This window comes from Burkholderia sp. BDU5, assembly GCF_001522845.1.
GTDB lineage: Bacteria > Pseudomonadota > Gammaproteobacteria > Burkholderiales > Burkholderiaceae > Burkholderia > Burkholderia mayonis.
On the sequence record NZ_LOWC01000101.1, the window covers coordinates 1 to 56,931 of the forward strand.

At 67.2% G+C, this 56,931-nt stretch carries 51 protein-coding genes and 4 pseudogenes (1 of these 55 only partly in view); 27 read left to right on the top strand and 28 right to left on the bottom strand.

The window, feature by feature from the left end; all coding sequences use genetic code 11:
* Positions 1-123: 123 nt before the first annotated feature.
* The 4 genes from WS69_RS15415 (at position 124) to WS69_RS15435 (ending at position 3,228) form a co-directional block, all read left to right on the top strand.
* Entirely contained in the window at positions 124-582 is a 459-nt protein-coding gene (locus WS69_RS15415; protein WP_231747150.1) for a hypothetical protein, read from the top strand.
* A 928-nt stretch (positions 583-1,510) separates the two neighbouring features.
* A complete protein-coding gene (locus WS69_RS15425; RefSeq protein ID WP_059471605.1) occupies positions 1,511-1,744 on the top strand; it encodes a hypothetical protein in 234 nt (77 codons plus the stop codon).
* 54 nt (positions 1,745-1,798) lie between these two features.
* Complete coding sequence (locus WS69_RS15430) at positions 1,799-2,599, top strand: Fic family protein (RefSeq protein ID WP_059471606.1); 801 nt, start codon at positions 1,799-1,801, stop codon at positions 2,597-2,599.
* 308 nt (positions 2,600-2,907) lie between these two features.
* Complete coding sequence (locus tag WS69_RS15435; RefSeq protein WP_059471607.1) at positions 2,908-3,228, top strand: H-NS histone family protein; 321 nt, start codon at positions 2,908-2,910, stop codon at positions 3,226-3,228.
* Between the two features lie 9 nt (positions 3,229-3,237).
* On the opposite strand, the pseudogene WS69_RS31185 reads toward WS69_RS15435, so the two are convergent.
* Positions 3,238-4,060, bottom strand: a pseudogene (locus WS69_RS31185) (IS5 family transposase).
* A gap of 373 nt (positions 4,061-4,433) precedes the next feature.
* Positions 4,434-4,565: pseudogene (locus WS69_RS33375) on the bottom strand (integrase core domain-containing protein); the annotation flags it as partial.
* A gap of 1,042 nt (positions 4,566-5,607) precedes the next feature.
* Here WS69_RS33375 and WS69_RS15455 point away from each other — a divergent pair.
* A complete protein-coding gene (locus WS69_RS15455) occupies positions 5,608-5,898 on the top strand; it encodes a YciI-like protein (protein ID WP_059471609.1) in 291 nt (96 codons plus the stop codon).
* 13 nt (positions 5,899-5,911) lie between these two features.
* On the opposite strand, the gene corA is transcribed toward WS69_RS15455, so the two are convergent.
* Complete coding sequence (gene corA, locus WS69_RS15460; RefSeq protein ID WP_059471610.1) at positions 5,912-6,889, bottom strand: magnesium/cobalt transporter CorA; 978 nt, start codon at positions 6,887-6,889, stop codon at positions 5,912-5,914.
* A gap of 199 nt (positions 6,890-7,088) precedes the next feature.
* Between corA and cydX the strand changes: the two genes are divergently transcribed.
* Together cydX and WS69_RS15470 are read left to right on the top strand one after the other, a co-directional pair.
* Positions 7,089-7,247: a cytochrome bd-I oxidase subunit CydX gene (gene cydX / locus WS69_RS15465; protein ID WP_059471666.1), complete on the top strand. Its 159-nt coding sequence runs from the start codon at positions 7,089-7,091 to the stop codon at positions 7,245-7,247.
* Positions 7,244-7,864: an AAA family ATPase gene (locus tag WS69_RS15470; RefSeq protein ID WP_059471611.1), complete on the top strand. Its 621-nt coding sequence runs from the start codon at positions 7,244-7,246 to the stop codon at positions 7,862-7,864. Before cydX ends, WS69_RS15470 begins: the two co-directional genes overlap by 4 nt.
* A gap of 180 nt (positions 7,865-8,044) precedes the next feature.
* Here the strand turns inward: WS69_RS15470 and WS69_RS15475 are convergent, their stop codons facing one another.
* On the bottom strand, positions 8,045-9,145 hold the full coding sequence (locus WS69_RS15475) for a saccharopine dehydrogenase family protein (protein ID WP_059471612.1): 1,101 nt from the start codon (positions 9,143-9,145) through the stop codon (positions 8,045-8,047).
* Positions 9,146-9,609: 464 nt separating this feature from the next.
* Between WS69_RS15475 and WS69_RS15480 the strand changes: the two genes are divergently transcribed.
* Complete coding sequence (locus tag WS69_RS15480) at positions 9,610-9,933, top strand: hypothetical protein (RefSeq protein WP_059471613.1); 324 nt, start codon at positions 9,610-9,612, stop codon at positions 9,931-9,933.
* 28 nt (positions 9,934-9,961) lie between these two features.
* Here WS69_RS15480 and WS69_RS15485 read toward each other — a convergent pair whose 3' ends face one another.
* The 3 genes and pseudogenes from WS69_RS15485 to WS69_RS34805 form a co-directional block, all read right to left on the bottom strand.
* Positions 9,962-11,041, bottom strand: a complete 1,080-nt coding sequence (locus tag WS69_RS15485; RefSeq protein WP_059471614.1) for a zinc ribbon domain-containing protein — start codon at positions 11,039-11,041, stop codon at positions 9,962-9,964.
* A 60-nt stretch (positions 11,042-11,101) separates the two neighbouring features.
* Positions 11,102-11,563 (bottom strand): Lrp/AsnC family transcriptional regulator, encoded by a 462-nt coding sequence (locus WS69_RS15490; protein WP_059471615.1) that lies wholly within the window; start codon positions 11,561-11,563, stop codon positions 11,102-11,104.
* A gap of 101 nt (positions 11,564-11,664) precedes the next feature.
* A pseudogene (locus WS69_RS34805) lies at positions 11,665-11,916 on the bottom strand (hypothetical protein); the annotation flags it as partial.
* Between the two features lie 337 nt (positions 11,917-12,253).
* Here WS69_RS34805 and WS69_RS15500 point away from each other — a divergent pair.
* Positions 12,254-12,772, top strand: a complete 519-nt coding sequence (locus WS69_RS15500; RefSeq protein WP_059471616.1) for a Spy/CpxP family protein refolding chaperone — start codon at positions 12,254-12,256, stop codon at positions 12,770-12,772.
* A 244-nt stretch (positions 12,773-13,016) separates the two neighbouring features.
* Here the strand turns inward: WS69_RS15500 and WS69_RS15505 are convergent, their stop codons facing one another.
* Entirely contained in the window at positions 13,017-14,045 is a 1,029-nt protein-coding gene (locus WS69_RS15505) for an extracellular catalytic domain type 2 short-chain-length polyhydroxyalkanoate depolymerase (RefSeq protein WP_059471667.1), read from the bottom strand.
* Between the two features lie 191 nt (positions 14,046-14,236).
* Here WS69_RS15505 and WS69_RS15510 point away from each other — a divergent pair, with 191 nt between their 5' ends.
* Entirely contained in the window at positions 14,237-14,671 is a 435-nt protein-coding gene (locus WS69_RS15510) for a PGDYG domain-containing protein (RefSeq protein WP_059471668.1), read from the top strand.
* Positions 14,672-14,856: 185 nt separating this feature from the next.
* Here WS69_RS15510 and WS69_RS15515 read toward each other — a convergent pair whose 3' ends face one another.
* From WS69_RS15515 to WS69_RS15560, 8 genes are all read right to left on the bottom strand, one after another.
* On the bottom strand, positions 14,857-15,870 hold the full coding sequence (locus WS69_RS15515; RefSeq protein WP_059471617.1) for an extracellular catalytic domain type 2 short-chain-length polyhydroxyalkanoate depolymerase: 1,014 nt from the start codon (positions 15,868-15,870) through the stop codon (positions 14,857-14,859).
* A gap of 606 nt (positions 15,871-16,476) precedes the next feature.
* On the bottom strand, positions 16,477-16,839 hold the full coding sequence (locus WS69_RS15525) for a DUF3022 domain-containing protein (RefSeq protein ID WP_059471669.1): 363 nt from the start codon (positions 16,837-16,839) through the stop codon (positions 16,477-16,479).
* A 14-nt stretch (positions 16,840-16,853) separates the two neighbouring features.
* Entirely contained in the window at positions 16,854-17,642 is a 789-nt protein-coding gene (locus tag WS69_RS15530; RefSeq protein ID WP_059471619.1) for a YhfC family intramembrane metalloprotease, read from the bottom strand.
* A 52-nt stretch (positions 17,643-17,694) separates the two neighbouring features.
* On the bottom strand, positions 17,695-18,738 hold the full coding sequence (locus tag WS69_RS15535; protein WP_059471620.1) for a LacI family DNA-binding transcriptional regulator: 1,044 nt from the start codon (positions 18,736-18,738) through the stop codon (positions 17,695-17,697).
* Between the two features lie 634 nt (positions 18,739-19,372).
* Positions 19,373-20,350 carry a 2-hydroxyacid dehydrogenase gene (locus WS69_RS15545; RefSeq protein ID WP_059471622.1) on the bottom strand — a complete coding sequence of 326 codons (978 nt, stop codon included), beginning with the start codon at positions 20,348-20,350 and terminating at the stop codon, positions 19,373-19,375.
* Positions 20,351-20,354: 4 nt separating this feature from the next.
* Entirely contained in the window at positions 20,355-21,632 is a 1,278-nt protein-coding gene (locus WS69_RS15550; RefSeq protein WP_059471623.1) for an MFS transporter, read from the bottom strand.
* Positions 21,633-21,716: 84 nt separating this feature from the next.
* Complete coding sequence (locus WS69_RS15555; protein WP_059471624.1) at positions 21,717-22,706, bottom strand: sugar kinase; 990 nt, start codon at positions 22,704-22,706, stop codon at positions 21,717-21,719.
* Between the two features lie 82 nt (positions 22,707-22,788).
* Entirely contained in the window at positions 22,789-23,553 is a 765-nt protein-coding gene (locus WS69_RS15560) for a TIM barrel protein (RefSeq protein WP_059471625.1), read from the bottom strand.
* Positions 23,554-23,834: 281 nt separating this feature from the next.
* Between WS69_RS15560 and WS69_RS15565 the strand changes: the two genes are divergently transcribed.
* The gene (locus WS69_RS15565; RefSeq protein ID WP_059471626.1) at positions 23,835-24,173 is read left to right on the top strand and encodes an SdpI family protein; all 339 of its coding nucleotides are present in this window, start codon (positions 23,835-23,837) and stop codon (positions 24,171-24,173) included.
* A 16-nt stretch (positions 24,174-24,189) separates the two neighbouring features.
* On the opposite strand, the gene WS69_RS15570 is transcribed toward WS69_RS15565, so the two are convergent.
* Positions 24,190-25,092, bottom strand: a complete 903-nt coding sequence (locus WS69_RS15570; protein WP_059471627.1) for a LysR family transcriptional regulator — start codon at positions 25,090-25,092, stop codon at positions 24,190-24,192.
* 114 nt (positions 25,093-25,206) lie between these two features.
* Here WS69_RS15570 and WS69_RS15575 point away from each other — a divergent pair, with 114 nt between their 5' ends.
* Both WS69_RS15575 and WS69_RS15580 read left to right on the top strand, forming a co-directional pair.
* The gene (locus WS69_RS15575) at positions 25,207-26,274 is read left to right on the top strand and encodes a YeiH family protein (RefSeq protein ID WP_059471628.1); all 1,068 of its coding nucleotides are present in this window, start codon (positions 25,207-25,209) and stop codon (positions 26,272-26,274) included.
* A gap of 100 nt (positions 26,275-26,374) precedes the next feature.
* Entirely contained in the window at positions 26,375-28,114 is a 1,740-nt protein-coding gene (locus tag WS69_RS15580) for a ClcB-like voltage-gated chloride channel protein (RefSeq protein ID WP_059471629.1), read from the top strand.
* A 190-nt stretch (positions 28,115-28,304) separates the two neighbouring features.
* On the opposite strand, the gene WS69_RS15585 is transcribed toward WS69_RS15580, so the two are convergent.
* Positions 28,305-28,925, bottom strand: a complete 621-nt coding sequence (locus WS69_RS15585; RefSeq protein ID WP_059471630.1) for a TetR/AcrR family transcriptional regulator — start codon at positions 28,923-28,925, stop codon at positions 28,305-28,307.
* Between the two features lie 193 nt (positions 28,926-29,118).
* Here WS69_RS15585 and WS69_RS15590 point away from each other — a divergent pair, with 193 nt between their 5' ends.
* The 9 genes and pseudogenes from WS69_RS15590 to WS69_RS33385 all read left to right on the top strand — a co-directional run bounded on the left by WS69_RS15590 (position 29,119) and on the right by WS69_RS33385 (position 40,852).
* Positions 29,119-30,234, top strand: coding sequence for an efflux RND transporter periplasmic adaptor subunit (locus WS69_RS15590; RefSeq protein WP_059471631.1), 1,116 nt, complete (start codon positions 29,119-29,121; stop codon positions 30,232-30,234).
* Positions 30,231-33,389, top strand: a complete 3,159-nt coding sequence (locus tag WS69_RS15595) for an efflux RND transporter permease subunit (protein WP_059471632.1) — start codon at positions 30,231-30,233, stop codon at positions 33,387-33,389. The genes WS69_RS15590 and WS69_RS15595 overlap by 4 nt, the downstream gene beginning before the upstream one ends.
* A gap of 2 nt (positions 33,390-33,391) precedes the next feature.
* A complete protein-coding gene (locus tag WS69_RS15600; protein WP_059471633.1) occupies positions 33,392-35,185 on the top strand; it encodes an efflux transporter outer membrane subunit in 1,794 nt (597 codons plus the stop codon).
* Positions 35,186-35,198: 13 nt separating this feature from the next.
* Positions 35,199-35,537: pseudogene (locus WS69_RS15605) on the top strand (MerR family transcriptional regulator); the annotation flags it as partial.
* 61 nt (positions 35,538-35,598) lie between these two features.
* Positions 35,599-35,955 carry a beta-eliminating lyase-related protein gene (locus WS69_RS15610; RefSeq protein ID WP_059471635.1) on the top strand — a complete coding sequence of 119 codons (357 nt, stop codon included), beginning with the start codon at positions 35,599-35,601 and terminating at the stop codon, positions 35,953-35,955.
* A gap of 316 nt (positions 35,956-36,271) precedes the next feature.
* On the top strand, positions 36,272-37,489 hold the full coding sequence (locus tag WS69_RS15615; protein ID WP_059471670.1) for an MDR family MFS transporter: 1,218 nt from the start codon (positions 36,272-36,274) through the stop codon (positions 37,487-37,489).
* Positions 37,490-37,526: 37 nt separating this feature from the next.
* Complete coding sequence (locus tag WS69_RS15620) at positions 37,527-38,162, top strand: penicillin acylase family protein (RefSeq protein WP_269434752.1); 636 nt, start codon at positions 37,527-37,529, stop codon at positions 38,160-38,162.
* Positions 38,163-38,385: 223 nt separating this feature from the next.
* Positions 38,386-40,053, top strand: coding sequence for a bifunctional protein tyrosine phosphatase family protein/NAD(P)/FAD-dependent oxidoreductase (locus WS69_RS15625; RefSeq protein ID WP_059471671.1), 1,668 nt, complete (start codon positions 38,386-38,388; stop codon positions 40,051-40,053).
* A gap of 259 nt (positions 40,054-40,312) precedes the next feature.
* A complete protein-coding gene (locus WS69_RS33385; protein ID WP_156438164.1) occupies positions 40,313-40,852 on the top strand; it encodes a hypothetical protein in 540 nt (179 codons plus the stop codon).
* Between the two features lie 131 nt (positions 40,853-40,983).
* On the opposite strand, the gene WS69_RS15635 is transcribed toward WS69_RS33385, so the two are convergent.
* The 3 genes from WS69_RS15635 to WS69_RS15645 form a co-directional block, all read right to left on the bottom strand.
* On the bottom strand, positions 40,984-41,208 hold the full coding sequence (locus WS69_RS15635; RefSeq protein WP_059471637.1) for a helix-turn-helix domain-containing protein: 225 nt from the start codon (positions 41,206-41,208) through the stop codon (positions 40,984-40,986).
* Between the two features lie 10 nt (positions 41,209-41,218).
* A complete protein-coding gene (locus WS69_RS15640; RefSeq protein WP_059471638.1) occupies positions 41,219-41,782 on the bottom strand; it encodes a DUF2975 domain-containing protein in 564 nt (187 codons plus the stop codon).
* 202 nt (positions 41,783-41,984) lie between these two features.
* Entirely contained in the window at positions 41,985-43,340 is a 1,356-nt protein-coding gene (locus tag WS69_RS15645) for a sigma-54 interaction domain-containing protein (RefSeq protein WP_059471639.1), read from the bottom strand.
* A 259-nt stretch (positions 43,341-43,599) separates the two neighbouring features.
* Here WS69_RS15645 and WS69_RS15650 point away from each other — a divergent pair, with 259 nt between their 5' ends.
* From WS69_RS15650 to WS69_RS15660, 3 genes are read left to right on the top strand one after another with little or no spacing between them, the layout of a single operon-like run.
* The gene (locus tag WS69_RS15650) at positions 43,600-44,475 is read left to right on the top strand and encodes an MBL fold metallo-hydrolase (protein ID WP_059471640.1); all 876 of its coding nucleotides are present in this window, start codon (positions 43,600-43,602) and stop codon (positions 44,473-44,475) included.
* A gap of 53 nt (positions 44,476-44,528) precedes the next feature.
* A complete protein-coding gene (locus WS69_RS15655) occupies positions 44,529-46,199 on the top strand; it encodes a bifunctional protein tyrosine phosphatase family protein/NAD(P)/FAD-dependent oxidoreductase (protein WP_059471641.1) in 1,671 nt (556 codons plus the stop codon).
* Between the two features lie 38 nt (positions 46,200-46,237).
* The gene (locus tag WS69_RS15660; protein ID WP_059471642.1) at positions 46,238-47,044 is read left to right on the top strand and encodes a sulfite exporter TauE/SafE family protein; all 807 of its coding nucleotides are present in this window, start codon (positions 46,238-46,240) and stop codon (positions 47,042-47,044) included.
* Between the two features lie 244 nt (positions 47,045-47,288).
* Here WS69_RS15660 and WS69_RS15665 read toward each other — a convergent pair whose 3' ends face one another.
* The 4 genes from WS69_RS15665 to WS69_RS15680 form a co-directional block, all read right to left on the bottom strand.
* Positions 47,289-48,107, bottom strand: a complete 819-nt coding sequence (locus WS69_RS15665; protein WP_059471643.1) for an ABC transporter permease subunit — start codon at positions 48,105-48,107, stop codon at positions 47,289-47,291.
* Positions 48,104-49,033, bottom strand: a complete 930-nt coding sequence (locus WS69_RS15670) for an ABC transporter permease subunit (protein WP_059471644.1) — start codon at positions 49,031-49,033, stop codon at positions 48,104-48,106. Before WS69_RS15670 ends, WS69_RS15665 begins: the two co-directional genes overlap by 4 nt.
* A complete protein-coding gene (locus WS69_RS15675; RefSeq protein ID WP_059471645.1) occupies positions 49,030-50,190 on the bottom strand; it encodes an ABC transporter ATP-binding protein in 1,161 nt (386 codons plus the stop codon). The genes WS69_RS15670 and WS69_RS15675 overlap by 4 nt, the downstream gene beginning before the upstream one ends.
* Positions 50,191-50,286: 96 nt before the next feature.
* Positions 50,287-51,381: a polyamine ABC transporter substrate-binding protein gene (locus WS69_RS15680; protein ID WP_059471646.1), complete on the bottom strand. Its 1,095-nt coding sequence runs from the start codon at positions 51,379-51,381 to the stop codon at positions 50,287-50,289.
* 384 nt (positions 51,382-51,765) lie between these two features.
* On the opposite strand from WS69_RS15680, the gene WS69_RS15685 reads away from it, so the two are divergent.
* Together WS69_RS15685 and WS69_RS15690 are read left to right on the top strand one after the other, a co-directional pair.
* Entirely contained in the window at positions 51,766-53,073 is a 1,308-nt protein-coding gene (locus WS69_RS15685) for an Nramp family divalent metal transporter (protein WP_059471647.1), read from the top strand.
* 657 nt (positions 53,074-53,730) lie between these two features.
* The gene (locus WS69_RS15690; protein WP_059471648.1) at positions 53,731-53,934 is read left to right on the top strand and encodes a DUF1289 domain-containing protein; all 204 of its coding nucleotides are present in this window, start codon (positions 53,731-53,733) and stop codon (positions 53,932-53,934) included.
* Positions 53,935-54,062: 128 nt separating this feature from the next.
* Here WS69_RS15690 and WS69_RS15695 read toward each other — a convergent pair whose 3' ends face one another.
* The 3 genes from WS69_RS15695 to WS69_RS15705 all read right to left on the bottom strand — a co-directional run.
* Positions 54,063-54,707 carry an OmpW/AlkL family protein gene (locus WS69_RS15695; RefSeq protein ID WP_059471649.1) on the bottom strand — a complete coding sequence of 215 codons (645 nt, stop codon included), beginning with the start codon at positions 54,705-54,707 and terminating at the stop codon, positions 54,063-54,065.
* 72 nt (positions 54,708-54,779) lie between these two features.
* Positions 54,780-55,970, bottom strand: coding sequence for an NAD(P)H-dependent flavin oxidoreductase (locus tag WS69_RS15700; RefSeq protein WP_059471673.1), 1,191 nt, complete (start codon positions 55,968-55,970; stop codon positions 54,780-54,782).
* A 154-nt stretch (positions 55,971-56,124) separates the two neighbouring features.
* Positions 56,125-56,931 carry the 3' portion of an aldehyde dehydrogenase family protein gene (locus WS69_RS15705; protein ID WP_059471650.1) on the bottom strand. Its footprint extends 630 nt past the window's final position, so 807 of the gene's 1,437 nt are visible here — the last part of the coding sequence; the start codon falls outside the window, past its right edge; the stop codon is at positions 56,125-56,127.

A 56,931-nucleotide genomic window follows, 5' to 3' on the forward strand; every position in this document is an offset into this window, starting at 1 on the left:
CACCTCCTCGTTCAAGTGGACACAATCGTCGCCGCTCTAGCTTCACACGAACAGTGCGTGGTTCATCGATCGCTTACCGCTGATTCCGCGGCGGAAGGCCATTTTGACGAGAGCTCCGAAACGCTGCACGAGGACTATCTGTGGCGCGACGGCGGCTGGACTGCGCGCGTGGTTAAGAACCAGGACGACGACGGCTGGGCCGTCGAAATGATCAAGGACGGCGAGCCGGAACCCGCGCTTGTCGGTCCATGGACGATGGGCCGCAACAAGAAGGATCCGAAGCCGCTCGATACTTCGGCATTCAATACGCTCGTGAAAACCGCGTCAGAGGTATTGCGTCGGCACGAGCAGCAACTGCGCGCGCAGTTGCATAAGCGAGTGACGGTTGCGGCGGCAACGGGCGAGGGCGAATTGGACATCACGCTGGATATCATTCCCGACGAAGATGAGCCTTACGCACTGCTGACCGCTCTTGACGCCTTCGGCGAGCAACTCGCTCAAATGCGGGTGGCGGCGAACTTCAAGCTCAGCAAGGCGAGCGCTGTGACCTGGGTGGAAAACGGATTCTGCCGGCCAAGCTGACAGTGCGCGAACAAAGAATATTGCCCTAGATCGTGCCGCCCAATTGTCCGTACAGATTCGGGTTCGTCCCGGTCAGCTTGATCGGAGCACGCCCCCCCCCCGACCAAGTCTCCGGCGAAGCCGCGGTCGCAAAGTTGCGCCGTCTGCGTAGCCCATTTCTGCGGCGATTGCATCCAGTCCATCGAGTTTGTCTCGATACGATACCTGGCACGCTCGCCCCGTCGATCCTGAAAGCAGGACAGGGGGATTTGCCAGGCACGACTCCGGCACGCCTTTGCAGCGTCCTCGGGCTTGTTGCGAGGTCGTGGGCGGCCTCTTGCAGCGAGAATCCCCTCGCCAGATTCGTGCGTGTCCATTGCTCGAATCGTTCGATGAGAGGATCGCGATGCGCGAGGTGATCGGGGATGACGTATGGCGCCAGAGATACCCGCCCGTCGACCAACATGTCCTGCGCCACGAGCGTGGCCAATTCCGGGCTCTCTTGCCGGATCAGCCGGAGCGTGAGATCCAGATGCCCCATCGCCGCGCCAGCGGTCACAACCGGTCCCGAAGGGACGAGCTTCGGTCCTGGTCGAGTCGAACCTTAAGGTAGCGGCTTCGGAATAGCGGGCCGAGCCACCCTGTCGTGGTCGCCTCCTGCTCGTCGAGTAGGCCTGATTCGGCGAGGCGGAGGGTCCCTGTGCAATCGGCGGCGATTCGGGCGCCTTGTCCTTGCCAGTGGCGCACCGTGATGAATGTAATCATGCGCTACGCGCGCGGACATCCGAGCAGTCTTCAGATTTCGGTATTTCCTGCCTCACAAGAAGCGACCGAGTCATACTAATTCCGTTTCCCGGCAACTGGGCTTGATGAACTGCTCTCGGGCGCTTGAACTTTGTCCCCGTTGGGGATATGAAGCCGAGAGTGATTTCGACCGATATTGAGGAACATGATAACGAAGGATAGACTCGCAGCACGCTCACAACAGGAACTGCTGCGCGTGGCAATGGATCAGCTCGGGATGACTCGCGCGGAGTTCGCGGTGCGCCTGAGTGTTGCGGCGCGGACCTTGGACAAATGGCTTCTGCCGGATGACTCGCCGGACGCGCGCACCATGCCCGACATGGGACGGTCACATGTCCTGGACATCTTGCAGTGGCAAAAAAAGCGAAAATCCATTTGATTGTCCCTAATGGGGATATGCACTGACTCACAAACAATCCGCTTCGAGAGACAAATGCCGAATCAATCTGCCGTGCTGCTAAAGAAGATTGACGCCGACAAGGCGACGCTCGATGCTGCACGTCCGTTTCCTCGGCACACGGTCGCCTCTCTGCGAGAGAAACTGGTGCTGGAGTGGACGTATCACTCGAACGCGATCGAAGGGAACACCTTGACGCTGCGCGAGACCAAAGTGGTGCTCGAAGGCATCACGGTCGGCGGAAAGACTCTTCGCGAACACTTCGAGGCGACGAACCACCGCGACGCGATCCTCTATGTCGAGGGCATTGTATCGAGGGCCGAGGCGTTGTCGGATTGGCAGATCCGCAACATCCACGGGCTCGTGTTGAAAGGCATCAACGACGGCGAGGCGGGCCGCTACCGCCACGAGAATGTTGTAATTGCGGGTGCGAGCACGACGCCGCCCGACTTCTTTCATCTGCCCGCTGAAATGGCGGCACTGATCGACGGGTACGAAAAGGCCGGTGCCATGCATCCGGTCGAACGCGCCGCGGAACTGCACACACGCTTCGCCAAGATCCGTCCGTTCATCGATGATAATGGACGGACGGGGCGGCTCCTGCTGAACTTCGAGTTGATGAAAGCTGGCTATCCGCCGGCAATCGTCCGCAAGGAAGATCGGCTCGCCTATTACGATGCACTGGACAGCGCCTGTGGAAGTGGCGCCTACGACGACATCACGCAACTGATCGCGGAATCGGTGCAGCGCTCGCTTGACACGTATCTCGACGCGCTTGGGCTGCGTCCTTCCCCTGAGCCGGATGGCGCTCCACCGTCTTCCGGCTTTCGGATGTAACTGAGGAATAGCCATGCCGATTCACGAGCGAGTGAATTCGGAATTCGAGGAAGGCGGCAAGCCCGTCTCCTTCGGAATCGACGATAAAGGGCGTCGGTATGTCAGCGGGGAGTGGGGGGTACGGAGCAGCCATTGCGCTTGCATTGGTGGGTCAATGCTGCCGTCATTTTGGGCGGGCTCAGCGCTCGGGCGCAGGGCGTTTTTGCGGCCCTAACGTACTTCTGCACGCAGGACGAAAAGGACCTGACGCGCGAGCGCCCCGTGCCGGCCGGTAGCCGGCGATGATCAATTTCAACAGGATAATGACAATGGCAGGTAACAAGCGTACGTATTCGGACGTAAAGGCACAAATCGAAGCATTGCAGGCAGAGGCATCGGCGCTGCGTGACCAGGAACTCGCGGCAGTCATTGCCGACGTGCGCGCGAAGGTGGCCGAGTATGGACTGACCGAGCAGGACGTCTTCGGCCGTAAGCGTGCGCCCCGAGCACAAGACACTGCCGCCGCAAAAGGCGCGAGCGTTCCGAAGTACCGGCACCCGAAGACCGGTGCGACATGGAGTGGAAAGGGGCGCGCGCCGGCATGGATCGCGCAGGCCCGGAACCGAGATCGATTTTTGATCAAGCAGTAAGAGACGGTTTCATAAAGGCTGTTCGACGCGCCGGAGTGTATTCCAGCAGATCAAGCAGCAACCGAGTTTGAGGAACGCGCCGTGAATATCAGCACGACGCTCGAAACGAATTCGAAGGCGGCGGAAGTGATGCAGCCAGGCATGCGTGCGTTCGACGACCCAGCGATATTTTCCGAGACCGCTGCCATGTTCCGTACGGCGCTTGGCGATCAGTGGCTCGATACCGGGCTTGCGCAAAGCTCGTCGATGTCGCTCGGAGTCATAACCACGATCGGCGTAGACCACACGCGGCCTGCTCAGTGGATGGCCGCGCAATCCGCGAATCGGTGGAATCGCGTCGATCAGCGGCAGCATTGCGTGACGTCGTTGACATTCGCGCCGGTCAGGATCGCGGCGAGCGGCGAGCGGCGTGCCGTTGGCGTCGGTGACGATGTGGTGCTTGGAACCGGGTCGCGCGCGATCGGTCGGGTTAGGCCCAGTTTTTGACCCGCCCCAACGGCGCGAATCGATGATGAATCGACGGCGGCTCGCGAGAAGTCGATCTGGTCTGCCGCTCGCAGCTTCGCGAGAGCAACTCGTGCAAGCGGTCCCACACGCCGGCAGCCTGCCAGTCGCGTAGCCGTCGCCAACACGTCACGCCCGAGCCGCCCCCCATCTCGGCAGGCAGGTCGCGCCAGCGCAGTCCGGTCTTCAGAACGAACAAGATGCCGGTCGGCGCGGCGCGATTCGAGACAGGCAGGCGGTCCGGGTTCTTCTCGCGCCGCAGCTTGGGTGGCGATAGTAACGGCTCGATCAGCATCCACAGTTCGTCGTCGATGATCGGCTTGCCCATCTCTACGGCCTCGGTTATTCCGATGCCTGAGGTTAACGGCTCGCCGAGAAAGTTAACAGCCCCACGGGACCATTTTGAAACCGTCTCTAAAGGTCAGTGCCGTCTCGACGGCGATCATCGGCCTTTCGTCGATTCAACTGTTGATGGTCTTGATTGTCGGCGCGCGAGGCGCCAAAAAATCCGCGCCCAGACAGTCCGAGACGGGGTAATCGTCCGAATCGTGCAAAAAATGGCGCTTTGATCCTGAAAACCCGTACCTATCAAGGGCTTGTGCATTCCCTATTTGAGCAAAGGTCACGGAGCTGCGAAGCCTTGCTGCAAGCACCTCCGCATGTGACGACCGCCAGATTTCGCACGATTCGGACGATTACCCCATATCCAGGCGGGCGTGGGCACGCGTTGCGTAGTGAGTCTGGTAGATTCTTTCGACCTTCAGCGTCTTGAAGAAGCTCTCCATCGAGGCGTTATCCCAGGCGTTGGCACGGCGGCTCATTGAAACGTTTAACGCTGTACTGGTCGCGATGTGCGTCAATCCAGGCGTACCTCACCGCGACCCCTTCGCGAAGTACGCCGTCGCCTTTCGAAGAATTTCGATACGATGCCTCACGAAAGCGTGCGCTTCAACCAAGGCAGGAATCGGACATTTCTAACGAGCCCAAATCGGACATTACAACTTAGCCATTACAGCTGTTCCGCCGATCATAACTATTATGTAAAATTAAGGATTCCTTATAAGATCGCTCACCTCACCTAGTATCCGCCGACGCTCAACGCCGCGAACAACAGCGATCGCCAGGAGCGCATCGAGTGCCGCGTCGCCTGCGCTCAGCTGCTGCGCGCGCTGCTCAAATATCTCGACCTTGCCAGCCCGCGCGTCGGAATCCGGGGTCCCCTTGATTTCAATGTCGTTTACCGGGTTAGGCCGGCCTAGCTCCGACAACGGTCAGCGGTCTGCCCCTTAAATAATATTCCATCCAATCAAGCACTTCCTGACTGGTCTTTTGGCGTCGCGCGAAGACCTTCCCCATACGAGTCTAACGTTAGAAAACCGTATTTGTACAGTTCATAGACTCATGATCCACGATAACTGACATTATCGCGGTAAAGCGGCTCCCGAGGGGCCATCGGGAGCCGCAGTCCGCACGGCAATCCCGGGCAAGGAGGTCTTCACGCTAGGCAAAAAGACCAGTCAGGAAGTGCTTGATTTGACGGGATATTATTTAAGGGGCAGACGGATAGGCCTTGTCGGGCCTAGGCCGGTCTACCCCGGTAAACGACATCAAAATCAAGGTGACCCCTTTGTAACGGCGTGTTCGCCGCGAAATGCGGCCCAATCCGCGTCGGCGACGCGATTCGACGCCGAAGTCCGCCGGGCGCGCCGCAGCGCGCGGCAGAAGCGGCGGCCCCGACGATGCAAGGCGAGCGGGCGCGACCGATTGTTACACGATGCGGCGCGCGCGACGCCCGGCCTATACTAGCCGTTGCCTGTACAACCGGCCGCCGGCCCGCGCGAACGGACCGGCGCGCCATCGCTCTCGGAGCCCCGCATGCACTACCTGCTGACCTACGAACTCGTCGACGACTATCTCGAACGGCGCGGCGCGTACCGCGCCGAGCACCTCACGCTCGCACAGGCGGCGACCGCGCGCGGCGAGCTGCTGCTCGCAGGCGCGCTCGCCGATCCGGCCGACCAGGCCGTGCTCGTGTTCGACGCGCCTTCATCCGCCGTCGCCGAAGCGTTCGCGCAAGCCGATCCGTACGTCGCGAACGGCCTCGTCAAGCGCTGGCGGGTGCGGCCGTGGACGGTCGTCATCGGCAAGCACGCGACGCCCGCCTGACGCGCGCGCCGGCTCACAGCCAGCCGGCTTTCCTGAAGCGCCGCCACAGGAACAGGTCGGCGGCGGCCATCGCGCCCAGGCACACGTGGAAGCCGAAGCGCCAGTGCAGCTCCGGTATGTTGTTGAAATTCATCCCGTAGATTCCGGCGATCATCGTCGGGATCGCGAACAGTGCGGCAAACGAGCCGAGTCGCTTCGTCACTTCGTTTTCCGCGAGCGAGATCATGCCGAGGTTCACCTGGATCGCGGTGACGAGCATCTCGCGCCGCCCTTCGATCGTCCGCACGATCCGCAGCAGATGGTCGTAGACATCGCGAAAATAATGGTCCATCCCCGCGCAGACCTGCGGAATGCGGCCGCCGACGAGCTTCGCGAGCGGCTCGACGAGCGGCGCCGTGTGCTGGTGCAGCATCACGAGCCGGCGCTTGAGCGTGTAGAGATCCTCGATCAGCGCGCGGGCGGCCGCCGTGCCCGTCTTCTCGAAGATCCGGTCCTCGAGCGCCTCCAGCTCCGCGCTCAGCGCCTCGAGCGTCGGGAAATAGCGGTCGACGACCTGGTCCATCAGCGCGTAGAACACGTACGCCGAGCCTTCCTTCAACAGATGCGGCTCGCGCTCGCAGCGGGCGCGCACCGCGCGGAAATCCTGCTCGGCGTGATTGCGGATCGACAGCACGTAGTTCGGGCCGACGAACACGTTCAGCTCGCCGAGCTGGAGCTCGCCTTGCTCGTCGATCTCCACCGTGTGCAGCACCGCGAACAGCGCATCGCCGTACTCCTCGATCTTCGGACGCTGGTGGCCCTTGCGTGCGTCCTCGAGCGCGAGCTCGTGCAGGCCGAACTCCTCGCCCATCCGCTCGATCTCGTCGGGCTCGGGATCCTTCAGGGCGACCCAGACGAAGCACTCCGGCTTCGCGACATAGTCGCCGATGTCGTCGATGTCGATGTCGGCCAGCTTGCGGCCATCCTGGTATGCGGCGCAGTTGATCAGCATGCTCTTGCTAGGTTCGAAGCGATTCCGGCGCACAGTTTAGCCGCTCTCTCGCGCCGTGGCGGCGGCGCGTCGCTTGCGCGGGCCGCCGTTATTGGTCATGATCGGCATCGTGCACGCGTCGCCGCCCGCTCGTGCGGGCGGCGCTCCCTCGAATCGTCCGGCGGCCCGCGCCGCCGACCTGACCATCAAGGAGGCTGCGATGTGGTATTTCTCATGGATTCTCGGCATCGGCGTCGCGCTCGGCTTCGGCATCATCAACGCGATGTGGCTCGAGGCGAACGGCACCCTCCCGGCCGACGTCCCCGACGACAAGAACCGGGCAGACGGGCCTGCTGTTTCGGAGGGCGGCCGTTCGTGACGTATCTGGTGTTTTTCTGCGGCCATGCGGGCACCGGCAAGACGACGCTCGCGAAGCGGCTGATCCGGCCGCTGATGAAGACGACGGGCGAGGCGTTCTGCCTGCTCGACAAGGACACGCTGTACGGCCGCTACAGCTCGGCCGCGATGGGCGCACTGACGCAGGACCCGAACGACCGAGACAGCCCGCTCTATCTTCAGCATCTGCGCGACCCTGAATACCAGGGGCTTCTCGACACCGCGCGAGAGAACCTGGCGCTCGGGATCAGCGTGATCGTCGTCGGGCCGCTGTCGCGCGAAGTGCGCGACCGGCGGCTGTTCGACCGCGCGTGGCTCGGCGTCGGGCCCGACGTCGAGCTGCGCATCGTCTGGGTCCACACGTCGGAGGAGACCGCGCATGCGCGGATCGTCGCGCGCGGCAATCCGAACGATGCGTACAAGCTCGCGCACTGGGACGAATACCGGCAGCGCCGCTTCATTCCGTCGGGCGCGCAGTGCGACGGTCTGCTGATGTTCGACAACACCGCGCCGTCGGATACGGCCGTCGACGTGCTGCTCGACCACATCGCGCCGCCGCCCGCGCGCGGCACGTCGACGGTGCCGCCGCTGCCCGCCTGATGCGGCGCGGCCGCGAGGCCCTGCCCCCGTCACGACACGCACGAAAAAGCGCCGGGCGGCCCGAAGGCCGGCCCGGCGCATGGTCGCGGCTCGCGCATCGCGACCCGGTTCGGCCGTCGCATCGCCGGCAGGCCGCGATGCATGGCGCGCGTGCGCGACCGCGCACGCGCGCCGAACGCGTTACGCGAGCGCGTGCATCCGCTCGAGCGTGCCGCCTTCGTACAGCTTGCCGAAGCGGTTTGCGAGGAACGCGTGGAGCGGCACCTGCTCCTGGCGCACGAAACCGCTTTGCGGCAGCTTCTTCTCGCGAAACAGATCGAGCACTGCGCACATCGCGCCCGCCGTCGTGATCTGGATCGCGCTCATCGGCATCCCGCAGATCTCCTTCGCGAAGATCTTGCGCGTGAAGACGTCCTGCACGAGCTGGCCGTGCTTCACGCCCGTCACCGTGACGAACACGAGCACGACGTCCTGCTTCGTCGACGGCACTGCGCGGCGCATGATCGACTTCAGCGTATCGCGGTCGGTCGACAGACGCAGGTCCTCGAGCAGGAACTGGATCAGCTCGCGGTGGCCCGGATAGCGGACCGACTTGTAATCGAGCGTCTCGACCTTGCCTTCGAGCGTCTCGCACAGCGTGCCGAGGCCGCCCGACGTGTTGAACGCCTCGTATTCGATGCCGTCGAGCGAGAAATGCTCGAGCCCTTCGAGCGGCTGCACCCACTGGCGGCGGCCGTCGCGGACCGCTTCGCACGGCTGGCAGTATTCGTTGATGAGGCCGTCGACGCTCCACGTCAGGTTGTATTTGAGCGCGTTGGTCGGATACTCGGGCAGCGCGCCGACGCGCATCTTCACGTCGCGCACTTCGGAAAAGCCGTTGACGAGCTCGTGCGCGGCGATGCCGATGAAGCCCGGCGCGAGGCCGCATTGCGGCATGAACGCGCGGTCGGCGCCTTCGGCGAGCTCGCGGATCGCGCTCGTCGCGCGCACGTCCTCGGTCAGATCGAAATAATGGACGCCCGCGGCCTTCGCGGCGGCCGCGACGTTGATGGCCAGGTAGTACGGCAGCGCGTTGACGAGCGCGTCGAAGCCCTTCACCGCTTCGCGGATCGCGGTCGCATCGGCGGAATCGACGCGCTGGGTCGCGATGCCTTCCTTTGCGAGCTTCGCGAGCGCGTCCGGGTCGCGATCGAACGCGACGACTTCGTAGTCGCCGGTTTCGCGCAGCAGATGAGCGATGGTGTGACCGATGAGACCTGCGCCGACGATGGCGATTTTCATGTCTTCTCTCCTGACAAGGTGATTGTTGTAAACGGCGTGTTGCCCTGTCGAAGAGTGTAGGGATGTGCAAAAACACTTTATAGATGAAAACTGATGCGGAACGACGTCAATTTTCGACGAATTGTCGATTGTTTTAGACGATTCGTCGAAAGCGATCAATAGACCGTCGATTCGCGCGGACCGCCCGCCGATGCCGCGCCTCGGCAACGCCGCGCCGCATGGCCTCGGCCGCTATCCGGCGTGCGTCGCCCGCCCACCAGATTTCGTAGCTTGACGGCGTGCTTTCGGCTTACTTACGCTCGATCGCAGGTATCGTCGACGCCGTCCTCGCTCGGCCGGCGCGCCGATCCCACCCGGTCCCGGCGAACCGCCGAACGCGTCGCCGGCCCATCGCGGCGCCACCTTCGGGGCGGCCGACTCGTCCGAGGCCGGCCGGTCTCGGTCCCATCCGCTGGAGAAGAACAATGACAATCGTGACCCGGAACGCATGCCGTCTGATCCGTCTTGCCGTCGTCGCAGGCTTCGCGTCGCTCGCCGCCGCGCCTGCCGTGCACGCGGCGAAAGTCAGTCAGGAGGGGCGCTGCTCGATCAAGGAAAACGCACCCGCCGATCCGTGCAAGGCCGACCGGGGGCGGTCGGCCACGGGCGTCGTTCCGGGCAAGAGCCACGACGCGTGCACGGCGGCCAAAAAGCTCGCGCGGGAGAATCTGGAAGCGCTCGTCTCGAACAAGACGTGCATGAAGTACACAAACTGCAGCAAGCCCTGCAAAGTGATCGAATCGCAGTGACCCGACGGCGCGCGCAAACGGCCGCGCGTCATGCGGCGCCTGGGCGCCGCCGCTCGTCTTCTGCGCGGCTCACCGACGTCCCGCAGCCGCTGCAGAACGGAAAGAACGCGAAGTTGCGCGTGCCGCACCCGCACTGCTCGAACAGCTTGAGCCCGCAATGGATGCAGAACGTCGCACTGTCGCCGCCGAGGTTCCACGGCTTGTCGCACGACGGGCAGAGCTTCTTCTGATACGCGGCGATCGCCTTTTCGTAGCCGATCGCCTGCGCGCGCTCGTGCTGGCTGCGCCGCATCTCCTCGCGCTTGCGTTCGACGTAGCGCTGAAACGCACGCAGCATGTAGACACCCGCGAACACCGTCAGCACGATGCCGACGATGACGCGCACGTAGCCGCCGAAGCTCGGCAGATACGGCACGAGCTCGACGAAGAACGCCGTCAGCGCGAACATCCCGAAGCCATAGACGAACGGCCAGTAGCGCACCTTCCGGTAACGGACGAAGAGCCAGACGGCGAGCACGAGAATCGGCAGCGTGAACGCGAGCCGCCACGCGAACACGACGAGCTCGTAGCGGCGGCTCGCCTGCTCGAAGCTGCGCTCGGCCTGCGCCTGCGATTGCGCGAGCTGCGCGCTCACGTCGTCCTGCCGCTTGCGCAGCGCGTCGAGCTGGTCGTTGATCCGATCCTGCTGGCGCTGCCATCCGGTCACCGCCGCCTGCAATTCGTCGAGCTGGCGCGTGCGCGCGAGCACGTCCGGATTGCGGCTCGCGTCACCCGTCGCGCTGCGCGTCGCGATCCAGTTGCGAAAGCTCTCCTTCGCCTGGTCGTAGTCCTGCTGCGCGCGGTTGCGGGCGGTCGTAAACGCGTCGGCCTTGTCCGTCAGCGCGCTCTGCTCGCGCTGCAGTTCCCGCTGCGCCGCGCGCAGCGACGCGTCGGCCTGCGTATCGGCGTAGCGCGCGAGCGTCGGCGGCCCGCCGCGCGGCGCGAACGCCATATCGCGGATCACGAGGCTGCCCAGCATGTTGAGGAACAGCGCGAACGCCACGGCGATGCCCCACGACGCGATCTGCAGCAGCCGCTCGGGGCGCGAATAGGTTTGGCTCGTCGTCATGATCCCGGCCTCTCGTCAAGGTTGTCTTGTTCGTCTTCGCACGTCGGGCGACGCGGCGCGTCAGCCGATCGTCCCGCGGTCGATCTTGCGCGCGAGGATGATCGACGTCGTCGTCCGCTCGACGCCTTCGAGTGCGCCGATCTGATCGAGCAGGTCGTTCAGGCGCTCGGGCGAATCGGCGCGCAACCACGCGACGTAGTCGTACTCGCCGCTCACCGCGCACAGCAGCTGCACCTCGGGCATGCGGTCGAGGCGCTTCAGCACGTCCTTGCCGTACTTCGGCGCGAGGATGACGCCGACGTATGCGTAGATGCTCGCGTCGAGCACGTCCTGCCCGAGCCGCACGCTGTAGCCCGCGATCACCTGCGTGCGCTCGAGCCGCGCGATCCGCGCAAGCACGGTCGTGCGCGCGACGCCGAGCTGCCGCGCGAGATCCGCGACGCTCGCACGGGCGTTCGCCTGCAGCAGCGCGACGAGGTTGCGGTCGAGTTCGTCGAGTTGATCGAGTCGAGGTGGACGCATGGCGGATCGACGAATGAAGGTGCCGCGATGATAGCGCCGAACGGCCGCGCGCCCAACCATGCGCGCGCCAGGCGCGCCGCGTCGGACGGCGGGCCGCGTGCGGTCCAGCTCACGACGCCGACGCCCGGCGGCGGAAATGCCTTGTAGAAGCCTTGTCGCGCGAACTGCGCGTTCAGTTCGGCAAGCGGCCGCGACTCGTCGTGCCGCAGGAAGATCGTGAGCAGGATCGCATTGCCAGTCGTCGCGGCGGCCGAGCCGGGCACGGGCGTGGCCGGCTCGGCCGCCGCGGCGAGCTGTGCGTCGGCGACGCCGCCCGCGAGCGCGAGCGCAATCAGCACTGCGGCGCAGCCCAGTCTTACCGAGTGATGTCTTCGTCATGTGCATCTGTGACGCCTCCACGAAAAAGCGCGTCGATCGGGCAAGCGACGCGCGCCGCAGCGTTCACACGGTCGAACGACGGCCGCCCGGCGCACGGCGCACGGACGTGCCCGCAACCGGCCGCCCGCGCCGGGCCCTGTCGCACCGAACCACGACCTTACGATTTCGATTCGTTTCGGTTGTAAGCAGATGTCGCATCGCCGCCCAACGGCCCGATACCGTGCTATTAATAGCGCGGGACGCGCGCTGCGCATGCTGTCGGGCGCCGCGCCTCGCATCCGGATCCCGTTCGACGACCACACAGGAGCTCCAATGAAAAAGATCACGCTGACTTTCGCTGCCGCGCTCGCGCTGACGGCCGCGCTAGCGCATGCCCAGGCGCCCGCGTCGATGCCGGCCGCAGCGGCCGCCTCCGCCCCCACCCCGGCCGCGCGCCATGAAGCGCGCGTCGAGAAGCGCATCACGTACCTGCACAACCAGTTGAAGATCACGCCGGAGCAGGAATCGCAATGGAAGACGTTCGCCGATACGATGCGCGACAACGGCGCGACGATGGCGCGTCTCTATCGCGAACGGATCGAGAACAAGAACACGTCCGCGCTCGACGACATGAAGCAGTACGCCGAGCTGACGCAGACGAATGCCGACGGCGCGAAGAAGCTCACCGACGCGTTCGCGCCGCTGTACGCGAGCTTCCCCGCCGAGCAGAAGGCGCTCGCCGACTCGACGTTCCGCAAGTGGCTGCACCCGGAGCCGGGCAAGGCCCGCGCACGCAAGCATTCGGGCAAGGCGGACGGCCAGGCCGCCGCGAGCTCTGGCGCCGCGCAGTAACGCGTGTCGCGCGAGTCTGCGCGCGGCGCGCTCACGTCCGGTCGCGACGCGCCGCGCAACTGTGCGGCCGCGTCGCGACCGGACGGACGGCGAACCGCCCAGCGGCTACCTGCAAGCACGCATTCGCATCATCGACCCGCGATCGCCGGCGCCGCTCGTCTGCTCATCTGCTCGCCCTCGCACGCGGGCCCCGGCGGGCTTTCCTACCCGGCTCCCGCGTCGGCGAGCATACCGCGCCCATCCGTCACCGCGCGGACGTGACCCGTTCGATCATCGCCCGCACCGCGCGCATTTGCGCCCCCGACTTAAGCGCATAGTTCTGCCCGGTATACGCGTACCAGTCCCAGCACCCCTGAGGATTGCTCGGCATGCTCGTCTTCGCGACCTGCGGATACAGCACGACGATCCCGTTCGCATCGGCCCAGTTGTCGTACGTCGTCATGTCGCGCACGACGGCCGCCGACTGCAGGCAGCCATGAAACACGACATGAACCTTGCAGCCGGCATTCGTGTCGCACGCGCGCGGGACGTATGCATAGCCGTCCGCCGCGAGCCCGCTCGACGCCGGCGCGAACTCGCGCTGGTCGAACGCGATCGCCCGTCCGGTCGGCTGGGCAACGGGCGGCGAGAGCGCGCCATAGATCGTCTCGAGCAGCGCGCCCGCCTGGTCGTAGCCCGACTGGCCGACCTTGCAGTGGCTGATGTACGGTGAGGCATTCGCGTCGCACACATTGCCCGCGGACGGCGTGATGAATGCATGCCCGGCCGGGATGTCGGCGACATAGATGATGTTCGACACGGGCACGCCGGCGAGCCAGAAGAACGACCACGTCGCATCGACGGCGGACTGGTGAACGATCGTGTCTTTCGTACCGCTGAACAGATAGATCTTCGCGCGCTGCAGGTTCGCGAGCGGATCGATCTGGCCGCTCGCCGCGAAGCCTTGCGCGGCGGTCAGCAGCAACCCCGAATCCGGCACCATGTTCGGCACGAGGCCCATGCACACGCCCGTGTTCGCGAGGCTGCCCGCCGCGCAGTAGTACGGACCGCCCGCAATCGCGCCCGCGCCGATCACCGATGCCGAATAAGCAACCTGGTATTGGATCGCCATGTACGCGCCAGACGACAGCCCGGACACCGACACCTGGTTCGCGTCCGCGCGCAGCATGGGCAGCGGCGGCGAAGCTTGCGCGCTCGCGGGCGCGACGGCGGCGAGCATGATCGTGAGCGCGGCGGCAAGCGTCGCGCGCGCGGCGGCATAGCGCATCTGCATGGATTTCCCCTTGGTCTGCGCCGAGCGACGGCCGCGACGGCCGGCGTCGATCGGACGGGTCAAGACAGTCGGACGGTAAATCGAGACGCGATCACTTCATATTCGTCCCAACGCCCGCCACCTGCAAGGTTGGCGTTCACGCGCGTCCGGATTCGCGCTAAAGTGATGCGCCTTTATTGACGAAAATCGACATGATCGAACTGAAAAACGTCGACCTCCGCAATGATCCCGGCGCGTTGCGCGTCGTCAAGGACGAAACGGTCCAGGTCGAATTCGCCGCGCAGCCGGGCGAATTGATGAGCCTCGAAGGCCCGAACCGCTATGCGGCGGGAGACGCGCTCGTCACCGGTTCGACGGGCGACCGCTGGGTGGTGTCGCGCGAGCGCTTCGACGCGAAGTACGTGCCCGCCGCCGAAGAACTCGTGCACGGCGAGCCGGGCGGCTACCGCAACCGCCCGGCCGTCGTGCTCGCGAAGCGGATGGACGCGCCGTTCTCGATCGCGCGTTCGGCGGGCGGCGACACGCTGCGCGGCGACGCGGGCGACTGGGTGATGCAGTACGCGCCGGGCGACTACGGCGTCGTGCAGGCGAAGCGCTTCGCGCAGGTGTACCGCGAGGCGGACTGACGCCTGCGCGCGCGGCGCGCCGTTCACCCGTGTACCGGTCTTGCATCCGCGCGCCGATCGTACGTCCGCGCGGCGGTCGGTGAGCGGCGAACGAAGCCCGCGCGCCCCGTTGCACGCGCGGGGTCCACCGCCGTCCGCCGCCCGCCCGTGCTCTTGCCGCGCTCTTGCGCGACCACGTTCCCGCGTCAGGGCACCGACGTCACCCGCTCGATCATCTTCCGCACTGCGCGCATCTGCGCGCCCGATTTCAGCGCGTAGTTCTGCCCGGTATACGCAAACCAGTCCCAGCATCCCTGGGGATTGGCGGGCAAGTCGGCCGCCACCTGCGGATACAACATGACGATTTTGTTCGCATCGGCCCAGTTCCGGTACGTAGTCATGTCGCGCACGACGTCCGCCGATTGCAGGCAGCCGTGAAACACCACGTGGACCTTGCAGCCCGCGCTCGCGTCGCACGCGCGCGGCACGTATGCGTAGCCGTCCCTCGCGAGCCCGCTCGACACCGGCGCGAACTCGCGCTGGTCGAACGTGATCGCGCGTCCCGTCGGCTGCTCGACGGGCGGCGAAAGCGGCCCGTAGATCGTCTTAAGGAGCGCCCCAGCCTGATCGTAGCCCGCCTGCGCGACGGTGCAATGATTGATGTACGGCGCGGCATTCGCGCTGCATACGTCGCCCGACGACGGCGTGACGAACGCATGCCCGGCCGGCACATCGACGACGTAAGCGAGATTCGTCGCGGGTACGCCGGCTTGCCAGAAGAACGACCACGTCGCGTCGACGACGGGCTGACCCACGACCGCATCCTTCGTGCCGCTGAAGAGATAGACCTTCGCGTGCTGCAGATTCGCGAGCGGATCGATCAGACCGCTCGCGGCGAAATCCCGCGCCTTGATCAGCAATTGCTTCGAATCCGGCATGCCCTGCATGCAGGGCTTCGCATTGACCAGTTCGCCCTTCGCGCAATAATACGGACCGCCCGCGATCACGCCCGCGCCGATCACCGATGCCGAATACGCGACCTGGTACTGGACCGCCATGTACGCGCCCGACGACAGCCCGGACACCGACACCTGATGCGAGTCCGCACGCAGCGCGGGCAACGTCGGCGAAGCTCGCACGTTCGAGGACGCAACGACCGCGAGCATGATTGGGAGCGCGGCGGCGAGCATCGCACGCGACGCAACGTGACGTATCTGCATGAACTTCCCCTTTTGTCATGCCGATCGGCCGTCGAATGCGTTCGGGGTCGATCGGCCGGTTGGCGAAACCGCTCGGCACATCGAGACGCGATGCCGGCATCTTGACCGCGCCGCCGCGTCGTCGACAAGCGCGGCGCCCGTGCGGATCCGGTTTCAAATCGGCGCGACGTTTTTTTTTCGGCGCGAACCGATGCGATCGCGTTGAAAGGTGCCGACCTTCGCAACGATCCCGATGCGAGGCCAACCATCGAAGGGCAAGGCAATCCGAGAAAAACGTCGTGCGCGGATGCATCGCACCGCGGAACCGATGCGTGTCGCGCACGCTCGCCTGAAAACGCGTGCACGTCGCAAGCAGGACGAAGCCGTTCCGCGCGGGGAAGGCAGGCCGTCGTCGAATCGCGCTCGAGCAGGACGCCGATCCGGCCGGTGGGAGGGGCCATTCGCCACGACGTGAAACGAAAGGCTCGTGGAAGCTCTCGCCCGCACATCCGGCAGGCGGGATCGAGGCCATGCCCTTGACGACGCATGTCGGCGCCGGCCGATCGCCGGACTGCCGGCGCGTCGCGACCGATCGTCAGCGTGGCGATCGCGAACGCGCGCCGCCCGTCACGCGAACTCGTCGCCCAATTCGAGCGTCGTCTCGCGCGGCACCGCCTCGCCCGCCGCGTGCCGCTCCTCGAGCGTGCCGAGCATCGCCTCCACGTATGCGCGCAGCACCGCATGGCTGCGTGCGCGCTGCATCGGCTTGAACGCGAGATAGCGCCGCAGCGCGGTGGGCGCGAAGCGCACGTCGAGCGTCATCTTGCGCGGCGTCGCGCCGAAACGCATCGCAAGCCAGTGCACGGCAAGGAAACGCCCCGCTTCGTCGGTGCGTTCGGCAAAGTGCGTCTGCTCGGGAAAGAGATCGCAGATCACGCGCGCGAGCTCGTCGAATTCGGCGCTCGCGCAGTCGTATTGATAATCGTCCATCGTCGCGTCTCGGTTCAGCGTGCGGCGCGCGCGGGCCGGCACTGTTTCATCAGCGCGCCGGCGAAGCCCGCCGTCAGCAGCAGATACAGCGCGACCATCCATTCGAATGGCACGCCGCCACCGTTATACAGGATCGACGGCAGATCGATGATCGGATGCAACACGACCATCGCCGGCAGGATCCAGCGCTTGCCCGCGCGAATGCCGCGCCACATCAGCACGGAAAGCGCGACCTGGACGACGAACGCGGCGACGCGCTCGAGCGCCGACACCGCGACCAACGCCGGCGACATCGTCGCGAGCATCACCTGGATGCGCAGCGCGAGGTCGGCGGGCATCGTCGAGAGCTGCGCGTTCAGCTCGCCGCGGTTCGCGAGCCACGCGAGATAGACCCACTGCGCGAGCACGACGACGCCGACGAACCATGCCTGCGCGCCGCCGTGGCCGATCCCGTTGGAGAGGCCACGGGCGTCGCCGTCCGACGCGCCGTAGCGCCTCGCGAGAAAGCGCAGCCCGAGATAGCGGCCGATCTCCTCGAAGAGCGCGGCGACGACGGTGCCGAACACCGCGAACGTGACGGGCTTCGACAGCCACAGCACGGCCGATGGCTGGCTGAGCAGCACCGCGTAGAGACCGCGTTCGAGCAGCGTCGCGAACAGCATGTAGACGGCGACGCCGACGATCGCGTCGCGCCGGTCGAGCGCCATCGGCTTGCGGAGGAGTCGATAGAGGCCGATCGGCAGCAACGCCACGACGAGCGTGGCGATGACGAGCGCCGCCAGCGTGACGGGAGCAACGGTCATGACAATCCTTGTTCGGAACCCGCACCGGTGCGGTGCGTGCCCCGAATGATACTCAGCTTGCGGTCGATGCGCGCACGCGAAGCTCGCCGGGCAGCAGCGCTTCGTGGAAGTCGCCCGTGCCGCCGTCGATCCGCTCGTGGACGAATTCGACCGCGCGATAGCCGATGTCATAAGTCGGCTGGCGGATCGTCGTCACGCCGATCAGCTCCGCCCAGTCGGGATCGTCGATCGCGATCAGCGCGACTCGCTTCTGCCACGCGTCCCCGAGTCGCGCGTGCAGATGCCGCGCGATCGCGAGCGCCACTGGCGCATTCGCCGCGAAGATCGCCGGCCGCACCGGCTCGCCCGCAGCCGCGTCGATGCGCGCGTCGAGCGCCGCGAGCGCGCGCTGCGTCGAATCCGGGTTCTTCGGTTCAAGCACGATCGTCGGATGCAGGGTGCGCCCCGACGCGGCGATCTTCGCGCGAAACGCCGCCTCGCGCAGCCGCCGCGAGCTGACATGCTCGAAAGGCTGCACGACGAAATGAATCGACTGGAAGCCCTGCGCAAACAGGTGCTGCAAGCCCATCTCGATCGCGGCCGTGTTGTCGAGGCCGATCATGTCGGCCTCGAAGCCTTCGACGTTGCGGTCGACGAGCACGGTCGGGATGCCGCCGCCCTGCAGCGACTTCAGCGCGTTCTCGTCGGCGCCGAGCGCGTTGACGATCATGCCTTCGACGCGGTAGGTGGTGAGCAACTGTAGATAGCGCCGCTCCATCTCGAGCTCGTTCGCCGCGTGGCAGATGAGCGGCATGTAGCCGAGCGCATGGCACGCGGCTTCGACGCCGCGCAGCACTTCGACCGTATAGGGATTCGTCAGGTCCGCGGCAAGCAGGCCGAGGAGCCGGTTGCGGCCGCGCTTCAGGCCGCGCGCCATCTGGTTCGGACGGTAGTTCAGGCGCGCGATCGCATCCTCGATGCGCTTGCGCAGGTCGGCGGACAGCACGTTCGTCTCGCCGTTCAGATAGCGCGACACGCTGGTCTTGCCAGTGCCCGCCTCGCGGGCGACGTCGCTGATCGTCGCGGGACGCGACGGTTGAGTTCGGGATTCGCTCACAGTGGCGCCTCGTGACGAGCGGCCCGCGCCGCCTCGTGAACGGGCGGGTCATTGTTGTTGGATGAAAAGGCCAACTGACGATGTCTCCTGTCGGCCGATTCCGGCCCGGCAAAGCTACGGACGGCGCACGAGCGCCCATCTTGCCGCGACGGCTCCGCGACGATTAGCGGGCGATCATAACGCAGGCGATCGGGCCGTACCAAGACGGCCTCCTCTAGCGTGGAGGGGCGCGCGGCGCGCCGTGCGGCAGATGAAGCGGCGCGCATGCCGGATGCGCGTCGCGCAACGGCAGCGCATTGCCGCCGCCGTTGCAACGCGCAAATCGAAAGAAAGATCGCTGCGTCGCGCATCATCGCGTTCTCCGCATCGAAGCCTGCGTTCACGGGCAAGCCCGCAAGCTGTCGGACTGCCGACGATTCGGCGGCCGAATCTCAGATCCGATCCCGCCGCGAAGCGGGCCGCGTCCGACGTCGCGCCCGCCATCGCCGCGCCGCATGCGATCCGGCGGATCGATCCGCAAAGCGCATGGATGTCCGCCAAACGCACCGCCTCGCGTATTCGAGTCCATACCGCTCGCCCCCGTACTTCGCCATCGCGCGCGGGGCGTGCATGCCGCGCGCGATCCGCTCGGCGCTCAAGACGCCGATTGTGCTCGCTTCAGCACGTCGCGGTTGACGACGTTGCACGCAAGCGTGCCGTCGAGCGCCGCGATCAGGTTCTCCGCCGCGCAGCGCGCCATCGCATGGCGCGTCTCGCGCGTCGCCGAGCCGATGTGCGGCAGCGCGACGACGTTTTTCATCGACAACAGCGGCGAATCCGCGGCGAGCGGCTCGCGCTCGAACACGTCGAGCCCCGCCGCGCGGATCGTGCCCGCACGCAACGCGTCGATCAGCGCGGCTTCGTCGACGACGGGCCCGCGCGACGCGTTCACGAGGATCGCGCTCTTCTTCATCTTTGCGAATTCGCGCGCGCCGATCAGATGCCGCGTGTCCGGCGAAAGCGGCACTTGCAGGCATACGAAATCGGCGGTTGCGAGCAGCTCGTCCAATTCGACGCGGCGCGCGCCGAATTGCGCTTCCGCCATCGGATTCGCGCTGCGGTTCGTGTACAGCACCTGCATCCGGAAGCCGAGCGCCGCGCGGCGCGCGACCGCCGCGCCGATGCGCCCGAGCCCGACGATGCCGAGCGTCTTGCCGTTCACGTCGGCGCCGTACAACGACTCGCCGATGCTCTGCCGCCACTGCCCCGCCTTCACGTATTCAGCGAGCTCGACGACGCGCCGCGCGCTCGCGAGGATCAGCGCGAACACGGTATCGGCCGTCGCTTCGGTCAGCACGTCGGGCGTGTGCGCAAGCACGATCCCGCGACGCGTCAGATCGGCGACGTCGAAGTTGTCGAAGCCGACCGAGATCGTCGACCACGCGCGCAGGCGCGGCGCGCGATCGAGCAGCTCGGGCGTGATTCTGAGACTCGCGCCGAGCGCGCCGTCGGCGGCGTCGAGCGCGCGCGCGAGCGCGTCGGCGCCGTCGACGACGGTCACCTCGGCGCGCTCGCGCAGGGTCGCGAGCACGTCGTCAGGGAGCGGCTTGTAGACGACGATGCGATGCTTCATCGATTCATTTTCCTTGCAACGGATGAGCGAGCGGCGGCGTCTCGCCCGCCTGCTTCACGGACAGCGTGAGCACGACGGCCGCGACGAGCGCGGCGCTCATGAAAGCATAGGACGCGACGGGCGAGCCCGTCGCGCCGTTCAGATAGCCGACGACGTACGAGCCGACAAACGAGCCGAGCGCGCCCATGCTGTTGATGAGCGCCATCGCGCCGCCCGCGACGTTCTTCGGCAACAGCTCCGGCACGATCGCGAAGAACGGCCCGTACGGCGCATACATCGCCGCGCCCGCGATGACGAGGAGTGCGTACGATATCCAGAAGTGCGTCGAGCCGAGCGCGTACGACGCGGCGAACGCGGCCGCGCCGATCAGCAGGAACGGCCACACGAAGCCCTTGCGCGAGCCGAGCTTGTCGGACGCCCACGATGCGGCGAGCATCGCGATCGTCGCCGCGAGATACGGCAGCGCGGAGAGCCACCCCGTTTCGACCATGCCGAGCGCCGAGCCGTTCTTCACGATCGACGGCAGCCACAGCACGAAGCCGTACACGCCGATGCTCCAGCAGAAGTACTGCGCGCACAGTTTGACGACGGCGGGCGAGCGAAACGCCTCGCGATAGTTGCGCACCGGCTTGAGCGCCGCCTGCTCGGCGGCGAGCGCGGCGTCGAGATCGCGCTTTTCCTGATCGGTGAGCCACTTCGCCTGCGCGGGCTTGTCCTGCACGAGGAACCACCAGCAGACGGCCCACACGACGGCGGGCAGCCCTTCGGCGATGAACATGTGCCGCCAGCCGAATTCGTGGACGAGGTAGCCCGACACAACCGACATCCACAGCACCGTGACCGGATTGCCGAGGATCAGGAACGTGTTCGCGCGCGAGCGCTCGCGCTTCGTGAACCAGTTGCTGATGAAGACCAGCATCGCGGGCATCACCGCAGCCTCGACGACGCCGAGCAGGAAGCGGATCGCCATCAGCGACGGGATGTTGCTGACGACGCCCGTGAGCGCCGCGCAGCCGCCCCACAGCACGAGGCTCCAGAACACGAGCGTCTTCACGCTGCGCCGCTCCGCATAGATCGCGCCCGGGATCTGGAAGAAGAAGTAGCCGAGGAAGAACAGCGCGCCGATCAGCGACGACAGCCCCTTGCTGATGCCGAGATCCTGGTTGATCCCGGCCGCGGCGGCGAAGCCGTAGTTCGCGCGGTCGAGATACGCGAGGCTGTACGTGATGAAGACGATCGGCATGATCGTCCACCAGCGGCGAAGCGCGAGCGTTGCGGGCATGATGTGAGTCTCCTGTTTCGAGCGGCGCCGTATGAAACGCGCGGTTCGCCGCGATTGTGCCCGTCCTGCGTCGGGACGGGCGGCTTATCGGGCGAGCGGCGCCTCTAGCCGATCCGGCGCATTGCTCAGGTTTTCGATTCGATCGAGCTGCTCGCGCGTCGGCAATCCTTCCGAATCGCCGATCACCTGGATCGCGAGCGCGCCGATCCGGTTGCCGCGCGCGACCGCGTCTTCGATCGCGCGGCCTTCGAGCAGCGCGCTCACGACGCCGACCGCGAAGCCGTCGCCCGCGCCGACCGTGTCGACGACGTGTTCGACGCGCTCGGCCGCGACCGTCCCCTCGCGCCCGTCGGCCGTGCGGAAATACGCGCCCGCCGCGCCGAGCTTGATCACCACGCCGCGCGCGCCCCGCTCGAGGTAGAAGCGCGCGATCTCGGCGGGCGTGTCGAGCCCTGTCAACTGCCGTCCTTCGGCGAGCCCCGGCAGCACCCAGTCCGCATGCTCGGCGAGCGCGTTCAGCGTGCGCGCCATCGCTTCCGGCGACGGCCACAGCGTCGGCCGCAGGTTCGGATCGAATGATACCGTCTTGCCCGCCGCGCGCATCGCGCGCGCGAGGTGGAACGCGAGCTCGCGCGACGATTCGGACAGCGCGGGCGCGACGCCCGTCAGGTGCAGGTGCCGCGCGCCGAGCACGTAGTCGGACGCGTAGTCGTCGAGCGACAGTCGGCTCGCGGCCGAGCCCTTGCGGAAATATTCGACTGCGGGATCCGCACCGCCGGTCGCGCGCGACTTCAGCTGGAAGCCCGTCGGATAGCGCGCATCGACCGTCACGCACGACGCGTCGACGCGCTCGCGCGCGAGCGTGTCGAGCACGTAGCGGCCGAACGAATCGGCGCCGACGCGGCTGATCCAGCCGACGCGAAAGCTGAGGCGCGCGAGGCCGATCGCGACGTTCAGATCGGCGCCCGCGATACGCTTCGTGAATTGCGTCGCGCTGTCGAGCGGACCGGGCTCGGCCGCGACGAACATCGCCATCGCTTCGCCATAGGTGACGACGTCGAGCGGGGCTGGCATGGGTTGGCTTACTCCTTCGGTCAGCGGCCCGGAGCCGGCGCAAGCGCAAAGCTTGGCCGAGCCGGGCACGAGTGGGTGGGTTTCATGCGGCCTTCAGCCACGCGACGCGCGTCGTCGCATCGTCGGCCACGCGCGCCGCGTCGAGCGGAAATTCGATTCCGCGCGGCGCCATGCGCGGCAGCAGCGCGAGCGCGTCGTCGCAGAAGCGGTCGTGCGGCGGCGGCGCGATCGCGAAGCGGCGTGCGCCCTCGCCGCCGACCGCCTTGCAATGGATGTATGCGACGTGTTCCGCCAGCGCGCGCGCGGCGGCGAGCGGCGCTTCGCCCGCCCATAGCCAGTTGCCGATGTCGAACGTCATGCCGATGAGCGCCGGGAACGCTTCGTCGCGCAGCGCGGCGAACAGCGACGTGAACTGCGCGAGCGCGCCGCCCTGCCGCATCTGGCCGTTCTCGACGAGCACGCGGGCACGCGCGCCAAGCGTCGCGGCGGCGATCTCGGCCGCGTGCGCGTGCGCGGCGAAACCGCCCAGCTGGAATTTGACGAAGCGCGCGCCGAGCGCGTCGGCTTCCGCGAGCGTCGCGGCGAGCGCGTCGCGGTTCAGGCCGCCGTCGTCCGCGTAGAGCGTCGCGGGCGTCGAGTACACCGACCACAGCCCGGCCGCGGCGAGCGCGCAGCCAAGCTGCGCGAGCGCGGGCGTCGCCGCGTCGTCGTCCGACGCGAACAGCTCGCGCCGCACCTCGAAACCCGCCGCGCCGGCGTCCGCCGCCGCGGCGACGAATGCGCGATGGCCCGCGCGGCGCACCGCGTCCGCGCCGAAGGCGCTCGCGACGATCACGATGTCGACCATGCTTTGCTCGTCTCTCCTCTGCGATCGGATGTTGTCGGAACTGCTTGGAACCGGTTCCATTCGCCAATGGACGAATAGTGCGCCGAGCGTTCGAAGCGAACCATAGAGGAAATCCCTAGGCACGGCCTCCGGTGAACCCGCAGCGTTGACGCACGCGAACTAAGCGCCGCCGGTGCACAATAGCCGATGGCATATCGCCGGGATGCGGACGAAAACCGATTGTTCTGCGCCAGCGGACGTCCCTGGCGGTTCGTCCCGCCCATCCCACAGGAGCAAACGGCATGCTCGTCCCGTACCTGCTTGCGAGCGCACTCTTCTTTCTCCTCGCCGTCCCGCTCGCGGCGAAGCGGATCGGCCCCAACCGCTTCTACGGCGTCAGGACGCGCGCGACGCTGCGGGACGCCGCGCTCTGGTATCGCCGCAACTGGATCTTCGGCCTCGCGCTGATGCTCACGAGCACCGTATTCATCATCGTCATCGGGTATTGCCGCCTGCGCGGCGCGCGCGTGCCGAACGCCGTGCTGCTGGCTGCGTTCGTCGCCGAAATCGCCATACCAGCCGGCCTCTGCTTCATTTCACCCGGGCCGCCGGGCGACCACCCCGACCGCGGCCGTCGTTAACCGGCCGCCGCCCGCATCAAGCCGGATCGGCCTGCGCGACGCACAGCTCGAGAAAGCGCGCGGCGACGCGCGACGGCGTCGCGCCGTGCGGCACGAGGATCGAGAAATGGCGCGTGAGCGGCTCGGGCGCGATCGACACCATCGCGAGCGCCGCGTCGTCGTGCCGGAGCGACATCGCGGACACGAAGCCGATGCCCATTCCTGCACGCACCGCCTCCTTCACCGCCTCGACGCCCGCGATCTCGAACGCGACCGTGAGCGGCGTCGCCGCGCGTGCGAACGCGCGCTCGACGAGCTGCCGCACGCCCGAGCCCGCTTCGCGCAGCACGAGCGGATACGCGGCGAGCTCGTCGAGCGTCGCACGCGGACGGCCTCGCGCTCGACGCACGGCGAGCGGATGCAACGCCGGCACGATCGCGACGATCTCGTCCTCGCGCCACTCGTGAACGGTCGTGCCGGCCGGCAGCGCGTCTCCGGGCGGGCCTTCGACGAGCGCGATATCGAGCGACGCGAGCGACGCGACGACGTCCGACGTGTTGCCGCTCATCGTCTGGATCGCGACGTCGGGCGCGAGCGGGTGAAACGCGGCGAGCAGGTACGGCAGCAGGTAGCTCGCCGGCGTCGTGCTCGCGCCGATCCGCAGCGTGCCGCGCTCGAGCCCGCGCACCGCGTCGCGATACGCGCGCGCCTGCGCGTACGCGTCGCGCAGTTGCGCCGCATGCCGTGCGAGCGCCTCGCCGACCGGCGTGAGACGCACGCCGCGCCCGTCGCGCTGGTACAGCGGCTCGCCGAACTCGTCCTGTAGCTGGCGCAGCTGGCCGGACACCGCCGGCTGCGACAAATGGAGCGCGAGCGCCGCGCGGCTGATGTTCCGGCGCTCGGCGACTACGGCAAACGTTATCAGTTGATCAGGGGTCATCACTCTAAAATATCGGATTTTTGGATATTTTACGTTACAAATGACGATTTTTCATATCGATATAACCAAATTAGGATTAGGCCCGTTGTCACGGAAAACGAATCGAACGACGCCATGTCCACGCTCACCTCCCCCCAACTCAGCGCCGCCGCACCGTCGATGCGCGGACGGCTCAACGGCATCCTGTTCGTCGGCCTCTTCGCGCTCGCCGTCACGAGCGTCGCGCAGATGCCCGCGATCGCGCATTTCGGCTTGAGCCCGCTCATCGTCGGAATCGTCGCGGGCGCGCTGTACGGCAACCTGCTGCGCGACGGGATGCCCGCGAGCTGGGCGGCCGGCGTCGACTTCTCGGCGCGCAAGCTGCTGCGGATCGCCGTGGCGTTCTTCGGATTGCGCGTGAGCCTGCAGGAAATCGCGCAAGTCGGCCTGCCGGGGCTCACGGTATCGGCGCTCGTCGTCGTGAGCACGCTCGCCGTCGGCACCTGGGCCGGCATCAAGCTGATGAAGCTCGATCGCGACGCCGCGCTCCTGACCGCCGCCGGCAGCGCGATCTGCGGCGCGGCCGCCGTGCTCGCGTTCGAATCGACGCTGCGCTCGAAGCCGCACCAGAGCGCGATGGCGGTCGGCAGCGTCGTGCTGTTCGGCACGCTGTCGATGTTCGCGTACCCGCTCGCCTACCGCGCCGGCTGGCTGCACCTCGACGCGACGGGCCTCGGCCTCTTCTTCGGCGGCACGATTCACGAGGTCGCGCAGGTGGTCGGCGCGGCGAGCGACGTCGGCCCGGAAGTCACGCGCGTCGCGACGATCGTCAAGATGACCCGCGTGATGCTGCTCGTCCCGGTGCTGCTCGTGCTGGGCGCGTGGCTCGCCCGCTCGGCGCGCCGGTCGGCGGCCGGTCACGGCGCGCCGCGCAAGCTCGCGGTGCCGTGGTTCGCGCTCGGCTTCCTCGGCTTCGTCATCGTGAATTCGCTGCAAATGCTCCCCGCCGCCGCGATCGGCACGCTCAACGCGCTCGACACGTTCGCGCTGACGATGGCGATGACGGCGCTCGGCATCGAGACGCGGATGTCGCAGATCCGCGCGGCCGGCCCCCGTGCGCTCGCGACGGGCCTCATTCTGTACGCATGGCTAACCTTCGGCGGCTATGCGATCGTCTGGGCGACGGAGCGCTGGCTTGGCTGAACGGCCGTCCTCGTCTTCGCACCGCCGCGCCGCGTCCGCCCCGCGCACGCGGCGCGATGCTATTCTTCCGCTCGATTTCATCCGCAGAACTACTTCCGTCGTGCTCTCGTTCCTGCTCAAGCTGCGCACCCGCGCACAAACGCTGTTTCGCCTGTCCGACGCGCACACGATGCTCGTCTGGTCAGTGATCGTCGGCATCGGCGGCGCGCTCGCGACGGTCGCGTTCCGCGAAGGGATCGAGCTGATCCAGCGCGCAGTTTCCGGCACGAGCGGCAGCTTCACCGAAATGGCGAAGCGCCTGCCTTGGCAGATCCGCTTCTGGCTGCCGGCCGCGGGCGGCTTCCTCGCGGGCTGCGTGCTGCTCGTCGCGCAGCGCGGCGCGCGCAAGGAAAGCAAGACCGACTACATGGAAGCCGTCGCGCTTGGCGACGGCATCGTGCCGGTGCGACAGAGCCTGTGGCGCAGCGCGTCGTCGCTGCTCACGATCGGCAGCGGCGGCTCGATCGGCCGCGAAGGGCCGATGGTGCAACTGGCCGCGCTCGCCGCGTCGCTCGTCGGCCGCTTCGCGCATTTCGATCCGCCGCGGCTGCGCCTCCTCGTCGCATGCGGCGCGGCAGCGGGGATCACGTCCGCATACAACGCGCCGATCGCGGGCGCGTTCTTCGTCTGCGAGATCGTGCTCGGCTCGATCGCGATGGAGAGCTTCGGGCCCGTCGTCGTCGCGTCGGTCGTCGCGAACATCGTGATGCGCGAGTTCGCCGGCTACAAGCCGCCTTACGAGATGCCGGTGTTTCCGGCCGTCGCCGGCTGGGAAGTGCTGCTCTTCGTCGCGCTGGGCCTGATTTGCGGCGCGGCCGCGCCGCAGTTCCTGCGCCTCCTCGATCTGTCGAAGACGCAATTCAAGCGCCTGCCCGTGCCGCTGCCGGTGCGGCTCGCGCTAGGCGGCCTCTTCGTCGGCGTGATCTCGGTGTGGGTGCCCGACGTCTGGGGCAACGGCTACAGCGTCGTCAACGCGATCCTGCATTCGCCGTGGACCTGGCAGGCGCTCGTCGCGGTACTCGTCTTCAAGCTGATCGCGACCGCGGCGACGGCAGGCTCCGGCGCGGTCGGCGGGATCTTCACGCCGACGCTCTTCGTCGGCGCGGTGGTCGGCTCGCTGTTCGGCATCGCGCTGCATGCGCTGATGCCCGGGCACGTGTCCGCGTGGTACGCGTACGCGATGGTCGGCATGGGCGCGTTTCTCGCGGGCGCAACGCAGGCGCCGTTGATGGCGATCCTGATGATCTTCGAGATGACGTTGAGCTACCAGGTCGTGCTGCCGCTGATGATGTCGTGCGTCGTCGCGTACTTCGCGGCGCGCGCGATCGGCAAGACGTCGATGTACGAGATCACGCTGCGCCGGCATCGCGACGACGAGGCGCGGATGCGCCTGCGCACCGCGCAGATGCGCGACCTGATCCAGCCCGCCGCGACCGTCGTGCCGCTCACGGCGAGCGTCGCGGACATGACGCGCGTGTTCCTCGAATATCCGGTCAAGTATCTGTACGTGACGGACGACGCCGGGCGCTTCCGCGGCGCGGTCGCGCTGAAGGACATCACGTCCGATCTGCTCGAGAAGCGCGACACGACGCACAAGCGTGCGGCGAACTACCTGCACACGCCGTTTCCGCTGCTCACGCCGGACATGCCGATCGGCGCCGCGCTCGAGCACTTCATGCAGTTCCAGGGCGAGCGGCTGCCCGTCGTCGAGCGCGAGGACGATCCGACGCTCGCGGGCGTCGTCTACAAGACGTCGCTCCTCGACGCGTATCGTCGGATGAACATGGATCTCGAGCGCTGATCGCTCGCGGGCAGCGGGCGTTCGAACGCCCGCTGAGCCGGCTGCCGGCGCGCGGCTTGGCGCGCCCCGGGATCGCGCGGAAATCGACTGAAAAAACGGCTGAAACAAGCGAAGAAGCGCGGCGGCGAATCGAGACACCGGCGCGAAACGCCCGCGCGAGGAACGACGACGGAACGCCGCGCCGCCTTCGTCAGTCCGGCGCGCGCCCGAGCACGACCCGTGCGAAGAAGCCGGCGAGCACCTCCTGCGCGGTATCGCCCGTCACGTGCCGCGGGTCGGCCGCATGGTACGACTGTACGCCGTCGCACAAGCTCATCAGCCCGAGCGCGAGCACGTCGGCGGGCAACAGCAGCGGCGTGCCCACGCGCTCGGCGAACGTCAGGATGTAATGCGCGAAGCGATCGCGCTTTTCCTTCACGAATTCGTTGAAACGCGCGCGGAACTTCGCGTCGCGCGTCGCCTGCAGCTTCGCCTCGCCCCACAGCAGAAACGCCTGGCTGTTGCGGAAGAACTGGCTGTAGTACTCGAGCGCGTGCGCCTCCATCTGGTCGCGCGTGCCGCCGCTCTCGAAGATCTTCTGCAGATCGGACTCCGCTTCTTCGTGATCGCGCCTGAGCAGCTCGAGCAGCAGTTCGGCCTTGCCGCGGAAGTTCGAATAGAACGCGCCGCGCGTGTAGCCCGCCGCTGACGCGATGTCCTCGACGCTCGTCGCCACGTAGCCCTTCTTCGTGAAAGTCGTGTGCGCAGCGTTGAGCAGACGCTCGCGCGTCAAGTCCTTGCTCTGTTCTCGGGTCAGGCGGGTCGGTCTCATGGCCGGGAAGTCTAGCATCTTCTCGCGAATCGAAACACCTTTGCATCCAGATACAACCCTGTATTAGAATTCAGCGAAGTCTTTGTAAGCAAAAGTCAGCAACGCGCGCGCCGATTGTTTTGCCGCGTGCGACGCCGGGCAAGCGCATCCGGCTTGCCGGCTTTTTCCGTTTTCTCCTGTCCGAGGGGTCACCGTGAATCGTTCCGGTTCTCGCGCCGCGCTGATGATCGGCGTTGCGCTCATCGTTGCTGCCTGCCACCGCAAGGAAGCCGCGCCGCCCGCGCCGCGCCCCGTGGTCGCCGTGCCGGCCCAGGCGGACGGCGTCGCCGCCGCCGTGTCGCTGCCCGGCGAGATCCAGTCGCGCTACGCGACGCCGCTATCGTTCCGGATCGCCGGCAAGATCGTCGAGCGCAAGGTGCGCCTCGGCGACACCGTGAAGAAGGGGCAGGTCGTTGCGCTGCTCGACACGTCCGACGTCGCGAAGAACGCAGCGAGCGCGCAGGCGCAGCTCGACGCCGCGGCGCATTCGCTGACCTTCGCGCAGCAGCAGGTCCTCCGCGACCGCGCGCAGGCGCGCGAGAACCTGATCGCGCCCGCGCAGCTCGAGCAGACCGAGAACGCGTATGCGTCGGCGCGCGCGCAGCGCGACCAGGCCGCCCAGCAGCTCGCGCTCGCGAAGAACCAGTTGCAATACGCGACGCTCGTGGCCGATCACGCGGGCTACATCACCGCCGAGCAGGCCGACACCGGGCAGAACGTGTCCGCCGGCCAGCCGGTCTATCAGCTCGCGTGGTCAGGCGACGTGGACGTCGTCACCGACGCGCCGGAAAGCGAGCTGCCGCGCCTCATTCCGGGCCATGCAGCGCGCGTCACGCTGCCGGCGCTGCCCGGCCGCACGTTCGACGCGCGCGTGCGCGAGATCGCGCCCGCCGCCGATCCGCAGAGCCGCACGTACCGCGTGAAACTCACGCTCGCGCAGCCCGATCCAGCGGTGCGGCTCGGGATGACCGCGAACGTCGCGTTCTCGTCCGACGCGTCGGGCAACGCGAGCGCGCAGACGCGCTTCACGCTGCCGTCGACGGCCCTCTTCCACGCGGGCGACGCGCCCGCGCTGTGGGTCGTGCGCAAGCAGGACGACACGCTCGAGCTGCGGCGCGTCGACATCGTCCGCTACAACGAGCGCACAGTGACCGTGTCGGGCGGAATCCAGCCGGGCGAGCGCGTCGTGCTGCAAGGCGTGCACACGGTGAGCGCGGGCGAGAAGGTGCGCGCGGTGCGGCCGCTTCATCCCGAGGACGTCGCGTCATGACGGCGGGCCGACAAGAAGGCGGACGCTTCAACCTGTCCGCATGGGCGCTGCGCCATCAGGCGCTCGTCGTCTACCTGATCGCGCTCGCGACGATCGCGGGCATCCTCGCGTACACGCGTCTCGCCCAGTCGGAAGATCCGCCGTTCACGTTCCGCGTGATGGTGATTCGCACGTTCTGGCCCGGCGCGACCGCGCGCCAGGTGCAGGAGCAGGTCACCGACCGGATCGGCCGCAAGCTGCAGGAGACGCCCGCGATCGACTATCTGCGCAGCTACTCGCGCCCCGGCGAATCGCTGATCTTCTTCGCGATGAAGGATTCGGCGCCCGTCAAGGACGTGTCGGAAACGTGGTATCAGGTGCGCAAGAAGGTCGGCGACATCTCGATGACGCTGCCGCCCGGCGTCCAGGGGCCGTTCTTCAACGACGAATTCGGCGACGTCTACACGAACATCTACACGCTCGAGGGCGACGGCTTCTCGCCCGCGCAGCTGCACGACTACGCGGACCAGTTGCGCGTCGTGCTGCTGCGCGTGCCGGGCATCGCGAAGGTCGACTACTTCGGCGATCCCGATCAGCGAATCTTCGTCGAGATCGACAACACGCGCCTCGCGCGGCTCGGGATCTCGCCGCAGCAGATCGCGCAGGCGATCAACGCGCAGAACGACGTGTCGTCGCCGGGCGTGCTGACGGCCGCGCACGACCGCGTGTTCATCCGCCCGAGCGGCCAGTACGAGAGCGTCGGCGCGATCGCCGACACGCTGATCCGCATCAACGGCCGCACGTTCCGCCTGGGCGACCTCGCGACGATCAAGCGCGGCTACGATGATCCGCCCGCCACGCAGATGCGCGCGAACGGCCGCGCCGTGCTCGGCATCGGCGTCACGATGCAGCCGGGCAGCGACGTGATCCGGCTCGGCAAGGCGCTCGACACGACGTCGAAGGCGCTGCAGGCGCAGTTGCCCGCGGGTCTCAAGCTGAACGAAGTGTCGAGCATGCCGCACGCGGTGTCGCATTCGGTCGACGATTTCCTCGAGGCGGTCGCCGAGGCGGTCGCGATCGTGCTGATCGTGAGCCTCGTGTCGCTCGGCCTGCGCACCGGGATGATCGTCGTGATCTCGATCCCGGTCGTGCTCGCCGTCACCGCGCTCTTCATGTACCTGTTCGACATCGGGCTGCACAAGGTGTCGCTCGGCACGCTCGTGCTCGCGCTCGGCCTGCTCGTCGACGATGCGATCATCGCGGTCGAGATGATGGCCGTGAAGCTCGAGCAGGGCTTCAGCCGCGCGCGCGCCGCCGCGTTCGCCTATACGAGCACCGCGTTCCCGATGTTGACGGGCACGCTCGTCACCGTGTCCGGCTTCCTGCCGATCGCGCTCGCGAAATCGAGCACCGGCGAATACACGCGGTCGATCTTCGAGGTGTCCGCGATCGCGCTGATCGCGTCGTGGTTCGCGGCCGTCGTGCTGATTCCCCTCCTCGGCTATCACATGCTGCCCGAGCGCAAGCATCCGCCGAAGGACGCGGCGGCGGGCGGCACGCCGCCTGCCGCCGCCGCGCACGGCCGCGACCATGAGCACGACATCTACGACACGCGCTTCTACGCGCGGCTGCGCGTGTGGATCAACTGGTGCATCAAGCGGCGCTTCATCGTGCTCGCGATCACGGGCGCGCTGTTCGTCGTCGCGCTCGCGGGCTTCTCGCTCGTGCCGCAGCAGTTCTTCCCGAGCTCCGACCGCCCCGAGCTGCTCGTCGATCTGCGGCTGCCCGAAGGCGCATCGTTCGACGCGACGCTCAAGCAGGCGCAGCGCCTCGAGAAGCTGATCGAAAAACGGCCCGAAATCGACCATTCGGTGAACTTCGTCGGCTCCGGCGCGCCGCGTTTCTATCTGCCGCTCGACCAACAGCTGCAGTTGCCGAACTTCGCGCAGTTCGTGATCACCGCGAAGTCGGTCGAGGATCGCGAAAAGCTCTCCGCGTGGCTCGCGCCGATGCTGCGCGACCAGTTCCCGGCGGTGCGCACGCGGATCTCGCGGCTCGAAAACGGTCCGCCCGTCGGCTATCCGGTGCAGTTCCGCGTGAGCGGCGACAGCATCGTGACCGTGCGCTCGATCGCGGAAAAGGTCGCGGCGACGATGCGCGCCGACTCGCGCGCGGTCAACGTCCAGTTCGACTGGGACGAGCCCGCCGAGCGCTCGGTGCGCTTCGAGCTCGACCAGCACAAGGCGCGCGAGCTGAACGTCACGTCGCAGGACGTCGCGGGCTTCCTCGCGATGACGCTGTCCGGCACGACGGTCACGCAGTACCGCGAGCGCGACAAGCTGATCGCGGTCGATCTGCGCGCGCCGCGCGCGCAGCGCGTCGATCCGGCGAATCTCGCGAACCTCGCGATGCCGACGCCGAACGGTCCGGTGCCGCTCGGCTCGCTCGGGCGCTTCCACAACACGCTCGAATACGGCGTCGTCTGGGAGCGCGACCGCCAGCCGACGATCACCGTGCAGTCCGACGTGGCGGCGGGCGCGCAAGGGATCGACGTCACGCACGCGATCGACACGAAGCTGAACGAATTGCGCGGGCAGTTGCCCGTCGGCTACCGGATCGAGATCGGCGGCTCCGTCGAGGAAAGCGCGAAGGGGCAGACGTCGATCAACGCGCAGATGCCGCTGATGGTGATCGCCGTGCTGACGCTGCTGATGATCCAGTTGCAGAGCTTCTCGCGCGTGTTGATGGTCGTGCTGACCGCGCCGCTCGGAATGATCGGCGTCGTCGGCACGCTGCTGTTGTTCGGCAAGCCGTTCGGCTTCGTCGCGATGCTCGGCGTGATCGCGATGTTCGGGATCATCATGCGCAACTCGGTGATCCTCGTCGACCAGATCGAGCAGGACATCGCCGCCGGCCACGGCCGCTTCGACGCGATCGTCGGCGCGACGGTACGGCGGTTCCGGCCGATCACGCTGACGGCCGCGGCCGCCGTGCTCGCGCTGATTCCGCTGTTGCGCTCGAACTTCTTCGGCCCGATGGCGACCGCACTGATGGGCGGCATCACGAGCGCGACCGTGCTGACGCTCTTCTTCCTGCCGGCGCTCTACGCCGCGTGGTTCCGCGTGAAGCCGGACGAGCGCGACCCGGAGCCGCCCGTCACGCCCACGGGAGCCTGACCATGCGCGTTTCGATCCAATCGTTCCCGGCCCGCGCCGCGCGGTGCGCGACGGCCGCGGCCGCCGTCGCCGCGCTGGCCGGTTCGCTCGCCGGCTGCTCGTTGTTCGCGCCGAGCGACGCGCCGCCCGCAATGCCGTTGCCCGCACATTACGGCGCGACGCCGCTTCCCGAGCGCACCGCCGCGGCGCAGGGCGTCGCGCAGCGCTTCGACGTCGGCGCGCAGCCGGTGCCCGACTGGTGGAAGCAGTACCGGTCGCCCGCGCTCGATTCGCTCGTCGACGAAGGCTTGCGCAACAGCCCGACGCTCGCCGCCACCGAGAAAAACCTGACCGCCGCGCGCGAGCAGTTGCGCGCGCAGATCGGCAGCTCGCTGCTGCCGTCGATCGACGCGGGCGGCCAGGCGACGCGCGAGCGTGCGCTCGGCGTGCCGACGTTCGGACCGCAGACCGTGCTCTACAACGTGTTCGCGGGCCAGTTGCAGGCGAGCTACACGCTCGACCTGTTCGGCGCCGCGCGCTTCGCGAACCGCGCGCTGTCCAGGCGCGTCGACGTGACCGCATACCAGCTCGAATCCGCGCGACGCGCGCTCGCCGCGAACATCGTGACGGCCGCCGTCACGTCGGCCGCGCTCGCCGAGCAGGTCTCGACGACCGAACGGCTCGTCGTGCTCGCGCGCGAGCAGGCGAACGACACGGCCGCGCGCTACCGGCTCGGCGCCGCGTCGCATGCGGACATGCTGGACGCGCAGCAAAGCGCGGCGGCGCTCGAAGCGAGCCTGCCCGCGCTGCGCCAGCAATGGCAGTCGACGCGCCACGCGCTCGCCGTGCTGCTCGGCCGCACGCCCGATCAGGCGAGCGCCGGTCTCGCGCTCGCCGACCTGCATCTGCCCGAGGACGTGCCCGTCGTCGTGCCGTCGACGCTGCTCGAAGCGCGGCCCGACATCCGCGCCGCCGAAGCCGGATTGCAGGCGGCCGCAGCCGAGGTCGGCGTCGCGACCGCGCAGTTGTTCCCGCAACTGTCGCTGTCGGCGTCGATGGGCCATGCGGGCTTCAACTGGCCTGCGATGCTGTCGGGCGCGGGCGCGATCTGGAGCGTCGGCGCGTCGCTCACGCAGCCGCTCTTCCACGGCGGCGCGCTGCTCGCGCAGCGCCGCGCGGCGCGCGCGACCTACGACGCGGCCGTCGACCAGTACAAGCAGACCGTGCTCGCCGCGTTCCAGGACGTCGCCGACAGGCTCGCCGCGCTCGACAACGACGCGAGCGCGCTCGATGCATCGAACCGCTCGGCCGTCGCCGCGCGCGGCGCGTTCGACGACACCGCGGCGCGCGTGCGGCTCGGCGCGCTGCCGCCGTCGGCCGCGCGCGCGAGCGAGCAGCGGTACCGCAACGCGCGGCTCGACGAGATTCGCGCGACGGGCACGCGGCTCGTCGATACCGCTCGGCTTTATCAGGCGATGGGCACACCGAAGGACGGCGGAAAGGATGCAAAGCGCGCGAGCGGCGCGGACGATGCGCGGGATGTCGGTGACGCGAAGCGCATGCACGACGCTGGCGGCACGGGCATGCCCGGCGTTGCTGGCACAGCCGATGCTGCTGCGGATGCGGCTCGCGCCGTGGGCACCCGTGTCGGAACTGCTGCTGCGACGAACGTTGCCAACGTTGCGAACGATACAAACGATGCGAACGCACCACGTGGGATTGCCGCAAACGGCCCGACGAACATGACGAGCACGGCAAGTTCGACGAATGCGCGCGACACGGCAGGCACGCGAGGCCCAGCGAACTCGCCAAACTAGGCCGGCGCATTGAATACGCCGAGCGTTTTCGGAGACGAAGATGCGGATCTGCGAACGCTGCCAGTCGCCGGACGAAGCCCGCTTCATGCGCGCGAACTCCGGCAAGTACGCGATGGAATGGCCGCAGTTGGTGGCTGCTGCGCGCGACGCGATCGATGCGGGCGTGTCGCCCGCCTCACCGGACGAGCACGCGCTCGCGCAGCGCTGGCTCGAGCTGTTCAGGAGCTACGCGGGCGACGATCCGGCAACGCAGTTGAAATTCCGGCAAGCGCTGATGACGGGCACGTGGGCCGACGAGACGCCGCTCGGCTTCGTCCGCGAAGTGATGCGGCATCTGACGCAGCCGCACTGACGGACGGCGCGGCGAAATCCCGCTCGACGCGCTGCGCGACGCCGACGACACGCAGTGCGCGATGCCCGGCATCGTTGCGATCGAAACGCCTCACGTGCGAACGGGCAGCGCGCCGCTGTCGCTCGACTATCTGCGCGCGTTGCGCGCATTTTGCGACGCCCACCGCCTTCCGCTCCATATCGACGGCGCGCGCGTGTTCAGTGCCGCGATTGCGCTCGGCGTCGACGTGACGCGCATCGCCGTATCCGGCGATACGCTGCAATTCTGCCTATCGAAGAGTCTCGCAGCGCCGGCGGGTTCGATCGTCGTATCCGGCCTCGACATGATTGCGCGCGTGCGCCGCTGGCGCACGCTGCTCGGCGGCGGGATGCGTCAGATCGGCCCGTCGCCGCCGGGGAAGTCGCGCTGCGCACGATGATCGAGCGCCTCGCCGACGATCACGCGCACGCGCGGCGTGCGAATGGCGGAACTGGGCCATGCAACATACGCGCCGTGACGCACTGCCGCCATTCGGCGGACGACATCGACAGCACGCTCGCGATCGTGCGCGACGTCCTGTCTGGCGCAAGCTGACGCTTTGCCGACACCGAGCTTACGCGGCAACAAAAACGCTGAGTACAATACCGGACCTGCATGCCGGACCTGTGACACGGCGTCGATGCGCGTTCGCGCGCCGGCTCATGCGGCGCATCGCGCGATGCGCGCCGCTTCGAACGGTTCTCGATGAGACATACATGAGTCAAGAAAAGGCAAGACACCCGCTCCTCGTCTGGCTGCTGATCGTAGGCACCGGCTTCGTCGTGATGGCACGCGCGATGAGCCTGCCGTTTCTCGCCATCTATCTGCACCAGCGGATGGGACTCGACGCGGCGTCGATCGGCCTGCTGCTCGGCACGGGCGCGCTCGTCGGCACATTCGGCGGCCTGTTTGGCGGCCATCTGTCCGACGTGCTCGGCCGGCGCAAGGTGCTGATCGGCTGTCTGCTCGTATCGAGTCTGTCGTTCGCCGCGCTTCATTTCGCGGCAGACGCGTGGCAAGTCTTCGTCGTCAACCTCTTCATCAATCTCGCGAGCTCGTTCTACGAACCGGTCTCGAAGGCGACCATCAGCGACAATCTTCCGCCCGAGCAGCGACTTCGCGCATTTGCACGACGCTATGTGGCGATCAACGTCGGTTTCGCGATCGGGCCGTTGCTCGGCGCGTCGCTCGGCCTGCTCGACAAATCGCCCGTGTTCCTCATCACGGGGGCGGTATACCTGTTGTTCTCGATCGCGATCTACGCGATCACGGCCCGGCTCGTGTTCTGCCGCCCGCCGCATGAAGCGACGGCGTCCGACCTTCCGCTCACCGCGAAGCTGCGCATCATCGGCACCGACCGGCGCCTCATTCTCTTCACCGCGGGCAGCATGCTCGCGATCGCCGTGCACGGCGAAATGTCGGTCACGTTTTCGCAATACCTGATCGGCGCGTTCGACGACGGACTCAAGATGTTCGCCTGGCTGATGAGCACGAACGCGATCACGGTCGTCTTGAGCCAGCCGTTCCTGAATCGCGTCGGCGAACGGCGCGGCCCCTTCACGTCGTTGACACTCGGCGCGATTCTGCTCGCGATCGGCGCGGCCGGCTTCGCGAATTCGCCGAACATGACCGCGCTCGTCGTGTCGATGGTCGTCTTCACGTGGGGCGAAGTGCTGCTGATCCCGTCGGAATACGCCGTCCTCGACAGCATCACGCCCGAGCCGATGCGCGGCATTTATTACGGCGCGCATTCGCTCAGCAACGTCGGCAATCTGCTCGGCCCATGGCTCGGCGGCCTCGCGCTGCTGCACTACGGCGGCGCCGCGATGTTCTACGCCATGGGCTTCGTCGCGCTGCTGAGTCTGTTCGCGTTCGTCGTCGGCTCGCAGATCAAGCCTGCCCCGGACGGACGGCTCGAAGTCCAAAACCGCTGACGGGTTTCGCCTGCCGACGCATCGCGACCGCAAGCGAATACTCGCGCCCTCGCTCGACCGTTATCACCGCACGTTGCGGCTCGATCACTACGCGGCCGCATCGGTGCGGCTCGTCGGGATCGAAGACAACATGCTTCTCTCGGCTTTCGGCGACGGTGTGAACGCCGCCATCGCGCAACTCGCGTGGGTTCCTGTCTGCTGCCCGGTCGAATTCGGCCTGCTCGGCTACTCGCCCGAGCCATGGCAGCCGGTCGACACGTTCGCAGTCTTGAAGCTGATGGCGCTACAACTCGGCATGAACGCGAAATACAAAGCGCTCATGCACGAACTCGGCCGCGCGTTCTCCGCCGACGCGGTCGACACGCTAGGCGCCCGGGCGACGGCGCATGACTACGCCACCCTGACAGGCGCCGCGCTCGCGCGCGATGCGATCGACGTGCCGATCCGCGCGTTCGGGCAGCCGCTCGATTTGAGCGGACTGCCGCCCGTGCTCGGACAGGCGGGCGCGCCGGGATCGAAGCGCGTCGCTGCCGTGCGGCGCGTCTTCGCAGCAGCGCACCCGCCGCCGCGGACACGCGGGGCAAACGCCGCGCAGGCAATTCCATCCCCGTTTTTGCAATGCCCCAGCCTGCGCGCCACGGCGACCGAACGCACCGTCATCCCGCAAATTTGATCTACTTCAAGAAAATACGATTGCGCTTCGTTACGATCGACTTGGGAATCTTCGATGTCCGCCACTGAGTCCGAAGGTTCCACGCAAGCATCTTCGATCTCGCGACCAGCATGGGACGGTCGAGTTTCCCGACGCGAAGGACATGCATGCACTACCTTGCGATCGCGCTCGCCGCAATCCGCGCGCGCATCGCCTCGCGTCAAGCGGAGAAACGGAGATGACCATGAAGATCAACAAGCTCACGGCCGAGCTGTCGGTGTCGCCGCAGATCGTCGCGGCGGACCTGCCCGCGATCCGCGACGCGGGCTTCCGGACGATCGTCTGCAACCAAGCGGACGGCGAAAGCGCGGACCAGCCGACCGTCGCCGAAATCGCCGCGGCGGCGGCGCAAGTCGGCATCGCGGTCCATTATCTGCCCGTCGAAGCCGGCAACATCAACGATGAGCAAAGCGCCGCGTTCCGCGCGCTCGTCGCGACGCTCGACACACCCGTGCTCGCATACTGCCGCACCGGCATCCGCTCGGCGACGCTCTGGGCGCTGTCGCAGGCGGGCGACCGACCGCTGCGGGACATCGTCGCCGCGGGCGAAGCGGCCGGCTACGATCTGTCAGGCGTCGCGCGCCGCATCGCGCAACGCGGCCGGACGGCGTCGGACGCGGCCGTCGCAAGCCACGACGTCGTGATCGTCGGCGCCGGCGCGGCGGGCCTCGCGGTCGCGTCGAGCCTGCTCGCGCGCGATCCGACGCTCGATGTCGCGGTGATCGATCCGGCCGACGCCCATTACTACCAGCCCGGCTGGACGATGGTCGGCGCGGGCGTATTCCAGCCGCAGGCCACCGCCCGGCAGATGGCCGCCGTACTGCCGCGCGGCGTGCACTGGATCAAGGCCGGCGTCGCCGCGTTCGAGCCGTTGAACAACGCCGTGCTGCTCGAAGCGTGCCGCGTCGTGCGCTATAAGCAGCTCGTCGTCTGCCCGGGCTTGAAGCTCGACTGGCACGCGATCGACGGCCTGCCCGAGACGCTCGGCAAGAACGGCGTCACGTCGAACTATCGCTACGATCTCGCGCCGTACACGTGGCAGCTCGTGCGCGAATTCGGCGGCCGCCGCGCGCTCTTCACGCAGCCGCCGCCGCCGATCAAGTGCGTAGGCGCCCCGCAAAAGGCGATGTATCTGTCGGCCGACCATTGGCAGCGCACGAGGCAGCTCGACAACGTCGAGGTCGCGTTCTACTCGGCCTCGCCGACGCTCTTCAGCGTGCCGGCCTATGTGCCCGCGCTGATGGAATACGTGAAGCGCTACGGCATCGCGCTGAACTTCAGCCACAACCTGATCGCGATCGACGGCCTGGGCAAGCGTGCGGCGTTCCAGCGCACGCGCGACGACGGCTCGAACGAGATCGTCACGCGCGCATTCGACATGATCCACGTCGTGCCGCCGCAGAAGGCGCCCGATTTCGTTCGCGCGAGTCCGCTCGCCGATGTCGCCGGCTGGATCGACGTCGATCCCTCGACGCTGCGCCATCGCGCCTATCCGAACATCTACGCGCTCGGCGACGCCGCGAACACCCCGAATGCGAAGACCGCGGCCGCCGCGCGCAAGCAGGCGCCCGTCGTCGCGCACAACGTGCTCGCCGCACTCGGCGGCGCGCACGGCGAGGCGGCGTACGACGGCTACGGTGCGTGCCCGCTGACCGTCGAGCGCGGCAAGATCGTGCTCGCCGAGTTCAGGTATGGGGGCAGGCTCGCGCCGACCTTTCCCGCCTGGCTCATCGACGGCACGCAGCCGTCGCGGCTCGCGTGGCTGCTGAAGGAGCGGCTGTTGCCGCCGCTCTACTGGCAGGCGACGCTCAAGGGGCGGGAGTGGCTCGCGCTGCCGGAGATCGTCGGCTGATCGCCGCGGCGCGAGACGCTTTGCTTGGTCGAGGGGCCGGGTGCGAAATGCGGACGCGCGACGCAAGCAGGCAGCACGTCGGCGCATACGGCCCAGGCCGATCGCGCCAATTCGTTCGGCGATTCATTCGCCGGTTCGTCCCGCAATTCGTCGCGTCGAGCCGAAGCCGCGCTCATCGCCCGACAATCGACCGCGTCACCACTTGCAGCCGTCATCCCTGACGGCGTCGATCGCGAGCGCCGGAATCGCGAGCAGGCCCATGCCCGAATACGCGTTCCGGCAATCGGCACGGCTCGCTTTCGACATCTCGCGCGCAAGGGTCGATGCCGCCGTCGCTTTCCGTGGCAGCGCGAGGCCGGACGATGCCCCTGTCGCCCCAACCGCCGCGTCCGCCGATCCTCGCCCGATCGACCGAATCGATCCGACCGAGTCCAGATCCGCCCGCCAGTCGGCGCCGGGAGCCGTTGTGACCGGCGTCGGGGCCGGCTTTCGTTGCGCGTCGTTCGCCTCGGCGTCCGCTCGCACCGGTTCGTGGCGCGTGTCGCCGGCGCCGCGACGCGGCTGCGAACGACCGCCGTCGCGCGCGGCCGCCCGCGCGCCGCGCATCGATGCGGCGTGCGCCGGTGTGCGCCGCGCCGAAAGCGACGGCTGCGGCAACGGCGGCGGCAACCTCGGGATCAGCCTGACGATCAGCGCTCGCCTTCCCGGCTTCGGCACATCGATTGTCGATGCATCGCGCATCGATGCGTCCGCCGCCGACGGCGGCCGGCGTTCGAGCGCGAGCCAGGCCAGCACGTGAATCGACGTCGCGATCGCAAGCGCGAGCACGCCGCCACCCAATTGCCGATACCGCCGCCGATGCCGCCCAGCACCGACGGCCCCCGCGCCATCTGCGCGCATCACGCTGGTTCCCGCCACCGGCCTGCCGCCTCAACCCGCATCGGCGCCTGGCGCGTCGCTGAATTCCAGCAGATCGCCGGGCTGGCAATCGAGATGGCGGCAGATCGCCTCGAGCGTCGCGAAGCGGATGCCCTTGACCTTCCCTTGCTTGAGGAGCGACAGATTCTGCTCGGTGATGCCGACGGCCGCGGCGAGATCCTTCGAGCGAACCTTGCGGATCGCGAGCATCACGTCGAGCTTGACGATGATCGGCATGGCGCGCGCCTCAGACGAATTGCCGGTGCTCGGCGTCGAGCTCGCTCGCCTGCCGCAGGATGTGCGCGATGACCGCGATGCAGGCGGCCGTAAACAGCGCGACGACGTATGGCAAGCCGAAGCTCAGCGTGACGACGCGATGCCCGACGGGCTCACGCATCGTCGCCCACACGCTCAGGAGCGGCTCGCACAGTACGCTCAGCACGACCCAGACGCCGACCGCACGCCCCATCTTGCCGAGATGACGGGCGGCTTCGGCCGAGAAGTAATCGCGGCGGGCGTAGGTCCGAAACAGCTGGCGCAGGTGGCGCAAGCCGCTCGCGAGCGCGAAGAGCGGCACGCTCGACAGCACGATGCCGCCCGCCTTCTGCCACCACGGAAACGCGGCGACGTCGACGCCGAGCCCGGAGATCAGCGAATCGGTGAGACCGAACTCGAGGCCCGCGCCGGGCTTGACTGCGTTCAACGACGGATAGGCCCAGCACGCGGCGTTGAGCAGCATCATCGCGGTGATGAACCAGAGCGTGACGGTAGCCATCCGCTGGCTGAGACGGGCGACGCGATCGGAGTGCATGGGAATTCCTCGACGAATGAGATAATGCTCCAGATTGTAGGTCGATTTTTATCGTAAAACAATAATTAATGATTGTATAAATTTTATTATTTGTCACAAAACGTGCATCGAACGACGCGTATTCGAACCTCGCCGGAAAGCACCGCGCGCAACCGGCATGCGCCCGGCGCAAGCCGCCATGCCGGCTCGCCGTCCGACCGATTCACGCGTCCCGCGTCGCGATCCCGAGCGCGCGCAGTCGCCGGTACAGCGTGCGCTCGCTCATCCCGACATGCCCGGCGAGCGAGCGCCGCGTGCCCTCGAACGCAAGTGCGATGCGCGCGAGCTCGTCGTCGGACAGCTTCGCCGACGGATCGGGCCGCCCCGGCGCGCCGCCCGCGTGCGCGACTTCGTCGGGCAGATGCTCGACGCGGATCACGCCGTCGTCCGCGAACAGGCACGCGCGGTCGAGCACGTTGCGTAGCTCGCGGATGTTGCCCGGCCACGCGTACGCTTCGAGCCGCGAGAGCGCATCCGGCGCGACCGCGAAGCGCTGTCCGGCGGCGGGCCCTTGCGCGGCGATCCGGCGCAGGATCGAATCGACGAGGAGCGGCATGTCGCCCGGCCGCTCGCGCACGGCCGGCAGACGGATCGGATACGCGCTGATCCGGTAGTACAGATCCTGCCGGAACCGGCCGTCGCCGATCATCTCCTTGAGCGGCTTGTGGGTCGCCGCGACGAGCCGGAAATCCGCGCGCAGCACCTCGACGCCGCCCACCCGCCGGAACGTCCCCGATTCGATGAGCCGCAGCAGCTTCACCTGCATCGGCGGCGGCACGTCGCCGATCTCGTCGAGGAACAGCGTGCCGCCCTGCGCGGTTTCGACGAGACCCGGCTTGCGCGCGGTCGCGCCGGTGAACGCGCCCTTCTCGTAGCCGAACAGCTCGCTTTCGAACAGCGTCTCGGCGATTCCCGAGCAATCGACGACGACGAACGGCCCCATCGCGCGCGCGCTCGCCTCGTGCAGCGCGCGGGCAAACAGCTCCTTGCCGGTGCCCGATTCGCCGAGCAGCAGCACGGGCAGCATCGACGGCGCGACGCGCTGCAACGCGGACAACGCCGCGTTGAATGCCTCCGAGCCGCCGACGAGCCCTTCGCCGCTCGGCTTCGCCGACGCGCTGCGCACGGTCGTCAGGCGCTCGACGTATGCGATCACCTCGCCTTGCGCGTCGAAGATCGGCCGCAGTTCGACGTCGACGTGCTCCGGCCCGCGCGGCGTGTGATGGATGTGCAGCACGCGGTTGAGGCTGCGCGATTCGGTCGCCTGCTTCATCGGGCAATGCTCGCCAGCCTGGTCGCACGGCACGTCGTAGTGATGCGAGACCTGATAGCAGCGCCGCCCGACGTGCGCTTCGCCGGCGACGCCGAACTGCCGCTGATACGCAGTGTTCGCGGCGAGGATCCGGTAGGACGGGTCGAGCACGATCATCGGCTGCGGGTCCTGCTCGAGGTACGAGACGAGCGCGCCCACATCGGGCGGCGAAACGGGGACGATCGGGATGACGTCGCGCTGATCCATGGTTGGGCTCCGGCTGCGCGGCCCGCGGCCGCGTCGACCGCCAATTCTGCCATCGGACTGCCAATCGTGGCAGAGAACCTGCACGAAAACCGCTTCGACTGCGTCGCGCATCGCGCGACGTCGACGCAAAAACACGATATGAATCAAGTCCCTGCACCCGGCGATCGGCGATGCTGTCTGCTTGGCACGGTTCTTGTTCAATCGATCGCCATATCGATGAATCGGACCCAGGAGGAACTTCGTGACAACAGCGTCCACGATGACCGTCGAAGGCTTTTTCGACCCGGCGACGTGCACCCTCAGCTACCTGTTGCTCGACGGCGGCAGCAGCGAATGCGCACTGATCGACAGCGTGCTCGACTACGACCCGAAATCCGGCCGCACGCGCACCGCGAGCGCGGACCAGCTGATCGCGCGCGTGAACGCCCTCGGCGCGCGCGTGCGCTGGCTCCTCGAGACGCACGTGCACGCCGATCATCTGTCGGCCGCGCCCTATCTGAAATCGCACGTCGGCGGCGAGATCGCGATCGGCCGCCACGTGACGCGCGTGCAGGACGTGTTCGGCGCGCTGTTCAACGCGGGGCCTGCGTTCGCGCGCGACGGCAGCCAGTTCGATCGGCTCCTCGACGACGGCGACACGCTCGCGCTCGGTTCGCTGTCGATCCGCGCGCTGCATACGCCGGGCCACACGCCCGCGTGCATGACCTACGTCGTCACCGACGGGCGCGCGGCGCGCGAGGCGGCCGCGTTCGTCGGCGATACGCTGTTCATGCCGGACTACGGCACCGCGCGCTGCGATTTCCCCGGCGGCGACGCGCGCACGCTGTACCGGTCGATCCGCAAAGTGCTGAGCCTGCCGCCCGACACGCGCCTTTTCATGTGCCACGACTACCAGCCGAACGGCCGCGCGATGCAGTACGCGAGCACCGTCGCCGACGAGCTGCGCGAGAACGTCCACATCCGGGACGGCGTCACCGAAGACGACTTCGTCGCGATGCGCACCGCGCGCGACGCGACGCTCGACATGCCAGTGCTGATGCTGCCCTCGGTACAGGTCAACATGCGCGCGGGACGTCTGCCGGAGCCCGAGGACAACGGCATGCGCTACCTGAAGATCCCGCTCGACGCGCTCTGATCCCGCCCGCCTCCCCCAACGACGACACGATTCACGACACGCACACGCAAACCATGGATATCCGCACGTTGACCGATACGCTATCGGTCTCCCCCCAAATCGTCGCCGCCGATCTGCCGGCACTCGCACAGGCGGGCTTTCGCTCGATCGTCTGCAACCGGCCGGACGGCGAAGGCCCGGACCAGCCGACCGTCGCCGAGATCGAGGCCGCCGCGGAGCCGTTCGGCATCGCGGTCCGCTACCTGCCCGTCGACTCGGGCAAGGTCACCGACGCACAGGGCGAACAGTTCGGCGCGCTGCTCGGAACGCTTCCGGCGCCCGTGCTCGCTTACTGCCGCACCGGGATGCGCTCGGCGACGCTGTGGGGGCTGTCGCAAGCGGGGCTGCGGCCGCTGAACGATATCGTCGCGGCGGGCAGCGCGGCCGGCTATGATCTCGCCGCGCCCGGGCGCCGCATCATGCAGCGCAGCCAGAGCGCGACGACGCAGACCATCGAGGCGAGCCACGACATCGTGATCGTCGGCGCCGGCGCGGCGGGCCTCGCGGTCGCGTCGAGCCTGCTCGCGCGCGACCGCTCGCTCGACATCGGCGTAATCGATCCGGCCGATATCCATTACTACCAGCCCGGCTGGACGATGGTCGGCGCGGGCGTGTTCCAGCCGCAGACGACCGCCCGCCGGATGGCCGCCGTGCTGCCGCGCGGCGTGCACTGGATCAAGGCCGCCGCCGCCGCGTTCGAGCCCGATACGCATACGGTCGTGCTCGACGGCTGCCGGCTCGTCCGCTACAGGCAGCTCATCGTCTGCCCGGGCTTGAAGCTCGACTGGCACGCGATCGACGGCCTGCCCGAGACGCTCGGCAAGAACGGCGTCACGTCGAACTATCGCTACGATCTCGCGCCGTACACGTGGCAGCTCGTGCGTGCGTTCGGCGGCCGCCGCGCGTTCTTCACGCAGCCGCCGATGCCGATCAAGTGCGCGGGCGCCCCGCAAAAGGCGATGTATCTGTCGGCCGACCACTGGCGGCGCACGAACCGCCTCGACCACGTCGACATCGAGTTCTTCAACGCGGGCGCGGCGCTCTTCGGCGTCGCCGACTACGTGCCCGCGTTGATGGAGTACGTGAAGCGCTACGACATCGCGCTGAACTTCGGCCACAACCTGACGGCGATCGACGGAGCGGGCAAGCGCGCGACGTTCGCGCGCACGCTGCCGGAAGGCGGCGTCGAGACGATCACGCGCGAATTCGACATGATCCACGTCGTGCCGCCGCAGAAGGCGCCCGACTTCGTCCGGGCGAGCCCGCTCGCCGACGCGGCCGGCTGGATCGACGTCGATCCGGCGACGCTCAGGCACAAGCGCCACCCGGACGTGTTCGCGCTCGGCGACGTGACGAACACGACGAACGCGAAGACCGCGGCCGCCGCGCGCAAGCAGGCGCCCGTCGTCGCGCACAACGTGCTCGCCGCGCTCGGCCGCGCGCATGGCGAGGCGACCTACGACGGCTACGGCTCATGCCCACTGACCGTCGAGCGCGGCAAGATCGTGCTCGCCGAGTTCCTGTACGGCGGCAAGGTCGCGCCGACCTTCCCCGCCTGGCTCATCGACGGCAAGCGCCCGTCGCGGCTCGCGTGGCTGCTCAAGGAGCGGCTGTTGCCGCCGCTCTACTGGCAGGCGATGCTCAAGGGTCGCGAATGGCTCGCGAAACCCGAGATTACCGGCTGATCGCCGCCCTTCGCTGACAACGTCCGGAACAACGAAGCATGCTGATTTCTCTGGTGCTTGGCAGCATCGTCGGTGCGGTGCTGGGTCTGACGGGCGCGGGCGGCGGCATTCTCGCCGTCCCCGCGCTCGTCGTCGGGATGGGCTGGCCGATGCAGCAGGCGACGCCCGTGGCGCTCGTCGCGGTCGCGGGCAGCGCGGCGCTCGGCGCGCTCGAGGGCTTCCGGCGCGGACTCGTCCGCTATCGCGCGGCGCTGCTGATGGCCGCGGCCGGCGCGCCGCTGACGACGCTCGGCGTGCGGCTCGCGCACGTGCTGCCGCAGCGCATGCTGCTCGCCCTCTTCGCGCTCGTGATGCTGATCGTCGCGGTGCGCCTGCTGCGCCAGGCGCTCGCACATGCGGCGGGAGCGCCGCGCCGCTCGCCGCTTTGCGTCGGCCACATCGATCCCGACACCGGACGCCTCGTCTGGTCGTGGCCCGCCGGCATCGCGCTAGCATCGACGGGCGCGCTGACGGGGCTGATGACGGGCCTCCTCGGCGTCGGCGGCGGCTTCGTGATCGTGCCGATGCTGCGCAAGTTCACGAACGTGACGATGCACGGAGTCATCGCGACGTCGCTGATGGTGATCGCGCTCGTCGGCACGGGCGGCGTGATCGCGACGATGATAAGCGGCACGCCGGCGCCGCTCGACGTCACGCTGTGGTTCACCGTGACGACCGCGCTCGGGATGGCGGCCGGGCGCTGGGTGTCGCGCTTCCTGTCCGCGCGGCACGTGCAGACGGGCTTCGCCGTCGCGCTCGTGTGCGTCGCGGTCGGGCTGCTCGGGAAGGCGGCGCTCGGCGTCTGACGCGCGGCCGGCGTTCACGTGCCCGCGTCCCCTTCCAGATATGCCCGAACGACCAGCAGCCGAAACTGCTCGTCATACTTCGCCATGAAAAACGCCCCAAAGGTCGGATCGGTGTCCAACCTGTGGGGTGCAGCTCGAACGCGGGCTTTTTCCTGAACTTCGCTCAGACTGACGTGCGACCGACGTCCGACGTCTCGGCCACCGGGCTACCCGCCGATCTCCGCGCGGCCGGCCCGCCGTCGAATCAAACGGCCTCCGCCATCCGCCGCCGTTCCTGACGCAGCATCACGTAGTTCGCGGCCACGACGCCGATCGTCACCGCGGCGATGAAAAGGGTCGCGAGCGCGTTCATCTCGGGATTGAGGCCGAGACGCACGCGCGAGAACACGACGAGCGGCAGCGTCGTCGAGCCGGGCCCGGACAGGAACGCGGACAACACCAGATCGTCGATCGACAGCGTGAACGACAGCAGCCAGCCCGATACGAGCGCCTGCGAGATCAGCGGCAGCGTGATCGAGAAGAACACCTTGAACGGCGTCGCGCCGAGGTCGAGCGCGGCCTCCTCGAGCGACGGGTTCAGCTCGCGCACGCGCGACTGCACGATGATCGCGACGTACGAGATGCACAGCATCACGTGGCCGAGCCAGATCGTGAACATCCCGCGGCCGGCCGGCCATCCGAACCACTTGCCGAGCTCGATGAACAGCAGCAGCAGCGAGATGCCCTGGATCACCTCGGGAATCACGAGCGGCGCGTTGATCATCCCGCTGTAGAGCGCGAAGCCGCGAAAGCGGCCCATCCGCGCGAGCACGAAGCCCGCCCACGTACCGATGAAAACCGACGCGAACGCGGTCATCACCGCGATCTTCAGTGACAGCCACGCGGCCGAGATCAACTCGTCGTCCTCGATGAGCGCCGTATACCAGCGCGTCGAGAAACCGGACCAGACAGTGACGAGCTTTGACTCGTTGAACGAGTAGACGACGAGGCTCGCGATCGGGATATACAGGAATCCGAAGCCGATCGCGAGCATCAACACCTGCAGAAAGCGATTCGGCTTCATCGACGGCGGCCCTCTTGCTCCTTCGCCTGGAAGTGCTGGAACATCGCCATCGGCACGAGGAGCAGCAGCACCATCGCGCAGGTCACGGCCGAGGCCATCGGCCAGTCCGCGTTGTTGAAGAACTCGTTCCACATGACGCGGCCGATCATCAGCGTGTTCGCGCCGCCGAGCAGTTCGGGAATCACGTACTCGCCGACGGCCGGAATGAACACGAGCAGGCAGCCCGCGATGATCCCGTTCTTCGACAGCGGCAGCGTGATCTGCACGAACGCCTTCCACGGCCTCGCGCCGAGGTCGTACGCGGCTTCGAGCAGGCGCAGGTCCATCTTCACGAGGTGCGCGTAGAGCGGCATCACGAGGAACGGCAGGTACGAATAGACCATCCCGATGTAGACGCCGATATTCGTCCGGTACAGCTCGATCGGCGTGCTGATGAGGCCCGTCCATATCAGGAAGTTGTTGAGCAGCCCGTTGTTCTTCAAGATCCCGATCCATGCGTACACGCGGATCAGGAACGACGTCCAGAACGGCAGCATCACCGCCATCATCAACATGTTCCGCGTGCCGGGGTTCGAGCGCGCGATGTAGTACGCCATCGGATAGCCGAGCAGCAGGCACAAGAGCGTCGTGACCGCCGCGACGACGACCGAATTCACGTAGGTCGCGAAGTACAGGCTGTCGCTGAAGAGGAACGCGTAGTGCTGCAGGTTCAGCGTGACGTGCAGCACGCCGTCTACGAGCGACGTGAGCTCCGTGTACGGCGGAATGCCGAGCTGGAGTTCCGCGAAGCTGATCTTGACGACGAGGATGAACGGCACGAAGAAGAACAGCACGAGCCAGAAGAACGGGCCCGCGATCACGGCCGTGCGCCCGGTGAGGCCGAACCGCTTCACCGGCCACGCGAGCAGGGACGAAAGCGCGTTCATGACGTCAGCACCACGCCCGCCGCGGCGCTCCAGCGCACGTAGATCTCGTCGCCCCAGCCGGGCGAATCGAGGTCGGCGATCGCGAGGCTCGACACGTTCGCGATCACGGTCTTTCCGGAATCGAGCTTCACGTGATACAGCGAGTAGCCGCCCATGTACGCGACGTTCGTGACGACGCCGTGCCCCCAGTTGTACGTGCCGTCGGCGGGCTTGCGCGTGAGCGCGATCCGCTCCGGGCGCACCGACACCGTGACCGGCATGCCGAGCGGGCCCGTGATTCCGTGGTTCACGTAGAGGCGACACGGCAGGTCTGGCGACTCGATGAACACGTGATCGGGCTCGTCCTCGACGGTCGTGCCTTCGAACAGGTTCGTCGAGCCGATGAACTCGGCCGAGAAGCGGCAGTTCGGATATTCGTAGACTTCGTGCGGCGTGCCGATCTGCACGATCTGGCCCTCGCTCATCACGGCGAGCCGGCTCGCCATTGTCATCGCCTCTTCCTGGTCGTGCGTGACCATGATGCAGGTGACGCCGACCTTGTCGAGGATGTTGACGAGCTCGATCTGCGTGCGCTGACGGATCTGCTTGTCGAGCGCGGACATCGGCTCGTCGAGCAGCAGCAGCTTCGGCCGCTTGACGAGCGAGCGCGCGAGCGCGACCCGCTGCTGCTGGCCGCCCGAAAGCTGATGCGGCTTCCGGCTCGCGTAGCGCGCCATCTGCACGAGCTCGAGCGCGTCGCGCACGCGCTCTTTCAGCTCGGCCTTCGGCACGCCTTCCTGCTTCAGGCCGAACGCGACGTTCGCTTCGACCGTCATGTGCGGAAACAGCGCGTACGACTGGAACATCATGTTCACGGGCCGCTTGTACGGCGGCATCTGCGCGAGATCCTCGCCGTCGATCAGGATCTTGCCCGACGTGATCGTCTCGAGGCCGGCGAGCATCCGCAGCAACGTGGACTTGCCGCACCCGGAGCTGCCGAGGAGCGCGAACAGCTCGCCCTTGCGTACGGTCAGATCGACGTTGCGCACCGCGAAGGTTTCGCCGAACTTCTTGACGACGTCGATGATCTGGACAAAGTTTTCGGCGCGCTCGTCGGCGCCCGTCTGAGGCCGATAGGACGGCGCGCCTGCCACCGCCGCGCCCGACTGACTATTCATGATGTGCTGCTGTGCTCCTACGTTTGACGAACAAAGCCCCCGGGGACACCAGGGGCTTCTCAGGGTTGCCGCGATACTGCGCGCTTCGGCTTCGCGTCAGCGTCCCGACTTCAGCTCGGTCCAGAGACGCGTTTGCAGGCGCTGGATTTCAGGCGGCAGCGGCTTCAGCAGGAACAGCGTCTTCACGACGTCCGGATGCGGGTAGACGGCCGGATCGTTCGCGACGTCCGGACGCACGTACTTGCGCGCTTCCGCGTTCGCGCTCGGGTAATAGACCGCGTTCGTGATCGCCGCGTGAACCTTCGGATCCTCGATGTAGTTGATCCATTGCAACGCGGCATCCTTGTTCTTCGCATCCTTCGGAATCGCCATCACGTCGAACCACACGGGCGCGCCGCCCTTCGGAACGTAGTATTCGATCTTGTACGGCTTCTTCGCTTCGAGCGCGCGGTGCTTCGCGATCACGACGTCGCCCGACCAGCCGAACGCGAAGCAGATGTCGCCGCCGACCATGTCGTTGATGTAGCCCGACGAGTTGAACTGCGTGATGTACGGGCGGATCTTCTTGAGCACCTGCATCGCGGCCTGGTAGTCGGCCGGGTTCGTGCTCATCGGATCCTTGCCGATGTAGTGCAGCGTCGCCGCGAACATCTGGTCCGGCGCGTCGAGCACCGACACGCCGCACGTCTTCAGCTTCGAGATGTTCTCCGGCTTGAACAGGATGTCCCAGTTGTCGAGCGGCACCTTGCCGAGGAGCTTCTGCGCCTTGTCGACGTTGTAGCCGAGGCCCGTCGTGCCGTACGCCCAGGGCACCACGTACTTGTTGCCCGGATCGGCGCCCGCGACGAGCGCCATCAGTTGCGGATCGAGATATTTGAGATTCGGCAGCTTCGACTTGTCGAGCGGGGCGAAGATGCCGGCCTGGATCTGCTTGCCCGCATAGTTGCTGGTCGGCACGACGATGTCGTAGCCCGAGTTGCCGGTCAGGAGCTTCGCCTGCAGCGTGTCGTCGCTGTCGTAGTTGTCGTAGCGAACCTTGACGCCCGATTGCTTCTCGAAGTTCGGGATCGTGTCCTTCGCAATGTAGTCCGACCAGTTATAGACGTTGAGCTGCGTATCCTTCGCCGCCGCCACCGATGCGCCCGCGCAGAGCGCAAGTGCCGTCAACCGGCCCGCCACCTTTGCCTTCATCCCGTTCTCCCTGATCGAACCGATTCGATCGCCGTCAGCCTCGCCGCCGCGGCGCGCCGTTTCGCGCCGCCCCTTGAAAACCCCGAAAGCTACCACTAATCCGGCCCCGCCACAAAAATTTCCCGCCTTTGTCGCACAAACGGAACACATTTGCACTTTTCGATTGCACGGCAGGTCACTGCGACGCAGCAGCTGGGCGCAATTTTATCGGGTTATCGCCGCGTGTCCATCCTCAAAAAAGGCCCGTGCACGACAAACGGATCATCTACCTTAAATTCAGGCAGCGCCCGTTCGTCGTTCCATATAGGAGGACGAGCCGCGTGCCCGTCCAAACATCACGCCCGCCCCGACTGTGCGCGGCGAACCATCCGTCGAACCGCCACCATGAACAGCAATCCGCTCGCTGCCCGCTCCGCGTCGTCACGCCGTCCCCCCGCCTCCGGCGGGCCGGGCGGCCGCCGCCGCTGGGCGACGTTCGTCGGTGCTGGCGCGCTCGTCGCCGTCGGCTACATGGACCCCGGCAACTGGGCTACCGCGCTCGCGGGCGGCGCGGGCTACGGCTACACGCTCCTCGGCGTCGTGATCGCCGCGAGCCTGATGGCGATGCTGCTGCAATGGCTCGCCGCGCGGATCGGCGTCGTATCCGGGCGCGACCTCGCGCAGCTATGCCGTGAGCGCTTCGACCCGCGCGTCACCGTGCTGCTGTGGATCGCCGCCGAAATCGCGATCGTCGCGTGCGACGTCGCCGAAGTCGTCGGCGCGGCGGTCGCGCTGCAGATGCTGCTCGGCGTGTCGCTGACGACAGGCGTGCTGGCGTCGGCGGTCGGCACGCTCGCGATGCTCGCGCTCGAGCGGCGAGGTCGGCGCACGCTCGAGGCGGCGATCACGTCGCTCATCTTCTTCGTCGGCCTGTGCTTCGTGATCGAAGTCGCGCTCGCGCGGCCCGACTGGCATGCGGCGCTCGCGGGCGCCGCACCGTCGCCGCAACTGCTGCGCGACGCCGGCATGCTGTGGCTCGCGGCCGGCATCCTCGGCGCGACCGTGATGCCACACAACCTCTACCTGCATTCGACGCTCGTCAAGCACCACGCGAACGCGCGCGACGAGCAGTCGATCCGGCACGCGCTCTTCGGCGTCAACCTCGATACGTTCGTATCGCTCGGATTCGCATTCGTGATCAATGCGGCGCTCCTCATCGTCGCGGCAGCCGTGTTCCATGCAAGCGGCCATCACGACGTCACCGATCTCGCCGACGCGCACCGGCTCATCGCACCCCTCGTCGGCAACCGCTGGGCGGGCCTGCTGTTCGCTGCCGCGCTGCTCGCGTGCGGGCTGTCGGCAACCGTGACGGGCACGCTTGCCGGACAGGCTGTGATGGAAGGCTTCCTGAAGCTGACGCTGCCGCGCTGGCAGCGCGCGCTCCTGACTCGCGCGCTCGCGATGGGGCCCGCGCTCGCGGCGGTCGGCCTGTTCGGGCAGCACGGATCGAACCGGTTGCTCGTCGCGAGCCAGGTCGTGCTGAGCCTGCAGTTGCCGCTCGCGATGGTTCCGCTCATCGTATTCGCGTCGAGCCGCGAGTTGATGGGCGGCTGGCGGGCCCGCGGCGTGCCGCTCGCGGCCGCGTGGGCGTGCGCCGCCGTGATCCTGCTGCTGAACGGGGCGCTCGTCTGGCAGCTCGCGACGGCGGAGTAGGCGAGCGGAACGTCGGTGACGCGCGGTTGTTCGATTTGCACTCCGTCGACGGTGATTCGGTTGAGACTTTGGTTGGAAGGTCGGCGCGATTACGGCTTCGCGTTTTGGCGGCGCGGCGCGTTTTGCGCGGGAATCGAGTGCTTCGATTCAAGCGCTCTCCAACTCGGCGCTTCGACCGAGTCGAGGGTCGAGCGCATCGATTGTCAGTACGGAATGGGCAACTCCGGATGGAGGGCGCCGGATGGATCATTCACGATTGGCCGTTCCGGATTGACGGCTCCGGCTGAGCGTCTCGATTCGCTGCTTGCATCGAGCCGCACCGTCGCCCACCCGGCAACACCGGCTGCGCAGCAACCGGGACCATCCCGGCTTCACCACTGTCGGCTGCCTGACGATCAAAGCCGGCCGGCGCGAATACCGATGCGAATCGCCACCGACTGCGAAAGCCGCGCGCCGCCCGCCAGCCGACGAGACATCGCCGCTCGACTCGCCGCTCCGCCATTCGGCAATACCGCCGCGCCCCCCTGCCCAGGCCTGCACCGCGCGACCCGACCGAGCCGGCAAAACCGCCCGCGACGGCTCCGCCGGGCGCACCGAGCACATGCTTTAACATAACGGCTTGCCGCACGCGCGGCGACCACCGAATTCAATGTTCCGATGACCTCGAATCTTCACGACAAACCCGACAGTCCTTGCATCGGCGTCTGCTCGACGCTCTTCGACGACGTCTGCAAAGGCTGCGGCCGCACGGCGCTCGAAGTCTCGAACTGGGTGTTCATGACGGACGCCGAGAAGCAGGCGATCTGGGAGCGCATCACGCGCGAAGGCACGGCGATGCGCTTTCAGTACGACAAGCTGTAAGCGCGCGGCCTGCCGCACGAGCGGCGCACACGGATTCCATCAGCATCCCGAAACGAATCGGCACAAAAAAAAGACGGCACGCATGAAGCCGTGCCGCCAACCCCAACACTTTTCGATTCTTTCGATACTTAGAACTTCATCCCGACGCCGACGCCCACGACGAGCGGATCGATGTTCAGCCGGCCAAGCGGCTGGCCGCCGAGCGTCGCATCGGTGTGCATCCAGATTTTCTTCACGTCGACGTTGACGAACAGCTTCTTCGTCACTTGCACATCGACGCCGAACTGCAGCGCGGGACCGAAGCTGTGGTTGTTGATCCCGATCCCCTCGCCGCCGGCGTGCAGCCCGTTGTTATAGAACAGCGTGTAGTTGATGCCCGCGCCGACGTACGGCCGCACCTTGCCGGCGTGATTGAAGTGGTACTGCAGCAGCAGCGTCGGCGGCAGCACACCGACGCCGCCGAGATCGCCGAGCGACGACGTAATTTGATGCCGCGACGTGCCGAGAATCAGCTCGACGCCCAGGTAGTCGCGAATCATGTAGGTGAAGTCGAGTTCGGGGACGATCGCGTTGTTCACGCCCACGTTCAGCGCCGACAGCGTATTGCTCGTGCGTTCGTCCGGCATGATGCTGATCCCGCGAACGCGCGCGATGATATCGCCTTGATTGATACCCTCCCCGGGCGAAGCCGCGTGCGACAGCGACGGAATCATCGCGAGGCCGGCTGCGCAGGCGATGGCGGTGGTGCAATTACGAATTGTTTGACGACGCATGTTAAAGACCCCCTAGGAACAGGCTTCATTCTCAAGGGATGGTTCCCTACTTATATTGATGAACATCAAGTCTCACGCAAGCGAGAATGTAGGACGGTTTGTCGCAGGCTCGGGCGCGGTGCCCGTCAGCAGCAGCTCGAGCAAATCACGCACGCTGCGGATCGCCTGCCCGAACGGCAGCGACTCGCGACCACGAAAGAACAGCCCGTTCGCTACGTCGCCGCGCAGCGCCGCAGCGAGGCGCGTGTCGATGCAGAAGTGGCCGAAGCGCTCGATGCCGTCGCGCAATCCGCATACGGTCAAGCATTCGAGCGCGGACGGACAGCGCTGCTTGAGCGCGCCGATCTTCGCGCGGATGCGCGCCTCGTGCCGCAGATAGCGCTCGAGCCACGGCGTCTTCACCGCGCGTGCAGGCAGCCCCGTGACGCTCACGAACTCGACGATGTCGTCCGGCTTCGCATTCGCGAGCACGTGCTTGAAGTTCGGATGGGCGTCGCCCTCTTCGGTGACCGCGAACGGCGTGCCCACCTGCACGCCGTTCGCGCCTTCGGCGAGTGCCGCACGCACCGCTTCGTGACTGTTGATGCCGCCCGCGACGATGAGCGGAATCCGCTCGCGCTCGAGCCCGAGCGACGCGAACGTCTGCACGGTCTCTTCGATGACGCGCGCAAATTCGAAACGCGGATCGCCCATGTCGTCGAGATTCGTCACGCCGAGATGGCCGCCCGCATGCGCCGGATGCTCGATCACGATCGCATCGGGCAGGCGCCCCTTCTTCATCCACTTTTTCAGCACGAGCGCAATCCCGCGGCTGTCCGACAGGATCGGAATCAGCGCGACATCGTGCCCCTGCGTCATGTCCGGCAGATCGAGCGGCAACCCCGCGCCCATCACGATCGCGTCGGCACCGAATTCGCATGCGATGCGCACATAGTCCGCGTGCGAGCGCACCGCCTTCATCACGTTGACGGCGACCATCCCGCGGCCCTCGCTCCATGTCTTCGCGCGCTGGATCTCGCGCGCGAGCGCTTCGAGATTCGCGGCCTCCATCGTTTCGCGATCGGGACGCCGCTTGCAGCGCTCGATCAGATCGGTGTGGTGATGGCGCAAGTCGATACTCGCGATCGTGCCGAGCGCGCCCTCGCGCGCGACGCTCCCGGCAAGCCGATGCGCGGAGATGCCGACGCCCATTCCGCCCTGCACGACGGGCAACAGCGAACGGCCGCGAATCTTGAGCGGCGGGAAAGATGTGGGACCGGTCATCGCAACCTCTCGATACGGCAGAAAGAACTCGATGATCGGCGATTGCCAGCGAAGCGTCTTGACCGTCGTCAAGAAAAACGGCACGCGTCCGCGTGGACGCATGCCGTGTCGTCACAAAAAGATGCGCGCTTGATACGCGCTTATGCATTCTTCTTTAGGCGTTCTTCGTCGGACGCAACTGCATCGATTTGTATTCCAGATATTCCTCGAGCCCATACACGCCGTTCTCGCGGCCGATCCCCGACTGTTTGAAACCGCCGAACGGCGCAGCCATGTTCCAGGCACCGCCATTGATGTCGACCTGGCCCGTGCGAATGCGCCGCGCGACGCGCAGCGCGTGCTCGTCGCTGCCCGACCACACCGCGCCGCCGAGACCATACGGCGAATCGTTCGCGATCCGCACCGCATCGTCATCGTCGCGATACGTGATGATCGACAGCACCGGGCCGAAGATTTCCTCCTGCGCGATCGTCGCATCGGGCTTCACGCGGCCGAACACGGTCGGCTTCACGAAGAAGCCGCGCGTGACGCCCTCCGGCATGCCGAGGCCGCCCGTGACGAGCTCCATGCCTTCGTCGATGCCGCGCTGGATGTAGCCCTGCACGCGCGCTTGCTGAACCGCTGACGCGAGTGCGCCGAGCCGCGTCGCGTCATCGCGCGGGTCGCCCGCGACATACGCTTCGGCCGCCGCCTTCGCGAGCTCGCGTGCTTCGTCGTAGCGCGATTCCGGCACGAGCATCCGTGTGTGCGCGGAGCACGTCTGGCCCGCGTTCAGATAGCACGCGGATACCGTCCCCTTCACCGCGGCCGCGAAATCCGCATCGTCGAGAATCACCGACGCCGACTTGCCGCCCAGTTCGAGCGCGACGCGCTTCACGCCGGCCGCGGCCAGCTCGGCGACGCGCTTGCCCGCGCGCGTCGAGCCGGTAAACGACACCATGTCGATATCGGGATCGCTCAC

Bases quoted from the DNA above. Each gene is read 5' to 3' on its own strand.
- WS69_RS15545 (WP_059471622.1), bottom strand. From the start codon at position 20,350: ATGAAGCATCGCATCGTCGTCTACAAGCCGCTCCCTGACGACGTGCTC.
- WS69_RS15560 (WP_059471625.1), bottom strand. From the start codon at position 23,553: ATGGTCGACATCGTGATCGTCGCGAGCGCCTTCGGCGCGGACGCGGTG.
- WS69_RS15565 (WP_059471626.1), top strand. From the start codon at position 23,835: ATGCTCGTCCCGTACCTGCTTGCGAGCGCACTCTTCTTTCTCCTCGCC.
- WS69_RS15510 (WP_059471668.1), top strand. From the start codon at position 14,237: ATGATCGAACTGAAAAACGTCGACCTCCGCAATGATCCCGGCGCGTTG.
- WS69_RS15655 (WP_059471641.1), top strand. From the start codon at position 44,529: ATGGATATCCGCACGTTGACCGATACGCTATCGGTCTCCCCCCAAATC.
- WS69_RS15505 (WP_059471667.1), bottom strand. From the start codon at position 14,045: ATGCAGATGCGCTATGCCGCCGCGCGCGCGACGCTTGCCGCCGCGCTC.
- WS69_RS15680 (WP_059471646.1), bottom strand. From the start codon at position 51,381: ATGAAGGCAAAGGTGGCGGGCCGGTTGACGGCACTTGCGCTCTGCGCG.
- WS69_RS15675 (WP_059471645.1), bottom strand. From the start codon at position 50,190: ATGAATAGTCAGTCGGGCGCGGCGGTGGCAGGCGCGCCGTCCTATCGG.
- WS69_RS15645 (WP_059471639.1), bottom strand. From the start codon at position 43,340: ATGGATCAGCGCGACGTCATCCCGATCGTCCCCGTTTCGCCGCCCGAT.
- WS69_RS15475 (WP_059471612.1), bottom strand. From the start codon at position 9,145: ATGAAAATCGCCATCGTCGGCGCAGGTCTCATCGGTCACACCATCGCT.
- WS69_RS15455 (WP_059471609.1), top strand. From the start codon at position 5,608: ATGCACTACCTGCTGACCTACGAACTCGTCGACGACTATCTCGAACGG.
- WS69_RS15640 (WP_059471638.1), bottom strand. From the start codon at position 41,782: ATGCACTCCGATCGCGTCGCCCGTCTCAGCCAGCGGATGGCTACCGTC.
- WS69_RS15625 (WP_059471671.1), top strand. From the start codon at position 38,386: ATGAAGATCAACAAGCTCACGGCCGAGCTGTCGGTGTCGCCGCAGATC.
- WS69_RS15660 (WP_059471642.1), top strand. From the start codon at position 46,238: ATGCTGATTTCTCTGGTGCTTGGCAGCATCGTCGGTGCGGTGCTGGGT.
- WS69_RS15615 (WP_059471670.1), top strand. From the start codon at position 36,272: ATGAGTCAAGAAAAGGCAAGACACCCGCTCCTCGTCTGGCTGCTGATC.
- corA (WP_059471610.1), bottom strand. From the start codon at position 6,889: ATGCTGATCAACTGCGCCGCATACCAGGATGGCCGCAAGCTGGCCGAC.
- WS69_RS15570 (WP_059471627.1), bottom strand. From the start codon at position 25,092: ATGACCCCTGATCAACTGATAACGTTTGCCGTAGTCGCCGAGCGCCGG.
- WS69_RS15430 (WP_059471606.1), top strand. From the start codon at position 1,799: ATGCCGAATCAATCTGCCGTGCTGCTAAAGAAGATTGACGCCGACAAG.
- WS69_RS15670 (WP_059471644.1), bottom strand. From the start codon at position 49,033: ATGAACGCGCTTTCGTCCCTGCTCGCGTGGCCGGTGAAGCGGTTCGGC.
- WS69_RS15525 (WP_059471669.1), bottom strand. From the start codon at position 16,839: ATGGACGATTATCAATACGACTGCGCGAGCGCCGAATTCGACGAGCTC.
- WS69_RS15490 (WP_059471615.1), bottom strand. From the start codon at position 11,563: ATGCGTCCACCTCGACTCGATCAACTCGACGAACTCGACCGCAACCTC.
- WS69_RS15635 (WP_059471637.1), bottom strand. From the start codon at position 41,208: ATGCCGATCATCGTCAAGCTCGACGTGATGCTCGCGATCCGCAAGGTT.
- WS69_RS15585 (WP_059471630.1), bottom strand. From the start codon at position 28,925: ATGAGACCGACCCGCCTGACCCGAGAACAGAGCAAGGACTTGACGCGC.
- WS69_RS15665 (WP_059471643.1), bottom strand. From the start codon at position 48,107: ATGAAGCCGAATCGCTTTCTGCAGGTGTTGATGCTCGCGATCGGCTTC.
- WS69_RS15650 (WP_059471640.1), top strand. From the start codon at position 43,600: ATGACCGTCGAAGGCTTTTTCGACCCGGCGACGTGCACCCTCAGCTAC.
- WS69_RS15700 (WP_059471673.1), bottom strand. From the start codon at position 55,970: ATGACCGGTCCCACATCTTTCCCGCCGCTCAAGATTCGCGGCCGTTCG.
- WS69_RS15555 (WP_059471624.1), bottom strand. From the start codon at position 22,706: ATGCCAGCCCCGCTCGACGTCGTCACCTATGGCGAAGCGATGGCGATG.
- WS69_RS15685 (WP_059471647.1), top strand. From the start codon at position 51,766: ATGAACAGCAATCCGCTCGCTGCCCGCTCCGCGTCGTCACGCCGTCCC.
- WS69_RS15530 (WP_059471619.1), bottom strand. From the start codon at position 17,642: ATGACCGTTGCTCCCGTCACGCTGGCGGCGCTCGTCATCGCCACGCTC.
- WS69_RS15610 (WP_059471635.1), top strand. From the start codon at position 35,599: ATGCCCGGCATCGTTGCGATCGAAACGCCTCACGTGCGAACGGGCAGC.
- WS69_RS15480 (WP_059471613.1), top strand. From the start codon at position 9,610: ATGACAATCGTGACCCGGAACGCATGCCGTCTGATCCGTCTTGCCGTC.
- WS69_RS15425 (WP_059471605.1), top strand. From the start codon at position 1,511: ATGATAACGAAGGATAGACTCGCAGCACGCTCACAACAGGAACTGCTG.
- WS69_RS33385 (WP_156438164.1), top strand. From the start codon at position 40,313: ATGCCCGAATACGCGTTCCGGCAATCGGCACGGCTCGCTTTCGACATC.
- WS69_RS15515 (WP_059471617.1), bottom strand. From the start codon at position 15,870: ATGCAGATACGTCACGTTGCGTCGCGTGCGATGCTCGCCGCCGCGCTC.
- WS69_RS15575 (WP_059471628.1), top strand. From the start codon at position 25,207: ATGTCCACGCTCACCTCCCCCCAACTCAGCGCCGCCGCACCGTCGATG.
- WS69_RS15695 (WP_059471649.1), bottom strand. From the start codon at position 54,707: ATGCGTCGTCAAACAATTCGTAATTGCACCACCGCCATCGCCTGCGCA.
- cydX (WP_059471666.1), top strand. From the start codon at position 7,089: ATGTGGTATTTCTCATGGATTCTCGGCATCGGCGTCGCGCTCGGCTTC.
- WS69_RS15550 (WP_059471623.1), bottom strand. From the start codon at position 21,632: ATGCCCGCAACGCTCGCGCTTCGCCGCTGGTGGACGATCATGCCGATC.
- WS69_RS15600 (WP_059471633.1), top strand. From the start codon at position 33,392: ATGCGCGTTTCGATCCAATCGTTCCCGGCCCGCGCCGCGCGGTGCGCG.
- WS69_RS15690 (WP_059471648.1), top strand. From the start codon at position 53,731: ATGACCTCGAATCTTCACGACAAACCCGACAGTCCTTGCATCGGCGTC.
- WS69_RS15485 (WP_059471614.1), bottom strand. From the start codon at position 11,041: ATGACGACGAGCCAAACCTATTCGCGCCCCGAGCGGCTGCTGCAGATC.
- WS69_RS15500 (WP_059471616.1), top strand. From the start codon at position 12,254: ATGAAAAAGATCACGCTGACTTTCGCTGCCGCGCTCGCGCTGACGGCC.
- WS69_RS15435 (WP_059471607.1), top strand. From the start codon at position 2,908: ATGGCAGGTAACAAGCGTACGTATTCGGACGTAAAGGCACAAATCGAA.
- WS69_RS15595 (WP_059471632.1), top strand. From the start codon at position 30,231: ATGACGGCGGGCCGACAAGAAGGCGGACGCTTCAACCTGTCCGCATGG.